The organism is Marinobacter sp. MBR-105 (genome assembly GCF_053628895.1).
Genome location: NZ_JBRJHG010000001.1, coordinates 453656 through 509487, shown reverse-complemented (window position 1 = coordinate 509487; position 55832 = coordinate 453656). Strand labels below are relative to the sequence as shown.

The window sequence follows — 55832 nt, the reverse complement described above, 5'->3', positions numbered from 1 at the left end:
TGGATATGGCCACTGAGCAGATGGCCGCCGATTTCATCGCCGATTCGGGCGGCGCGCTCGAAGTTGATTTCGTCGCCGGGTTTCAGGTCGCCGAGGGTGGTCAAGCGCAGGGTTTCCTGCATGGCGTCGAAGTACAGCCGGTGGCCTTCCTGGCGGGTAACCGTCAGACAGGTGCCGTTGATGGCAACCGAGGCACCGATGGTTACGCCCTGAACCCGATCTTCCGGGAAATCGATCAAAAAGGTACTCAGGCCCGGCGCCGCGATCACGTTTTCGACCCGTGCAATGCCCTGAACGATACCGGTAAACATACATAATCTCCTGAAACCCGTTGATTGGCGCAAGCATACCGGTGCCTGTCAGTGTTGCCAAGAAGCCAGCAAGCCGCGTATGCCGGCAAAGCCGACATTCAAGAATTATTCGTAAAGGTCGATACTTGCATAAAGAACCTGAAGAACAGTGAGCTCAATGGCGGAAAATACAGCAGTAGACAAGACGGATCCGGCCAACGCATCCGGAGCGGTGCTTCGCCCCGGCCGGGCTGCTGATCCGGTGCCGGCGACACCGGAATCCGCCCTCAATGCGGCGCAAAGAACCGCTGCCCTGCAGGCTGGTGATGACCAGGGCCAGAATACTGAATCCGGCAGCGAGCAGCCCGAGGCGCAGGAATCGCAGGATCGGACTGCCGAGACCGGGTCGGAGAGCCCGGATATCGAGCAGGCGCTGGCGGAGTCACGACAGCGCAAGCTGCGTCTTATGCTACGGCAGTGTGACCGGGTTCTGCTGATGGACTTCAACTTGCTGGCTATGTCGGACTGGCCGGATAACTATCAGATGGCAGCTGCGCGGCGTAGCCGGGACCTCTGGATCTTCAGTGCCCTTTTGGCTGCGACGTTTTTCCTCAGTGGTTTGACCGGTTTTGTGCCGGCCTGGGTAGCCGGTGGCGGTTTTGGCGCTTTCGTGATTATTCTGTTGCTGGGAGTGCCGTTTATCCGTCGGATTTACACGTCCAGCCCCTCCTATATGGATTTGATCATTCGCCGTCAGCGCATGCTTCGGGATGCCCGCAAACATGCGGCCCACCTGGAGGGAAAGGACGGGCTGATATGGCAGTGTGCGCGTATGGCAGAGTACAACCCGACACTGCGTCATACCCGCTTCAGTGAATTGCTCAGACTGTCTGAGCAACGGGTGTTGCCGCGTTATCTTACCCGGCGGGAACATGTTCGGCTGTATCTTATCTATCTGCTGGAAGCCGAGAAAGCCTATGGCAAAGTCCAGCAAGCGTTTTTCGACGGCAATCAGGACGCGATAGACCGGGGTTGGCAGGCAGTGGCGGCGGTTCCTGAAGACCGAGCTTGACATGACAGACCTTCAAACGTATGTTTCAAACAGACGTTTGCTAGAGGCTCTGACAACAAAATGGCGCAGTCTGATACCGTTGACCGCATTCTTGACGCTGCCGAAGAGCTGTTTGCCGAGCGTGGGTTCTCGGAAACATCGCTTCGTATGATTACCAGTAAGGCTAAGGTAAATCTGGCCGCTGTCAATTATCACTTTGGGTCTAAGAATGCCCTGATCCACGCCGTGTTCGCCCGGTTCCTGACGCCGTTTTCGGCCACCCTGGATACCGCCTTTGATGAACTCGAAGAGCGTTGTGATGGCCAGCCGCCCACGCTGAACCAGACCCTGTGGGCGCTTACGGAAAGTGCCGTGCGCATGCCTCAGCGTAATGAGAAAGGCATATCCATCTTCATGCGCCTGCTCGGTCTTGCCTATACCCAGTCTCAGGGCCACCTGCGTAAATTTCTCGAACAGGAATACAGTGAGCCATTTGGTCGTTTCATGCGCTTGCTCAAAGAGGCCACGCCTGAGTTGTCCTCGGTTGATCGCTACTGGCGCATCCAGTTCATGCTGGGAGCGACGGCCTTCACCATGTCCAGCAGTGATGCCCTGATTGATATTCTCGAAAACAAGCTCGGCGTTGAAACCACGGTTCAGGAAATTGCCGCACGCCTGGTGCCGTTCCTGGCCGCAGGCATGAAGGCTCCAGACAAAATGCTGGTGCCGCCTACCGCTTCAGGCGTTTCGGTTGCCTGAACTCCCCCGCCTCGGGTAGTCTTCCCTCTGGTTCGCAGCCGGAGGGAAGTCGTTACCAATGCCCGATAACAAGCCCCCCGGGGTTACCCTGTCCATTGATATCGCCAATCAGTTCCTGACACTGGCTACTCAATCGGGTGATATCATTGCCCGCTACCCGGTATCCACCGGCCTGAATGGCCCCGGCCAGGCCGACGGCAGTGGCTGTACCCCTGTTGGCAAGCATTATATCCGCGCCCGAATCGGGGCAGGGCAGCCATTAAATACGGTGTATCGTGGGCGCCGCCCCACTGGCGAGATCTACAGCCAGAGTCTGGCGGCAGCGAACCCGGGGCGCGACTGGATTCTTACCCGTATACTCTGGCTTTGTGGCTGTGAATGGGGGCGAAACCGTGGGCCGGGGGTAGACACTTTTCGTCGTTTTATCTATATCCACGGCACGCCGGACAGTGAACCTATGGGAGTTGCCAGATCCCATGGCTGCATCCGGATGCGCAATACCGATATTGTTGAGCTTTTTGACCGGGTTCCAGCGGGGACTCCAGTCAGTATCTATTAATCCGCATAATTCAGAGGGACAGGATGATTGGCGAAGTTTTGGGTGTACTGAATGGCTGGATAGAGCAGTTCGGGTTGCTATCTGAAGGTTGGCGGGCCGGTGTGCTGGTTTTCCTGCTCGTGCTGGGGACGGCGGCGGTTGCCTATATTGCCAGTCATGTGATTTCTGCGCTGGAGCGCAAATTCGCCAGCACTCATAACCTTTGGGATGATGCTATTCTGCACGCGGTCCGTCGCCCTGTCGTGGCTTTCGTGTGGCTCCAAGGGGTGTATTGGGCTGCCGAAGTGGCTCACCATTTTTCCGAGGCTGAGGTCTTCAAGGCTAACGGAACGTTGCTTCAGATCGGTTTTGTCTGGGTGGTGGTCTGGTTTTTTATTCGGCTGATCAAACAGTTCGAGAATATCCTCACCTCTCCGATCAAGATGCGCAAGCCGATGGATTACACCACGGTCAATGCCATCAGCAAGCTGTCGCGCGCGGTTGTGATTATTACCGCCGCTCTGACCGCCCTGCAAACCCTGGGCTTCAGTATTTCGGGCGTGCTGGCATTTGGTGGTGTCGGGGGCATCGCGGTTGGTTTTGCCGCGAAAGATCTCCTGGCGAACTTTTTCGGTGGTTTCATTATCCATTTGGACCGTCCGTTCAAGGTGGGGGATTGGGTTCGATCCCCGGATCGGAGCATTGAGGGTACGGTTGAGCATATCGGATGGCGACTGACCACCATTCGCACCTTCGACAAGCGCCCGCTTTATGTCCCCAATGCGGCGTTTACCACTATTGCAGTGGAAAACCCATCACGTATGACCAATCGCCGGATCTACGAGACCATCGGCATTCGCTATGCCGATGTGCATTCCATGAAAACCATCGTGGACGAAATCCGGGAGATGCTGAAGAATCATGAAGAGATTGATGCCAACGAGACCTTGATCGTTAATTTTCTGGCGTTTAATTCATCGTCACTGGATATCATGGTATACACCTTTACCAAAACCACCCAGTGGGTGCGTTTCCATGAGGTGAAGGAAGATGTGTTACTGAAAATCAGTGACATCATCGAAAACCATGGCGCCGAGGTGGCCTTCCCGACGCGCACGCTGCATCTGCCGGATGGGGTGCGGGTAGACGGGCGCGATTCCTCCAGGCGTGAGGATTCCAAAGACAAGTCCGCCGATCAGGATGCGGATTCCGGAAAATCCGGAAAGAATGTTGACCATGAAGGTGGCTACGGCGAAGCCGATTCAGAATCCGGAGACGGGGAATGACAGGAACGAATAACAATGTGCCGGTAGGCATTATCGGTGGTACGGGGCTGACCAGCCTGAGCAATATCCAGATCACCGGAGAAGAGACAGTGACAACTGCGTGGGGGGAGCCCTCCTCCACGCTGGTGCGGGGGCAACTGGGTGATCAGCCTGTTATCTTTCTGGCGCGTCATGGTAACCCGCACCGGATTCCGCCCCATCAGGTCAATTACCGGGCCAACATTCAGGCGTTGCATGATGCCGGCGCTCGGGTGCTGGTGGGTGTAAACGCGGTTGGTGGCATACATGCCAATATGGGGCCGGCCCACATCGTGATCCCGGATCAACTGATCGACTACACCTGGGGCCGGGCCAGCACTTTCTTCGAAGGCGAGCTGGAGGACGTCACACACATCGATTTTACCTGGCCCTACGATCAGGAAGCGCGTCAGGTGTTGATTGATGCTGCTCGCGCGGCGTCGCTGTCATTTTCCGGGTTTGGCGTCTATGGCGCGACGCAGGGGCCGAGGCTGGAGACGGCGGCGGAAATCCGCAGGATGGAGCGGGATGGCTGTGACATCGTTGGTATGACCGGCATGCCCGAGGCAGTGCTGGCGGCAGAGCTGGGCTTGCGGTACGTCAGCCTCGGGCTGGTGGTGAACTGGGCTGCGGGTAAAACCGACCACATTATTACCATGGCCGAGATTGAAGAAGCGATTGCCCAGGGCATGTCCGGCGTTCGGCAGATTCTGGAGCGTTCCATGGCAAGTCTGGGGCAGCTTGCGCTTACCCCTCAATCTTCTTGAAGAAAACCAGGACGCCGACGGTGGGGGAGTCGATGAAGTGGATTTCCTCACTGCGCATCCGCCGCGTTTCACGAATCCAGGTCACCAGTTCTACTGGTGCCGGACGGAGTTGGTAAGCGGTACCGGTGCCTTCTGATGCTGAACCACCGGTTTCGCTATCAAGTGTATTGCCAGAGTCCTGATCGGAAAACTCCGCAACCGCTTCGGTCTGAGGCGGTGTTTCAGGCTCTGCCGGCACAGCCTCGGGATCGTCGCTGACGGCCCAGTGGTTAAGCTGCACATTAACGTGCAGGTAGCGCTGGCGGTCAATGGTGATCTGGCCTTCCACCGCTCGTTGGCCAGACTCGGCCAGCCAGTCACCGATTGCGACACGCAGAGGTCCGCCCTCGTAGTCGGGCGGAAAGGCTTCATACCAGCCGGCACTCGCCAATACCCGGTAGTTACCGCTTCGCTCGAGCCGGTTGGCCGCCTCGCCCAGGTGCAGTTGGTTGCGGGGTACCAGGTTGAGTTCGGTTACCCGCTCCCCGGATTCCTGCTCCACCCAAAGGGTTTTGCCGGCCTCTTCGACAGGTTCCACCGACTTGTTCGCCATCTGCTCTTCAATGCCGGCCGGGTCCACCAGACGCTGTAAAATCACCAGCTCTGCCCGGTAGTAGTCGTTCGGGACATTGCCTGAAGCGCCCTGGGCCCACAGGGTTGCCGGTGTGAATGCAACTGAGGCGAACAGCGCGGCACTGGCCAGGGTTTGCCGGGAGCATAAAATGTGAGCTTGCAAGGGCGTTACTCCACCTGAATCCTTTTTTGTCATGATGCCTTTGCCGGGGCCTTGTCGGGCGCCAGTTCTTCGAGCATCGCTGCGATGGCGTCGAGTTTACCATCGGTTGAGTCATCATTCAGCCGGAAGCGAAAGCTGTTGGCGCCTTCGAGCCGGTATCGATCCGGAGCGGATTGCACTTTTTTAACCAGTTCGAGAGGGTCGACCGGTGTCGTTGCCCCGAACTCAAGCCGCACCCATTCCTTACCGGCATCCACTTTCACGATGCCCAGAGTCTCTGCCTGCAAACGTAGCTGTGCCTGGCGCATGAGGTTCTTGGCCGGGGCTGGTAATAATCCGAAGCGGTCAATCATCTCAACCTGAAGTTCTTTTAATGCCTCACGATCCTTCACGCTGGCAATGCGCTTGTACAGCATCAGGCGGTTGTGGACATCTGGCAGGTAGTCGTCCGGAATCAGGGCCGGAATGCGCAGGTTCATCTCGGTGCCGTGGCTGAGAGGCAATTCGGCGTTGGGCGTGCGGCCGTCGCGAATCGCTTTTACGGCTTCGTCCAGCAGCTGCATGTAGAGGGTAAAGCCGATGCTTTCGATCTGACCGCTCTGTTCTTCACCCAGCAGCTCGCCAGCGCCCCGGATTTCCAGGTCGTGGGTGGCCAGCATGAAGCCTGCGCCCAGGTCCTGGGATTCGGAAATCGCATCCAGTCGCTTCCTGGCATCGGTGGAAATGGCCTTTGGCGGTGGTGTCAGCAGATAGGCGTACGCCTGGTGATGAGACCTGCCCACGCGACCCCGAAGCTGGTGCAGCTGCGCCAGGCCAAATTTGTCTGCTCGTTCAATAATAATGGTGTTGGCGCTGGGGATGTCGATGCCGGTTTCCACAATAGTGGTGCACACCAGTACGTTGAAACGCTTGTGGTAGAAATCCGACATGATCTGTTCCAGCTGGCGCTCGCGCATCTGGCCGTGTGCCACACCCACCCGCGCCTCGGGAATCAGTTTGCGAAGATCTTCCGCGGTTTTCTCGATGGTGGCGACATCATTGTGCAGGAAATAGACCTGACCGCCCCGCAGGATTTCCCGGAGAATAGCTTCTTTCACCATGGCGTCGTCGCGCTGGCGCACAAAGGTTTTCACCGACAGCCGGCGGGCTGGTGGGGTCGCGATAATGGACAGGTCGCGCAGGTGGCCCATGGCCATGTTCAGGGTTCTGGGAATCGGTGTGGCGGTGAGGGTCAGCATATCCACCTCGGCCCGCAGGGATTTCAGTTTTTCCTTCTGCTGAACGCCAAACCGGTGTTCTTCGTCGATAATCACCAGACCCAGATTCTTGAAGTTGATATCGCCTTGCAGCAGCTTGTGGGTGCCAATGACGATATCTGCCTTGCCTTCCTCTATGGCAGTGATGGCCTTGCTGGTCTGGCTGCCGCTGCGGAAGCGACTCAGAAGCTCTACAGTTACCGGCGTATCCGAGAACCGGTCACGGAACGACTCGTAATGTTGCTGGGCCAGAAGAGTAGTGGGTACCAGAACGGCCACCTGTTTGCCAGACCAGGTGGCCAGAAAAGCTGCGCGCATGGCGACTTCGGTTTTACCGAAGCCGACATCGCCGCATACCAGTCGGTCCATCGGGCGTTCGCTGGTCATATCCTCGAACACCGATTCGATGGCCACCTGCTGGTCCGGCGTCTCCTCGAACGGGAATCCGGCAGCAAAGGCCCGATAGGCCTCTTTCGGGTCTTCAAACTGGAAGCCTTTCCGGGCTTCCCGGCGGGCGTAAACATCCAGCAGTTCTGCTGCGGTGTCGCGGATCTTTTCCAGCGCTTTTTGCTTGGCGTTGCTCCAGCGCTCCGTTCCGAGCTTGTGGAGCGGTGCGTGTTCCTCATCGGTGCCGGCGTAACGGGAAATCAGGTGCAGGCTGGACACCGGTACATAGAGTTTGGAGCCGCCGGCGTATTCCAGGGTCAGGAATTCGTCGGATTGGCCGCCGGCGGTGAGTGTCTCCAGCCCCTTGTAGCGCCCCACGCCATGGTCGATATGCACGACCGGTGCGCCAATTCTCAGTTCAGACAGGTCCCGGTATCCGGCATCGTCGGTTTCGGTTGGTTTCTGGCGACGACGACGCTGCAGCACCCGCTCGCCAAACAACGCCGATTCGGTAATCAGTGCCAGATTCTGGCCGGGCAACACCATGCCCTGTTCCAGTGGGGCAATGGTGATGGCCAGAGTGGTGCTCTCGTTTTCGAGGAATTCCGACCAGCTCTGCACGGTTGACAGCTTGAGCTTGTGATCGGCCAGGTTGTCAATCAGCGCCTCCCGGCGCCCGGACGATTCAGCACAGATCAGGATGCGCCCGTGGAACTCCTGGATGAACCGTTTGAGGCGCCCAGCCGGATCAGCGGCGCGCCCGTCCATGGCGACATCCGGGAGAGATTCGGTACCGCAGTTGCTGGCGCCCGCGCCGTCTTCGGCCTGACTGCTGCAGGTAATGCGGGGGTGGTGTTTGAGTTGCCCGAACACTTCATCCGGCTGCAGAAACAGCTCGGATGGGGACAGAATAGGGCGCAGGCGATCGTGACGGCGGTCTTCGTAACGGGCCCGGGTTTCCGCATCAAAGGCATTGACGGCATCATTGAGACCGTTGGCGGTGAATACCAGGGTGCTGCCCGGCAGATAATCAAACAGCGTGGCGGTTTCATCGAAAAACAGTGGAAGATAGTACTCAATGCCAGGCGGTGTGATGCCGTGGGTAACATCCTGGTAAACCGGCGCGTCTTTGTCGGCATTGGGGAAATATTCAAACCAGCGATTGCGAAAGCCTGACCGGGCTTCCTTGTGCCAGGGAAATTCATTGGCCGGCAGAAGTTCAATGCGTTCGGTTTTATCGATGGATCTCTGGGTTTCCGGGTCAAAGGTCCGGAGGGTCTCGATTTCGTCATCGAACAGATCAATGCGATAGGGCAGGTTCGAGCCCATGGGGTAAATATCGAGGATGGCCCCTCGCACCGCATACTCGCCGTGTTCGTACACATTGTCGGTGTGATGATAGCCGGCGGCCTCCAGTTGCATGCGCCAGCTGTCGATATCCAGGGTCTGGCCCACTTCCAGCAGCAGGGTATTGCCCTGCAGGTAGCTCGGGGGCGCCAGCCGGTGCATCAGGGTGCGGGCCGGTACCACCAGAATGCCGTGGCGTGTGGTGGGTAACCGGTGCAGGGAGCGAATCCGCCGCGAGGTAATGTCCTGGTGTGGCGAAAAAAGATCGTAGGGCAGCGTTTCCCAGTCCGGCAGGGATAAAAGTTCGATGCCGTCGGAGGTAACGGTGGCACCGTCTTCTTCCGTGGGCAGCCCCAGGAAAAATCGGATGGATTGCTCCAGCTGGATGGCTTCGCTGGTGCTTTGGGTAATGACCAGCGTCAGACCTTTGTGGGCGCGGGCGCTCTCGCAGATGGCCAAGGCGTCTGCACAGCCGTTCAGCTGCCCCCATTTTCTGTGGTCGGCAGCCTTTTCAGGGGCAGCGGGGGCGATAAGCGGGGCTTGGGCCTGGCCTTGGGTCATGGGTCAAGCGTTCTCCTGAATAGATGCATCATTAACCGGGGCGGCGCTATTCTATCGCCCGGTTGTGACAGTGTCATGGTCGGGGCATACAAACGGCTATTTGCCGTACGGCTTTTTAAGTTGGATAATGTGCGCCCCAAATTATTTCCAGTGCTATACGAGGTTCCAACCGTGAGTCACGAACAGATCAACCAGCACCTGTCCAACTGGACTGACCGGGAGTCCACCGCAGAAGCGATGATCCCGCTGATCGGCCGCCTGTACCGTAAAAACAACGTTGTTACGTCCGTATACGGCCGTGCGATCATTAACCAGTCTGTTATCGATATCATCCGCGCCCACCGGTTTGTGCGTCAGGTTGAGGACAGCGAGCTGTCTGTTCACGATACGCTGCCCATTCTCGAGGCGATGGACAAGCTGGAGCTTGGCCGCGCTCACGTGGATATTGGCAAGCTGGCGGTCAAATTCAAGGCAGAGGGCGGTGACCTCACCGAGTTTCTGAAAAAGGAAATCGGCCCGGTGGTTGGCAAGTACGCCGAAGAGGCGGCCAAGGATGCCAAGGAAGAAACGAAGGATGTGGTGCTTTACGGCTTTGGCCGGATCGGCCGACTACTGGCGCGGATCCTGGTTGAAAAAGCCGGTGGCGGCAACAACCTGCGCCTGCGTGCGATCGTTGTTCGCCAGGGTGGTGCTGACAACGATCTGGAAAAGCGTGCCAGCCTGCTGCGTCGTGACTCCGTGCATGGTCCTTTCGATGGCACCATCACGGTCGATGCCGAGAACTCTGCGCTGATCGCCAACGGCAACTTTATCAAGGTGATCTACTCCGATGGTCCGGACAAGGTGGACTACACCGAGTACGGCATCAACAACGCCATCGTGGTCGACAATACCGGTAAGTGGCGCGATGAAGCGGGCCTGGGCCTGCATCTGAAGTCCAAGGGTGTCAGTCGAGTGATTCTGACTGCGCCGGGCAAGGGCGACATCAAGAACATCGTTTATGGCATCAACAACGACTGGATCACCGACGAAGACAAGATCCTGTCTGCTGCTTCCTGTACCACCAACGCCATCACTCCGGTACTGAAGGCCATCAATGACGAGTACGGCATTGAGGATGGCCACGTTGAAACCGTTCACTCCTACACCAACGACCAGAACCTGATCGACAACTACCACAAGGGCAGTCGTCGTGGCCGCAGCGCCCCGTTGAACATGGTTATTACCGAAACCGGCGCGGCCAAAGCTGTTGCCAAAGCACTGCCGGAGCTGAAAGGCAAGCTGAGCGGTAATGCGATCCGGGTGCCGACACCGAACGTGTCCATGGCGATCCTGAATCTGAACCTGAAAAGCGATGTGGATGGCGAGCAGGTAAACGAATATCTGCGCGATATGGCGCTTCACTCCGAGCTGCAGAAGCAGATCGACTTCGTGAACTCTCCGGAAGTGGTTTCCACCGATTTCGTGGGCTCCCGCCATGCCGGTATCGTCGATGCCCAGGCTACCATCGCCAATGGCAAGCGTTTGATCCTGTACGTGTGGTACGACAACGAATTCGGCTACAGCGCCCAGGTTGTGCGTTGTGTGAACCAGATGGCCGGCGTAACCTATCCGATCTTCCCGAAGCGCGCCCGCGACTAAAGTCGTAGGCCGGTCTCGGCAGTTGATTGACAGAAAGCCCCGGTAGCGCCAGCTGCCGGGGTTTTTTGTTACTTCGGCCGTACAAAACCATTTTTGTTACCGGTGGAAATAGGTTTCCTTAATCTCTATAATTGGCGCGATTTTGGGTATGTCTGGCACCCCGTTTCTCATCTTTTCCTGCGTCAAATGGCAAACAGCAGCAACTGCTATGGCATTTGAACCTCAAGGTGCAGCCGTTCGGCGCAATCCGGACAGGAAACCAGGGCCGCAGGGGCCGGGCGTTACAAATCCACAGAATAGTTTCTGATGATTGGATGAGGCTAATGATCAAGATCAAAAAAGGCCTGGATCTTCCCATCAGCGGCGCTCCCGAACAGACCATTACTGACGGCAAGCCGGTTCGCCACGTGGCGCTCATCGGTTTTGACTATCACGGCATGAAGCCGACGATGGCTGTGAAAGAGGGAGACCGTGTCAAGCGCGGTACGCTGCTGTTCACGGACAAGAAGACCGAAGGCGTTCGTTATACTTCCCCCGCTGCAGGCGTGGTGAAAGAAATCAATCGCGGTGAGCGTCGCGTTTTCCAGTCTGTCGTGATCGAAATTGATGGCGACGATGCGGAAACCTATGCCCGCTACAGCGATTCCGACCTCGCCGGCCTGGAACGCCAGCAGGTGGTTGATAACCTGGTAGAGTCCGGCCTGTGGACAGCTTTCCGTACACGTCCCTACAGCAAGGTTCCTGAGATCGACTCTGCGCCGAATTCGATTTTTGTGTCTGTTATGGACACCAATCCGCTGGCGGCAGACCCCACCGTTATCATCGGCGAAAATAGCAAGGCTTTTGAAAAAGGCCTGACTATTATCTCCCGCCTGACCAACGGCAAAGTGTTTGTGACCGGCAAGCCCGGCTCTAACGTTGCCGTGCCCAAGGCTGACAATATCGAAGTGCATCAGTTTGATGGCGTGCATCCGGCAGGCAATGTCGGTACCCATATCCATCACCTGGACCCGGTATCGGCCAGCAAGACTGTCTGGTCTATCAACTACCAGGATGTGATCGATATCGCCAAGCTGTTCGAAACCGGTGAAGTGCCGGTCGAGCGCATTGTCGCTATTGGTGGCCCCAAGGCTGTGAAGCCGCGCCTGGTTCGTACCCGTCTGGGTGCCAGCCTGCCGGAACTTCTGGACGGTGAAGTTGCCACAGACTGTGAAGTCCGTGCCATCTCCGGCTCTGTGTTCGGTGGCCGTCGCGGTGATGGCCCCTGTGCTTACCTGGGGCGGTTCGCCAACCAGATTACTGTTCTGGAAGAACACAGCAAACGCGAGTTCATGGGCTGGTTGTCGCCGGGTCCCAACAAGTTCTCCGTGCTGAACATCTATCTGTCCAAGCTCAATCCCGGCAAGCTGTTCAACTTCACGACCACGACCAACGGTAGTGAGCGTGCGATGGTGCCGGTGGGTGCCTATGAGCAGGTGATGCCTCTGGATATTCTGCCAACGCAGCTGCTGCGCTCGCTGATTGTGGGCGACACTGAAATGGCACAGAAACTGGGTGCCCTGGAGCTGGACGAAGAAGATCTGGCGCTGTGCACCTTCGTGTGCCCCGGCAAATATGAATACGGTCCGATTCTCCGTGAGAACCTGACCCGAATCGAGATCGAGGGCTAATACGATGGCAATCCGACAGTTTCTCGATGGAATCGAGCACCACTTTGAGAAAGGCGGCAAGTACGAGCGCTGGTATGCACTGTACGAAGCCGTTGATACCATTTTCTATTCGCCTGCGAGCGTGACCAAAACCACCGCTCATGTGCGTGACGGCATAGACCTCAAGCGCATCATGATCACGGTGTGGCTGTGTACGTTCCCGGCCATGTTCTTCGGCATGTGGAACATTGGCTTCCAGGCCAACAACTTCCTGGCTTCCAACCCGGATGCGATGATTGCCGACGGTGGACTGCGTGAGGCATTCATTACCGCACTGGCGGTAACCGGAGCCGGCGCTGGCTTGTGGGATAACTTCGTCTATGGCATGGCTTATTTCGTGCCCATTTACGCGGTTACCTTTATTGTAGGTGGCTTCTGGGAAGTCCTGTTCGCGACCGTGCGCAAGCACGAAGTGAACGAAGGTTTCTTCGTCACTTCCGTTCTGTTCGCGCTGATCTGCCCGCCGACCATCCCGCTCTGGCAGGTGGCGCTGGGTATCACCTTCGGTGTGGTTATCGGTAAGGAAGTGTTCGGCGGTACCGGCAAGAACTTCCTGAACCCGGCACTGACCGGCCGTGCTTTCCTGTACTTCGCTTATCCGGCACAGATCTCCGGCGATACCGTCTGGACGGCGGTAGACGGCTTCAGTGGCGCTACGGCCCTGAGCTGGGCTGCCTCTGGTGGCCTCGAAGCACTGGAAGCCCAGATTGGCTGGATGAACGCTTTTGTGGGCACCATTCAGGGCTCCATGGGTGAAACTTCCACTATCGCCATTCTGATTGGTGGTCTGATCCTGCTGGCCATGAAGATCGCCTCCTACCGGATTGTCGGTGGTGTGCTGATCGGCATGATCGGTATGTCGCTGCTGCTGAATCTTATCGGTTCAGAAACCAATCCGATGTTCGGCGTACCGGCACACTGGCACCTGGTTATGGGCGGCTTTGCCTTCGGTATGATGTTCATGGCAACGGATCCGGTATCTGCCGCCATGACCAACACCGGTCGCTGGTGCTTCGGTATCCTGGTGGGCGTGATGACGGTGCTGATCCGTGTGATCAACCCGGCCTTCCCTGAAGGCATCATGCTGGCGATCCTGTTCGCTAACCTGTTTGCGCCGCTGATGGACCACTACGTGGTTCAGGCCAACATCAAACGGAGGCTTGCTCGTGGCTAAAGCAAAAGATACCGTCTCCAGAACCCTGATGGTGGCGCTGGTACTGAGTATTGTGTTCTCGGTTGTGGTTTCCACGGCTGCGGTCATGCTCCGTCCCGCGCAGATCCAGAACCAGAATCTGGACATCAAAACTAACATCCTTTCTGCCGCCGGCATGCTTGAGCCAGGCTCAACCGCGCAGGACATTGAAGAGACGTTTGCACGCTTCGATGTCCGCCTGGTCGACCTCGACAAGGGCGATTTTGTAGAGCCGTCTGCTGTGGGGGTTCAGGATCCCATGAAGTACGACATGTACAAGGCTGCTTCCGATCCGGAGATGTCGACCAACATCCCGTCGTCTGAAGACAAAGCTGGCATCAAGCGTCGTCCGAACGTTGCCAAGGTCTACACCCTGAGCGAGAACGGCGAGCTGGTTCGTGTGGTGCTTCCGATTCACGGCTACGGTCTGTGGTCTACCCTGTACGGCTTCGTTTCCCTTGAAGGCGACCTCAATACTATTGAAGGTTTGGGTTTCTACGCCCACGCGGAAACGCCGGGCCTGGGTGGTGAAGTTGATAACCCGCGCTGGAAACAGCAGTGGGTAGGCAAGGAACTCTACAGTGACGATCCGACCGAACCCCAGATCCGTCTGGTGAAAGGTGGGGTCAGCGCCGATGCCAAGGACAAGGAACACAAGATTGACGCGCTCTCTGGTGCCACACTGACCAGTCGTGGTGTCGAGCAGCTCGTGAACTACTGGATGGGTGAGCGCGGCTTCGCCCCGTTCCTGAAAAAACTTCGTGAAGGGGAGGTCTGATCATGGCAGGCTCAACAGCCAAACAGGTTCTCTTCGAACCAATCTTCAGTAACAACCCGATCGCCCTTCAGATCCTTGGTATCTGTTCGGCGCTGGCGGTAACCACCAGCATGAGCGTGAGTATCGTCATGTGTCTGGCGGTTACAGCCGTTACCGCATTTTCCAACCTGGCGGTCTCTCTGGTAAGAACCCAGATCCCGGGAAGTATCCGGATCATCGTGCAGATGACCATCATTGCTTCCCTGGTCATCGTGGTAGACCAGATTCTCAAGGCCTATGCCTATGAAATCTCCAAGCAGCTATCGGTATTCGTTGGTCTGATCATCACCAACTGTATCGTTATGGGCCGCGCGGAAGGTTTCGCCATGACCAATCCGCCGCTGATGAGCTTCCTGGATGGTATCGGTAACGGCCTGGGTTATTCGGTTATTCTGCTGTTCGTGGCGTTCTTCCGTGAGCTGCTGGGTGCCGGTTCGCTGTTCGGCGTAAGCCTGATGCCTGTCGTTAACGAAGGCGGCTGGTACGTACCGAATGGTCTGCTGCTGCTGCCGCCGAGTGCGTTCTTCATCATCGGCCTGGCGATCTGGGGCCTGCGTACCTGGAAGCCGGAGCAAGTAGAAGAGCCTGACTACAAACTGTCTCGCCATACCGTCAAGGAGGCCTTCTGATGGAACACTATCTGAGCCTCCTGCTTAAGGCGATCTTTGTTGAAAACATGGCGTTGGCGTTCTTCCTGGGGATGTGTACCTTCCTGGCCATCTCCAAGAAGATCGAAGCGGCGACTGGTCTGGGTATCGCCGTTGTGGTGGTACTGACCGTCACCGTACCGGTGAATAACCTGCTTTATAACACCATCCTGCGTGAAGGTGCCCTGGACTGGGCCGGTCTGCCGAATGTGGACCTGAGCTTCCTGGGCCTGCTGACATACATCGGTGTTATCGCCGCGATCGTACAGATCATGGAAATGGTGCTGGATAAATACATTCCGGCCCTGTACGCGGCGCTGGGTGTGTTCCTGCCGCTGATTACGGTTAACTGCGCCATCCTTGGGGCGTCACTGTTCATGGTTGAGCGTGACTACACCTTTGGCGAGAGTCTGGTGTATGGCTTCGGCGCTGGCGTTGGCTGGGCTCTGGCCATCATTGCTCTGGCGGGTATCCGTGAAAAGCTCAAGTACAGCGATGTTCCGAACGGACTGCGTGGCCTTGGCATCACCTTCATTACCGTTGGTCTGATGTCACTGGGTTTCATGTCGTTCTCAGGCATCTCCCTGTAATTCACCCGGTGATTCGGTTTAACGAAAAGGCGAGACCATGAATACAGAAATTATTCTCGGCGTGGTCATGTTCACCGTTATCGTTCTGGCGCTGGTTGCGGTTATCCTCGCAGCCCGCTCCAAGCTGGTAAGCACCGGTGACGTGACCATTGAGATCAACGACGACCCCGAGCACACGCTCAAGACCGCCGCGGGCGGTAAGCTGCTGGGTACTCTGGCCAACAGCGGCATCTACCTGTCCTCTGCCTGTGGCGGTGGCGGTACCTGTGCCCAGTGCAAGTGCAAGGTTCTGGACGGCGGTGGCGCCATGCTGCCGACGGAAAAGACCCACTTCACCAACCGTGAAGAAAAAGAAGGCTGGCGCCTGTCCTGCCAGGTTCCTGTGAAGCAGGATATGAAGATCGAAGTGCCGGAAGAGTTCTTCGGTGTGAAGAAGTGGGAATGTGAGGTTATCTCCAACCACAACGTGGCCACCTTCATCAAGGAACTGGTACTGAAGCTGCCGGAAGGCGAGGAGGTAGACTTCCGCGCTGGCGGTTATGTACAGCTGGAGTGCCCTCCGTACGAAATCAACTTCAAGGATTTCGATATCGAGGAAGAGTTCCACGAAGACTGGGACAAGCACGATATCTGGCGCTACAAGGGCGTGAACAAGGAAGAAACCATCCGGGCCTACTCCATGGCGAACTACCCGGAAGAAAAAGGTCTTCTCAAGTTCAACATCCGTATTGCCACGCCACCTCCTGGTACCGACCATCCGCCGGGTATCATGTCCACTTACGTGTTCAACCTGAAGCCGGGCGACAAGGTTACCGTGATGGGACCGTTTGGTGAGTTCTTCGCCAAGGATACCGATGCGGAAATGGTATTCATCGGTGGTGGTGCCGGTATGGCGCCGATGCGTTCTCACATCTTCGACCAGCTCAAACGCCTGAACTCCAAGCGCAAGATCAGCTTCTGGTACGGTGCGCGTAGCGTACGCGAAATGTTCTACGTGGAAGACTTCGACGGTCTGGCTGCAGAGAACGACAACTTCGAGTGGCACGTGGCGCTTTCAGACCCCCTGCCAACCGATGACTGGAACGGCCCTACGGGCTTTATCCACAACGTGTTGTACGAAAACTATCTGAAGGACCATCCGGCTCCGGAAGACTGTGAGTTCTACATGTGTGGACCCCCAATCATGAACGCGTCTGTGATCAAGATGTTGAAAGATCTTGGTGTAGAGGACGAGAACATCATGCTGGATGACTTCGGAGGTTAATCAGACCGCATGACATCCCGCATGTTCCGACCCGCCAGGGTAGCCGTGGTCAGCGTCTTTATGGCGCTGGCTCTGGCCACCCTGGCGGGTTGTTCGTTTCAGGAAGAAGAAAAAGTCTGGGAGATCTCTGGCGGGATTTTCGGGACGACCTATCACATTAACGTCGTATTGCCAGAAGATGAGCAACGGCTTCAGACTCTGGCCAAGGGCATCGAGAGCACGCTGGATCAGGTGGACAATGCCATGTCGACCTGGAAGCCGGATTCCGAGCTGTCTCAGTTGAACAGTCTGCGGGACCAGTCGGAGTGGGTTGAGCTTTCGCCGGCATTGTTCGAGGTTATCCGGCGGTCAGTCGAGATTGCTGAACTGACGGGTGGGGCGTTCGACGTGACCATTGGCCCGGTAGTGAATCTCTGGGGGTTTGGGCCCAAGGCGCGGCCTGAACAGATACCCTCCGACGATGAACTGAACACCGTACTTGGTGGCACCGGTTGGGAGCACCTGGAGTTCGATGAATTGGCCAGTGCCATTCGCAGCGAGAAGCCCCAGTACATTGATCTGTCGGGTATTGCCAAGGGCTATGGCGTGGATGCGGTGGCCCGTTACCTCGACAGTGAAGGTGTTGGCGCTTACCTTGTGGAAGTGGGCGGCGAAGTGCGTACCAATGGACGCAAGCCGGACGGTACCGCCTGGCGTCTGGCTATTGAGCAACCGATAGAGCAGGGCCGGGCAGTAAATAGTGTGGTGGCGCTGGATGCTCAGGCCATGGCGACGTCCGGCGATTATCGTAACTATTACGAATCGAACGGCCAGCGGTACTCCCATACAATAGACCCTGAGACGGGAAAGCCGATTGGTCATCGACTGGCATCGGTTACGGTTATTGCAGAAGACTGTATCACGGCAGATGCCTTGGCAACCGGCTTTAATGTGATGGGTTTTGACAAGGCCATGGGCCTGGCAACCCGTGAAAACATTCCCGCATTTTTTATTGTGAGGGGAGACAACGGCTTTGAAACCCATCAGACACCGGCGTTCTCGTCTTACCTTGTCCAGTAAAGGAGGGCAGTAATGGGTACCTTTCTTTTGGTGTTGTTTATTGTGGTGCTGCTGATTGCCGGTATGTCGATCGGTGTGATTTTCGGTCGAAAGCCGATCAGCGGAACCTGCGGTGGTATTGGCGCTCTGGGAATCAGTACTTCCTGTGAGATTTGCGGGGGCAATACCCAGAAATGCGAAGAGAGCCGGAGCGGCTCGGATGAGCCAGTAAAAGCGGAAGACCTGGCATACGATGCCACCAAGGCCGACAAATAACCGCTCCAGGCCAACAATACATTAATAACTATAGCTACGCTTTCAGAGTGTAGATAAGGAGTCAGTGCGCGCATGGCAGAGCATCATTACGACGTGGTGGTTATTGGCGCCGGTCCTTCGGGAGAAGGGGCGGCAATGAATGCGGCGAAGCACAACAGGCGCGTCGCGATCATTGAAGACAAGCCTACGGTTGGCGGTAACTGCACCCACTGGGGCACCATTCCGTCCAAGGCACTGCGTCACTCGGTCAAGCAGATCATCACCTTCAACACCAACCAGATGTTCCGGGACATTGGTGAACCGCGCTGGTTCTCTTTTCCGCGGGTATTGCAGAACGCCCAGAAGGTGATTGGCAAACAGGTGAAGCTGCGCACTCAGTTCTATTCCCGTAACCGGGTAGACCTTATCAACGGCCGTGCCGCATTTGTCGACAAGCACCGGTTGGAAATCCGTGGCAACAAGTCCGTGGAAACCATCCATTTCAAACAGGCCATCATTGCCACCGGTTCCCGCCCGTACCTGCCGCCCGATGTCGACTTCCGTCATCATCGGATCTACAACTCAGACTCCATTCTGAATCTGTCCCACACCCCGCGTACCCTGATTATCTACGGTGCCGGTGTCATTGGGTCGGAATACGCCTCTATCTTTGCTGGACTGGGTGTGAAGGTAGACCTGATCAACCCGGGCAGTCGCTTGCTGTCGTTCCTGGATGATGAAATTTCCGATGCCCTGAGTTACCACCTGCGTAACAACGGTGTATTGGTTCGCCACAATGAGCAGTATGAATCCGTGAAAGGTGACGATCACGGCGTTGTACTGTCACTGCAATCCGGCAAGAAGATTCGGGCCGATGCCTTCCTGTGGTGTAATGGCCGTAGCGGCAATACCGAGAATCTGGGGCTTGAGAACGTGGGCCTGACACCGAACAGCCGGGGCCAGCTGGCAGTAGACGAGCATTACCGCACGGAAGTCGAGCATATCTATGCCGCCGGCGATGTGATTGGCTGGCCAAGCCTGGCCAGTGCCGCTTACGACCAGGGGCGGGCGGCCTCGTCTGACATTACCCAGGACGAGTATTTCCGCTTTGTGGACGACGTGCCTACCGGCATTTATACCATTCCGGAAATCAGCTCTGTTGGTAAAACCGAGCGCGAACTGACCGAAGCCAAAGTGCCATACGATGTCGGCCAGGCGTTCTTCAAGGATCTGGCGAGGGCGCAGATTACCGGCGAAGCCGTGGGCATGCTGAAGATTCTGTTCCACCGGGAGACCCGGGAAATTCTGGGGATACACTGCTTTGGTGACCAGGCTGCCGAGATTGTTCACATCGGCCAGGCCATTATGAATCAGGAAGGGGAAGCCAATTCCCTGAACTACTTCATCAATACCACCTTCAACTATCCGACCATGGCGGAAGCTTATCGGGTAGCTGCCCTCAACGGCCTGAACCGTATCTTCTGATCAGACCGTTGCCCACCAGAGCCTTGCTTCAGGCGGGCTCTGGTGAGGTTTCCCGGATCGGCAGATTCAACACCGCCTTGGCCCGGTTGTCGAAAAACATACGGGTGCTGGTGGGGTAATCGGTGATAATACTGTCGACCCCCATCTCTTCCAGAAGCAGCATGTCGTGGATACGGTTAACCGTCCAGGTAGAGACATGCATGTTCCGTCGATGTGCCGTCTCGACCATGCCTTTGGTCAGAATTTTCCAGTTCACACAGAAATATTCGCAGCCCAGCCGGGTGGCCAGGTTCAGTGGCTTGGGAAACTTGCGCTCGGCTACCAGGCCGATGCGTATGTTTTTGTCGCGCCGCCGGATTTCTCGCAGAAACCAGGGATCGGACGAGGTGATGGCGGCCGTCTGGTACAAATCCCGGCGCTGGATGATCTCGGTCAGGCGATTGCACAGGATGTTCAGCCTGTGCCGTGCATCCTTTTTCACTTCCAGTTGAAGGTGCTCAATGTCATCAAACTGATCGAGCAGATTCTCCAGCGAGGGTATACCGGTTTTCCGGGACCATGAGCTGGTATTGCGGCGCGCATCCATCTCGGCCAGTTCGGCGGCGGTATACTTGCCGACACTGCCTTTCTGGCCGGTGGTGCGGTCCACGGTCAGATCGTGCACCAGTACCGGGATGCCGTCTTTAGACAGCACCAGATCCAGCTCAAAATGCCGGATGCCATGCCGGTGGGCATGGATGAAGCCAGGCATGGTGTTTTCCGGAGCCTCTCCTTTGGCTCCACGGTGACCATAAACGATCATTCTGCTGTAGTTTCCCTGAGGCGTTGGTAGATGGCCTGGCGTTTCTTCCAGGTCTCGTGGCACAGGCGAATATCTTCCAGGTAGGCCGGCAGTTCGCTCATCAGAAGCGCCTGAGGGCCGTCAACCAGGGCTTTCTCCGGTTTTGGGTGGAAGTCCACCAGCACCATGTTGGCGCCGGCAATGACCCCCTGTGCGGTCGCGTGCATCACATCAAGAATACCATCCGGTGACTGGTCCCGGCTGCCCACGGAGTGTGATGGGTCCACACACACCGGCATGCGGGTCAGGCGTTTGACCGCAGGCACATGGGCAAAGTCCACCATATTGCGGTGGGGCAGGCCGGCCTCGGTTTTCATACCGCGTAAACAGAAAATGACGTTGGCGTTGCCCTCGCTGGCCAGATACTCGGCTGCATTCAGGGATTCGTTCAGGGTGATACCGAAACCACGCTTCAGGAGCACCGGGTAGGTGCTCTGCCGGCCAATGGCCTTGAGCAGCTCGAAGTTCTGGGTGTTGCGGGTGCCTACCTGCAACATCACGCCGGTTGGCCGGCCGAGTTTTTCCAGGCAGGTGTCGATTTCCTCGATATGGCTTTCATGGGTGATTTCCATGGCAATCACCTTGATGCCATGCTTGCCTGCTTTCTCGAACACCCAGGGCAGGCAGCCCTTGCCGTGGCCCTGGAAGGAGTAAGGGTTGGTGCGCGGCTTGTAGGCACCCATTCGGGTACATACCTCACCGTTGTCTTCCAGCGCCTGCAGCATCATTTCCACATGCTCGGGTACGTCCACCGCGCAAAGGCCGGCGAAAATGTTCAGGTTGTTCTGGCTGAACTCCACGCCGTTATAAGTAAACCCACTCTGGCGTTGGTCATCCTTGTGGCGCCCAAGAATCCGGTAATCCTCGGAAATCCGGATGGCGCGTTCCACCGCCGGCAGGGCTTCAATTTCTGCTTTTTCCAGGGATTTGGTGTCGCCCAGCAGGTAGATTTCGGTCAGTCGCTGGCTGGCACCCTGAATTTCGTGTACCCGGATACTGACGCCCGGAAGGTTTTCCAGGTATTCCATGGTCTGGCGATAGGCTTCACTATCGAGAGCGGTATTGGGGTGAAGAATGGCTAACATGGAATCTCCTTGAATCAGGATGCGGATTCTTCCGCCCGGTGCCGGGCCTGCATGAACTCGCGATGATTAAGATGCAGCAGGTCTGCCATTCGGCGAATAAGGTGTTCCTCGTATTTGTCGATACGGCCGTCGGCAAAGGCTACCCGCCAGATGCTCTCCAACAGGGATTGCTTCTGTTGCTGATCCAGATGATCGTTAATCTGCCCGGTAAACTGATACAACGATGTGGCGTCCTCGGCGTGGGCGAGGGCATCGTGCAGGATTTCCTCAGCCTCTTCCCGGGTAATCTGATGAGCCCTCACCGCACAGTCGACAATGGTCTTCAGTTCCCGCTCATCTTCCTGGTTATCGACCCGTGACAGTTGCACCATCAGGGCCGTGGCTGCCACGGCCAGTTGATGTGCATCCGGCTCGACCGGCTCTGACTCGGCAACGGAAAACAGTTTCTTCAGGCGTTCGATCATGGTCAGTTACTTCGTTTCAACAAATGTCAGGCCGCCTGGGCGAGCTGGCGGACCCGGTGCTCCAGTTCGATCTGGTCTGCCGCAAAACGGCGAATGCCATCAGCCAGCTTTTCGGTGGCCATGGCGTCTTCGTTGGATTCCCAGCGGAACTGCTTCTCGTTAATCTGGCCCGGCTTGTCGTGCGAGGAGGCCGTCTCCGGGTTGAGTTTCCTGGCCAGAGAGCCCTGATCATCCTTCAACTCCTGCAGCAGTGCCGGACTGATGGTGAGCCGGTCGCAGCCGGCCAGCATTTCGATTTCGCCGGTGTTGCGGAAGCTGGCACCCATTACCACCGTGTTGAAGCCATTGGCCTTGTAGTAATTGTAGATGCGTGAAACCGAAAGTACGCCAGGATCTTCCTCGGCCGGATAGCTGTCGCGCCCGGAGCTGGCCAGGTGCCAGTCGAGGATACGGCCAACGAACGGTGAAATCAGATGGGCGCCGGCCTGGGCGCACGCCACTGCCTGCACAAAAGAAAAGAGCAGCGTCAGGTTGCAGCGGATGCCCTCCTTCTCAAGCTGCTCTGCTGCACGGATACCCTCCCAGGTGGAGGCGATCTTGATCAAAACACGGTTAGTGTCCACGCCCTGGCGATCGTAAAAGTCCACCAGGCGGCGGGCACGTTCCAGAGTGGCAGAGGTGTCGAAGGACAACCGGGCATCTACCTCGGTGGAGACCACGCCCGGAATCAGCCCGAGAATTTCCTTGCCAGCCAGCACTGCCAACATGTCGGTTGCGACCGTCAGCTGTTCGGCATCCGAGCCACCGTGTTGTGCAGCATGGGCCACGGCCTTTTCCAGCATGGGCCGATACGCCTCAGAGGCCGCGGCCTTCAGCAACAGAGAAGGGTTGGTGGTGGCGTCTTCCGGGCGCCACTGCCGGATAGCTTCGATATCGCCGGTGTCGGCCACAACCGTGGTCATGGTTTTAAGCTGTGCGAGTTTGCTGTTCATTCGTCCTGTCACCCCGATGGTTCGGTGTTATTCGGGCATTCATCCACAATGCCCTTTTAACTCCTACAATAACGGCAGCTTACGACAGTAACAAGACAACAAAAGGTATGGTGGCGATCAGGTTTCCAAACTGGGTTCCGGTTCTCTGACTTTCGCCAGCGCCTGTTCGACTACTTCCAGCCCGGAGCCGGGTTTGTTGGCATTCTCACTCAGATGGCGGCGGAACTGCCGTCCCCCCGGCTGCCCGAGGAACAGGCCCATGATATGGCGGGTAATGTGGGTGAGGTACACGCCCCGGTCCAGCTCCTGCTGAATGAACGGGAACATGGCCCGGAGCGCCTCATGGCGACTGGTAACGGCCGGTGGCTCGCCGAAAAGCTCAGCGTCTACCTCGGCCAGCAGCCAGGGATTGTGGTAGGCCTCTCGCCCCAGCATCACGCCATCGGTGTGGGTCAGGTGCTCGTGGCACTCCCCGAAGGTTTTTATGCCGCCGTTGATGATGATTTCCAGGTGCGGATAGGCCTGTTTCAGACGATACACCCAGTCGTATTTGAGGGGTGGAATATCGCGGTTCTCCTTCGGGCTCAATCCTTCAAGAACGGCGATGCGGGCATGCACAATGAACGTTTTGCAGCCGGCTGCTGCCACGGTTTCAATAAACTCGCACAGCTCGTCCCAGGATTCCCGGCCGTTAATACCAATGCGGTGCTTTACCGTAACCGGAAGGTCGGTGGCCTCAATCATTGCGGCCACGCCCTCTGCTACCTTGTCTGGATGACCCATCAGGCAGGCGCCGATCATGTTGTTCTGCACCCGGTCGCTGGGGCAACCCACGTTCAGGTTAACCTCGCTGAATCCGAACTGTTGCGCCAGACGCGCGCAATGGGCCAACTCGTTAGCGTCGCTGCCGCCGAGCTGAAGCGCCAGCGGATACTCTGAAACATCGTGGCGCAGAAAGCGCTCGGTATCGCCATGGATGAGCGCACCTGTGGTGACCATTTCTGTATAAAGCAGCGCCCGCTTGCTGAGGATGCGGGCCAGGTAACGAAAGTGCGGGGTGGTCCAGTCCATCATGGGAGCGACGCAGAAGCGACGGGACAGGGCCTTTGAGGTGGCTTGTTCAGAAGTCATCGTATTCCGGATACAGAAAAATTCGGAGTGGAGTCTAACACGAAATATGATCAGCCCTGCCTCCGTAGTATCCTAAATCCGGCTCTCTATACCTGCATGGAGTAATCCAATTTATCGGAACGACTGGATGATACTGCCACCGCCAAGATCCCCAGCCAGCTTCTTTCGGGCCCTCTGGTTCTGTTTGGTTGCTGTGGTGGCTGGCGCCCTGACACTCTCTCAGGCAAATGCCACGCCATGGACGTTCTCGCTCCAGCAAGGTCGGATGGACCTGGCGCTGCCTGACTATGAAATCGCCGGCTGGAAAGCGACGGGCATTCACGCAGATATCGTCAATTCTGTTGAAGCAAGTAACAAGCAGGTCGGCGTTACCTTCCGCCCGGGGTCCCGGCTGACAATAGCCCGCATTGCCCGGCAATCCGGAAGCACCCCCGCAGAGTTAATAGATGTTCAGCTGGATCTCGCGGATACCGAGGTAGCCGTTGATCTTGGCGCCCCCGGTGCTATGCCGGAACGCACGCGCATCTCCGGAAATGTGCGCATCGACGTAGCGGAGATCCGCCACCCGAGCCTGAAGCCCCAACGCTGGTGGTTTCAGGGCGAGACGAGCGGAACGCTGGCAGATCTGAAACTTGAAGGGACGCTGAATGCCAGCTCCGGCCTGACAGCCAATCTCGTCTTGCGTAACCGGTCGGCGAGCAACTTCACTGCCGACATCCGCACGACCATGGCTGCGCAGAATGCGGGAGAGGCGCTTGCGGCCACGCTCATGAACTGGCCGGAATTGCTCTCCCTGGACAGCGGTGAACTGACACTTCAGGCAAATCTCGGGGTGGAGTCCAATGAACCGCTGACGGCGGATGCCTGGCTAGACCTTACTGACGTTTCCGGGGTAATAGACCGCACGGCGGTCACCAACCTGAACGGACGCCTGATGTTTGACCTGGAAGCGGACAGATTAATCGCCGCCCTGCGAGACATCCGGATAGGCGAAATCGACTCCGGAATCGGCATTGGGCCGATTCAGCTCCTGGCGGATTACGAAGCCAACCTGGCTGCGCCGCTCAGGGGGCAGCTTGCCGTTCAGCAGGCAACGGCCGAGTTTCTGGGTGGCCGGCTTCGCGTAGCGCCGCGCACTGTGGATCTCTCGAATCGGCCCTGGCATGTTCCCGTTGATGTCTATGATCTTTCTCTGGAACGACTGCTGCAGGTGTATCCGGCAGAGGGCTTCTCCGGCACTGGCTCATTAACGGGCAGGATTCCGGTCGCGGTGACCGACGCTGGTGTGCGAGTAGACCAGGGCGCACTAAGGGCGGTATCGCCTGGTGGCAAACTTATCATGCCGGCAGAACGCCTGCAGGCCATGCTGGGCAGCAGCGATGCCATGGAGCTGGTGGTGCAAGCTTTGCAAAACTTTCACTATTCGGTGCTGGAGAGCACGATAGACTACGATGAAGAGGGCAAGCTGGCACTCGGCCTGAGGCTGGAAGGTGAAAATCCGGATCTTCGTGGCGGGCAGCCGGTTGTGCTCAACATCAATCTTGAAGAGGATATCCCCGCCCTGTTAACCAGCCTTCAGCTGAGTGGCAGAGTGAACGAAGCCGTGACCGAAAGGGTTCGGGAACGGCTACAACAATCCGGGCAGGAGGCAGTGCCATGACAAACCTATGGCGTTGGTGCCGGCCACTGGCGGCCAGAACATTCCTGGTTTTAATGTTGCCGCTGGCGCTATTTGCGTGCACACCCACTGTGCAGATGGCGGCACCAAAAGAACCGATTACCGTCAACCTGAACGTAAAGATTCAGCACGAGATCTACGTGAAGGTGGACAAAGAAGTAGACGAACTGTTCAGCGAACAGGGGCTGTTCTGAGCGACACCGGGCAATGCCAACGGCTGACCAAGGGGTTGAATATGAAACGATTGATACAACTGGGCGCCTTTGTGTTGGCGCTCGCCGTAGCAATACCGGCGCTGGCCATGGGGCTGGAAGAAGCGAAACAGAAACTGGACACGGCTAAACAGCAGGGCCTGGTGGGGGAAACGCCAACCGGCTACCTGGACGTAGTGCGTGCAGAAGGCGATGCCCAGGCTGTGGTGAAAGCCATTAACCAGGCCCGCCGGGATGAATACACCCGCATTGCTGAAAAACACGACATTCCGGTGACACAGGTTGAGACAGTGGCCGGTCAGAAAGCCATGGAAAAAACGCCCGCAGGCCAGTTTGTGTTGATCAACGGCAAATGGGTGAAGAAGTAAGTCTCAATCGGCCGCTGGGGCCTGCTGCCGAATGGGAGCGGAACCCGTGCTGGCCGACCAGAGCGGATAGGGAATACCTGCCAGCCGGTTCATCACAAAGGCATGGGCCAACAGCAACGCCACCCCCGCCATGAGCACTGGCAACTGCGCCGGATTGGGCATCAGACCCAGGGAAACGATCAGTGCCGTGGCACCGGCCGGAGGGTGAGCAACCCGAAAAACTACCATCAGACAGCTGGTAAGCCCCAGCGATAATGCCGCCGCACCCACCCTGGGCAGATCAACACCGGTCATAAATGCCGATGCCTGCCCCTGAAGCCCGAAGATATACAGAGCCAGCAAGCCCATCAGCGCGCCGATCAGGTGCCCGCAGAGTGTATTTCTGGGAGACGCCGGTTGCGCCATGGGCACATAGAACAGAATAAAAGCCGTGGCGCCCAGGGAGGGGAAAATGAAGGCCTCCTGGGTAACCAGCGCCACAAACGACACCAAAGCAATGCTGAACCCGCCATTAACCAGGTTGAACACCGCCATCACCGTGGTACGGCTGTACTTGCTCGCCATGCGCTCCAGGTGCAGTGCCTGAACCAGGCCTTTGGTCAGTTGCCAGCGGATTTGCTCGTTCCTGCGTCCCATACTGCCTGTTCATGCCCTTATTTGGTGCGTTCAAGGGGGCGGGATGATAGGCACTGACGAATATCAAGGCAAACAGGGATTTTCGATAATGGTTAAGAGCTTGATGAATAACCTGTGCTTTTATCAGAAAGAAAACGCATAAAAATACCGGGTTCCCTTTCTGCGAATAACACCGTATTTTCTGGGAAACCGTTGAACAAAGAGTGCGGCATGGGAAGCAACTGGCTGATAGGCATTGATCTGGGAGGCACCAAAACCGAAGTCATCCTGATGGACCGGCATAGCCAGGAGCATTTTCGCCAACGCGTACCGACCAGCGTCGGCAACTATCAAGCCACCCTGCAAACCATCCACGCCTTGGTACAAAAGGCTGAAGCCCACGCCGGTACCACCGGAATACCCGTGGGCATAGGCATACCCGGCAGCGTTTCGGGCAAAACCGGCCGCATTAAAAACGCCAACTCCACCTGGCTGAACGGCCAGCCCATGCAGCAACACCTGCGTGAACTCCTGCAACGGCCCGTAACCCTGACCAACGATGCTAACTGCCTGGCGCTTTCCGAAGCCACAGACGGAGTAGGGCGCAACCACCACACGGTATTCGCCGCCATACTGGGCACGGGCTGTGGCGCCGGCATCAGCGTGAACGGCAAGCTGCTGACCGGCCCCAACGGCGTAGCCGGCGAATGGGGCCATAACCCGTTACCCTGGACACCGGAAGCCGAACTTCAAAAGCGCCCCTGCTTTTGTGGCCGGTACGGCTGCAACGAAACCTTTCTTTCCGGAACCGGGCTGTCACTCACCCACAAACTGCACACCGGACAGCAACTGCCCGCCCACAACATTGTTGAAAACGCCCGAAATGGCGACTCGCAAGCCACCGAAACCCTGCAGCAATACCTGAAGCACCTGGCCCGGGGCCTGGCCGCCGTTTTCAACGTGCTGGATCCGGACATCATTGTGCTGGGTGGCGGCATGAGTAATGCGGAACAGATCTATCGGGAACTGCCGGGAAGGCTTTCGAGCTATGTGTTTGGGGGTGAGTGTCATACGTCGATTGTGAAAGCCGCCCATGGAGATTCCAGTGGGGTGAGGGGGGCGGCTTGGTTGTCCGATTTGCTATAGGCTATCGCAACCTGCAGAGGAAATTGGCGGCATCCATATGGCAATGATCGCTGATTGAACCCTTCAATGAGAATAGCTTGGGAGATCTCCGAAATTCGAAAAGGCGGTATAGCTGAAACTGGCTTTGGAAGTCGGACGAAAACGAAACTTCATTGCGAGATGCATAAAACGGAGTTTCTTTCGCAAATGCCGTAGTTTTGACCTCAATGAATCGTTCTTTCCCAGATGTTTCGAACGATAGGATATCGTAACCCAGTCCGTCTCCCTTAGATTGAGAAACGTGTTCTATACGATTTGCTAAAGTGATTTCGCCCGCAGATCTGAGGCGATACTCTTCGTATTCAAGTACCAGTAACTCGCCCGCGTTTCCTAGAGCTGAGTTTCTGGCCTCCTGCGCAACATAGTCTCTTCGGGAGGCTGCGCGCTGTGGATGGTACGCGGATGATGGCTCCCTGATTTCTGCAGCTGTCGACGGTGCCTCAACGACAAGTCTAGAAAACTCTACTGAGCTCGGAACGGTTGCTGGCTGTTCGACAGCTGCTTGGGAGATACGATCGAATTCTGGATGTGAAGCAATCCAGTCCTCAACGTAAATCGCGAGCGCTTCTTGATAGTTACTTCTGGGTTTGTAGCCAGGTATCCAAAAGCAATTCAAATCCCGGAGTACTGCGCTAATGTTCTGGTGCTTCAGCTCAACAGCAGCATTGCTGCGATTATTGAGGTTCTCTAGTAGCTTTCGGCGGTGGGCACTTTTGTTATACCGCTGACCTGCAAGCTCGAGGGTCAACATCTTCATGTAATCTGCCACTGTAAGTGCTATTTCTTCGTTGCTCCAACGATCTGCCCTTGGCATAAAGAATCCTCTAAGACTGCAAGCTCAAGTAGGTGGAGCTATCTTGACCGAGTAATATTCATATGACAATTCGCGAAATAAAACGCTCTCAGTTATTCCAAGCCAAGCTGCTTTCTCATTGAGTCGACCGCGGAGGTCGCGTTAATGACCGTTGTTACATACAACATAAACGCCCAAAAATTCTTCACCCAATACCAGTCCCTGACCTTCGAACAGGTCCATAGCCACTGGCTCCCTCATTTGGATAATGTAACCGGCCTCGCGCTGGATGTGGGCGCCGGCAGTGGCCGCGATGCGCTGGCATTGGCGGAGCTTGGCTGGGACGTGGTGGCGGTGGAACCCGCTGCAGAGTTGCGCCGGCTGAGCGAGTCGGCAACGGCTCACCGCAGTATCCAGTGGGTGGATGATGCCCTGCCGGATCTGAGCGAGATCCGCAAACTCAGTTACCGGTTTGATCTGGTGCTAGTGTCTGCCGTTTGGATGCACCTGCCCCCCACACACCGGGAGCGGGCGTTCTGGATTCTGACTGAGCTGCTGGCGCCGTCCGGCATGCTGGTGATCACCCTGCGCCATGGGCCGGGGGATGGTGAACGGCAGTTTTATGAAGTCACCAAGGCCGAGCTGGACAGCTTTGCTCTTCGTCGCGCGGTTATGTCGGTGCCTTTGGCGGATTCACCTCGGGCCGATCAGTTAAACCGTTCCGATGTGTGGTGGGAGACCGCCGTTTACCTGGCTGCAGAAAAACCTTCCAGTTAAAGCATAAGCTGTTTCACCAACTCCCCCGCCGAAACCTCCCTGCACCCACTCACATTCTGCCCACTCCACAACGGTGAAAAATCGCCGGAGCCCGCCGCTTCAGCCGCTGCCCTGAGCGGCGCGATGGCGTTGGTTGCCAGTGGAAATGCCGGTGCGAGCTCTGATATTGGCCCGAGTTCTCGCATTATCCGGTTAACAATGCCCCGTGCAGGGCCTCCGGAAAACAGGTTTGTCAGGGCGGTATGCCTGGCCTGCGGGCTTTTGAGTGCCTGCCGGTGCAGGGGGCGGGTGGTTGCCTCGGGACACAGCATAAACGCCGTGCCAATCTGCGCTGCCGCTGCGCCAAGCTTCAACGCGGCCTGTACTCCCTCTGCAGTTGCAATGCCACCGGCCGCGATAATGGGAATGTTCACGGCGCCCACAATCTGAGGCAACAGGGCGAAGGTGCCCATCTGGGTGCTCATGTCTTTTGTAAGAAAAATTCCTCGATGACCGCCCGCTTCCAACCCTTGGGCGATAATTGCGTCTGCGCCGTGTTGTTCCAGCCAGATGGCTTCCTCCACAGTCGTGGCGGTAGAGAATATCTTTGCCCCGGCTTGCCGGACTCTATCCAGCAAAGCCGGTTCTGGTAGCCCGAAATGGAAGCTCACCACTGCCGGGCGGAAGGCTTCCACAATAGCTGCCGATTCTTCGTTGAAAGGCATGCGGCCGGGGCCGTTGCTGATGGAGGCTGGATCTATCTCGAATTCTTTGTAATAGGGCGCCAGTGCCTGCCTCCATCCGGCCTCCTGCGGGTCATTCGGGGTGGGCGGTGTATGGGCGAAAAAATTGAGGTTATAGGGGCCACCCTGGGTGGCTTCATTCAGTGCCTGAAGTTCTTTTTTCAGTGCATCGGGGCCGAGCATGGCGCAGGGCAGAGAGCCGAGGCCGCCGGCATTGGTAACTGCCGCTGCCAGGCGATAATCCTGAACGCCGGCCATCGGAGCCTGGATGACGGGTTTTTCTACGTGCAGTATGTCCAACAGTGGATGCGGCCATGATCGGGGCATAATGTGGGATCCTTAAAGGCGGTTTTCCGATGCTGAGTCAGCTTTTGCTGTGTTGATCTCGACGGAAGGACTCCAGTACTTCGGCTTTGATTCCTTCGCGTTCCAGTTGTTCGAGCACCTTGGCGAGTTGATCAGCGAGCACAGCATGTCGCTGGTTAAGGTAGTGGTAGAACGTAAAAGTCGTCACGGGCTTTCGGATCGGCTTTAGCCGATGCCAATGTTCGTTTGTCAGCGGCGATATGCCCTCAACATCCGAGACGAAAGCCACGTCAACTCTCCCTAGCTCCAGAAGGGAGCGGACCTGATCGTAATCGTCTGCAAGGATAGGCTCCATGCCGAGCTCTCTGGCTTTGTCCTCGGCGATGATGGCCCCCCGCAGTACAGATACCCGAAGAGGTTGATTCTTGGGCGAGTGTGGCAGGTCGTGGTTTTCTGTCTCCCGGACAACGGCCAGAAGTTTGCCCTGTAGAAGAGGGAACTCAACCCTGACGAGGTTGGGGTAATTCGATGCGACGGCATCAACCCGGTAGAGGTCGCCATCCAGGCCGCCATTGTCGGCCAGCAGAAGAGCGCGTTTGGTGGGCACCTCCATCACGGAGACACCGACACCCAAGCGTTGGTAGGCGATTTCCAGGATTTGCCTTGCGGCTTTCGCACTGGGCACCCCCTCAATGGCTGCCAGTCTGACTTCTGCCGGCAACCCGTTGGCCGTTGTATGGGGTGCAACGAATGCCAGAGAGGCAAGCACTGCGATCAGTAATCGACGTATTGCTTCCATAGTCTTTCCCCTCGGCTCCTTTCAAGGGTGTTCCTACATGTTAGTTCCGATCTGGACGTCTGGCTGTTTTTTTCAGTTACTGAACTTTACGACCAGTGTATTCCGAGAAGTCCGGCTTCTGTGGCTGGTGCTGGTCGTCGGTCATATAGGCGGAGGTCAGCACGAACTCTGCGGTGGCCCGGTTGCAGGCGACGGGGATGTTCCAGAGGGCGGCTATGCGCAGCAGGGCCTTGATGTCCGGGTCGTGGGGCTGAGGTTCGAGAGGGTCCCAGAAAAACACCAGCAGGTCGATTTCGCCCTCGGCAATCTTGGCGCCAATCTGTTGGTCGCCGCCCAAAGGCCCGCTCAGCAGGCAGTTGAGGTCTTTGCGCCCGAGGCTTTTACTCAGTAGCCGGCCGGTGGTACCGGTGGCGTACAAGCGCAGCGGGGCAAGCCGGGTGCGGTTTTCGTTCGCCCAGTCCACAAGTTCCTTTTTCTTGTTGTCGTGCGCCACCAGGGCAACGGATTTTACGGCCATGTTGCGTCCTTTGTTCTGTGAGAGTCCGTGAAAGGGGTAGAGTGTTTCATAAACGCGTGGCCCGGGAAATAGGACGATGGCGGCATCACACCGGCCCTCGTTGCGTCAATAGCCAAACTCGGGGCATTGGCCAGCATTGAAGGCATGGAGGATTCTGGTGGCCGGGGGTAGGCTGGCGGGATAACAACGATTTGCGGAGCATGCGGTATGAAGGGTGGTAAGGCACACAAGCATTCTGAGAAGCAGGTATACATCACCGGCGGTGCCAGTGGTATTGGCCTTGAACTGGCAAAGACTTACCTGCGTTCAGGAGCGGCGGTTACCCTGTTCGATATTCAGCCCACGGAATCCGCTGTGCAGGCGTTGGCGGCCATAGCCGGGCCGGAATCCGTTCGGGCGTTTGCCATGGACGTGACCAAACCGGGCGGAGTGAGAGAGGCCTTTGCATCCGCGGCGGAGTCTTTACCGCCAGACCTGGTTATTCATTGCGCGGGTATTGCCATTGCGGCCGATTTCGAAGCCATAGACGACGATGCCTATGCCCGGGTGATCAACATCAACCTGGTGGGCTCACGCAATGTGGTGGCTGGCGTGCTGCCCCATATGAAAGCGGGGGCGCACCTGGTGATGGTTGCTTCCATGGCCGGATTGGTGGGCTGTTACGGGTACGCCGCCTACTGTGCCTCCAAGTATGGCGTGGTGGGGCTTGCCGAGGTGTTGCGGATCGAACTGGCTAGCCGGGGCATTGATGTGTCTGTGGTGTGCCCTCCGGAAGTGGAAACGCCAATGGTGGAGGCTGAGCGCCTGAACCGCCCCAGGCAAACCGAAGCGCTGAAGCTGATGGCCGGCACCTTGCCTCTGGAAGTTGCTGTGGCGCAAATACGTAAAGGTATCGATCGCCGCCGGTTTATGATTATCCCGGGTTGGCGGGCCAGGGGGCTTTGGTTCACGAACAAGCTTTTGCCTGGCACGCTTACCCGCAAGTTTGCCGACTTTCTGGTGAGCCGCTGAAGTACCGGGGCAATCTCCTGAACATTTCAGGCCACGAAATGTCTCGGTGCTGACGCTACCCCAATCTCAGCCAAGTGCCTGGTTGAGATCGGCGATCAGGTCTTCCGCATCTTCCAGGCCAACAGACAGGCGCAGCATGCCATCGCCAATGCCCCGTTTGAGGCGCTCTTCCCGGGTCAGGCCATGATGGCTGGTGGCGCTCGGTTGGCTCACCAGGCTTTCTACGCCGCCCAGGCTGGTGGCGAGCAGAAAGACTTTCAGGGAATCCGCCACTTTTTCGGCTGCCTGCTGGCCACCTCCCACTTCAATACTGAGCATGCCGCCGAAGCCGGTCATCTGCCGTTTAGCCAGTTCGTGGCCTTCGAATGAAGGCAGGCCCGGGTAGTGTACTTTGGTGATTTTCGGGTGTTTTTCCATGGCTTGAGCTACGGCCATGGCGTTTTCGTTGTGTTGGCGGACTCGTAATGGCAGCGTGCGCAGGCTGCGGGAAAGCAGGGCAGCGGTTTCCGGGGCAATCAGCTGGCCCAGGTTCTTGCGCCAGGCAACCACGGGTTTTGCCAGGCTTGCAGAGGTCATCAGGGCACCGGCGGTCAGGTCGCTGTGGCCGCCCAGGTATTTGGTGGCGCTGTGCAAGACGAGATCTGCGCCCAGTTCCAGCGGTTTCTGGTTAATGGGGCTGGCGAAGGTATTGTCCACCGCCACCAGTGTACCTTGCTGGTGGGCCGTTTCAGCGATGGTGCGAATGTCCAGGATCGCCATGTTCGGGTTGGCCGGGGTTTCAAAATAGACAAGCTTGCCCGGTTCGGTGAGCGTTTTCGCCAGCTGGTCCTGCTCTTCACGGAACAGGAAAGTCACTGGAATCCCCAGCGCCTGGCAGTGATTCTTCAGCAGTTCCTGGGTGCCGCCATACAGATCGCCCACGCACACAATTCCGTTACGGCCATGGGCCAGAAGAGTGGCCGAAATTGCCGCCATACCGGAGGCAAACCCCAGGGCCGCTTCTGCGTTTTCCAGCCCGGCCAGTCCCTGCTCCAGTTCCTGAATGCTCGGGTTGGTGCCCCAGCGGGTGTACAGGTTGCCGTCGCTTCGCCCTTCAATCACATCCAGTAGGGCTGCCGTATTCTCAAACCGGTAGGTGGTGGTGTTGTATACCGGCGAGTAGGGGCTGCCGAAGGCATCCTTGTGGCGGCGATTGTGGATGATGCGGGTAGCGGGGCCTTGGTTGTCTGGGGTGGTCATGGTGGTTCCTGTTCGTCGCTAAATTGTATTGGATGGAGCCGCAGACATTTTGTGACTCAAAATGTCTTTTGGCCCGACAACAGTTTCTGAGCTTGTTCCCTGAGACCTGCGAAAATTGGACCGGCGACTTTGTCGGGAAACTCTGTGGGTAGTAATGCGCTGACGGATTCGATGACGCTATCAGTGTTGGCTGCCGTTTCCTGCATTATGGCTGTAGCCCGCTTTGGTGAAAAGCCGGCGGCCTTTGCCGTTGACAGGAAATGTCGGGTAAGCATTCTGCTCCAGTGGTAGTGGCGACTGCGGCCTTTTAGCGACATGGCCATTTTGATCCTTGCGGGCGGCAAGCTTCCTTTTGCCATGAGTGGAAAGGCTGATATGACATCGTAGAGTGGCGTCATTCGGTAGGCCGATTCAGGTTCAATGAACAGGCTGAAGTTCTTTGCATGTCCGTCGATGGCGGCAAGTAGCCAGAACACCAGCTGGGTTTTGAAGAAGGTTTCCCGGTCGTGACGGGCATTCTGGGAGCCTTCCAGCAGCTTCATGCATTGCTGAATGCCGGGGCCGCCATCGCTTTCGTATTTAAGGGCGGGCGCGACTCCCAATGCCTGGCACAAATCTTCCTGCGGCAAGCGCATAAGCCACGAGCCATCGCTGGACCATTTCCGGTCAAAACGTTCAACAATCAGGATACTTTTGCGACCAAAGTGCGCAATGTCCGCATTGGCGGTGGGCAGTCCAAAGGCCTTCAGAATCTGGAGACAGAGCCACTCGTTTTCGCTGCTGTCGCGCAGATCTATGTTGCTGTGCTCCAGAAAACCAATCGGTAGTTTGAATATGTGGCTGGTGGGGGTTACTCCCTGTGGAAGTTGCCACTGGTTTTGGTGCCACAATAATGCGGTTTTTTCCTGCGCACCGGCCAGAGAAATGCGGAAATCGTGATCCTTGCTCATGCCCAGAGGGGCATCTTGGTAGCCCTCCAGAAGGTGTTCGATCTCTTGGTTGCTGAGTGGTATCGCTACGGTTTGTTCAGTGGATGGAAGCGTCGTCCCATTGGGATAGAGCTGGATGGCGCCTATGCAGTCTCTGCCAACGCTGGCGAGTAGATCGAATGGATGGTTGCTGGCGACACGAAATCGGGCCTGCATACGCGTTCGAAGGGTATCGGAATCTGGTAGCAGGTTATCGAAGAAGTTATACACCCTTTCGCCTTTGTAAGGCGAAAGGGTGAGCGGTAAAGATAGTGAAATGGCACGGGCACCAGGTCGGTTTACCCACTCCCGGAGATATTGAAAGGTCATTGCTCCTGAGCGAGCCTTTTCCAGGATGCCAACTTCTATCCCGTTTAGCGCTACCAGTAGTTGTGACATTTCACCACTCCTGATCCCAACCGGACTCAGTTTGTTTTGAGTTGCGGTCACTCAAATGCAGTTCCAGGTCAAGGGCTGTAAGCAGTTTGAAAAGGGTCTCTACCCGGGATGCTTCCGGCCTGTTCTCGAATCCAGATATGGTCGCCTGCTTCACGCCAACACTATCCGCAACCGTGCTTTGGCTGAGTTGACGCTCTTTCCGGATATTCTTCAGGGCTTGCGCCAACATTTCTGGTGAAGTGATTTTCACGCCTATCCCCTGCAAAGGATTTTGTAAACATTATACCCTCGGGCGGATAAAGTCTATTTATCCTTTATCGAGGATAAGTGTTCAGAAGTTGGGCTCTCGGGTATTTGGTGGCCGGAGAATGAGCTGCATTGTAGACTGTTGCGTATTCTGACGTAACCGAGTTGCTCAACCGAAAGAAGGAAGACGCTTTGTCCATCAAATTGACTCAGTTCAGCCATGGCGCCGGATGTGGCTGCAAGATTGCTCCGGACGTTCTGGACCGCATCCTTCACACGGATGCCCCGGAATTTCACGATCCGCGACTGCTGGTGGGCAACAGCAGCCGAGACGATGCTGCGGTTGCCGATGTGGGTAACGGCCTTGGCATTATCAGTACCACCGATTTCTTTATGCCGGTGGTGGACGACCCGTTTGATTTCGGCCGCATTGCTGCCACCAACGCCATCAGCGATGTCTATGCCATGGGCGGAAAGCCGGTGATGGCCATCGCGATTCTGGGCTGGCCGGTCAATGAGCTGGAACCGGAAATTGCCGCCAAGGTGATCGATGGTGGTCGCGCAGTGTGTGCCGAGGCGGGTATTGCTCTGGCTGGTGGCCACAGCATCGACTCACCGGAGCCGATTTTCGGGCTGGCAGTAACCGGCCAGGTGGCTGTTGACCGTATTATCCGCAATGACACCGCCAAGGCGGGCGATCTGTTGTATCTCACCAAGCCACTGGGCGTCGGCATTCTCACCAGTGCTTCCAAGAAAGGTAAGGTTACCCCGGAAGATCTGGCCGTGGCGGTGGAGAGCATGGCGACCCTTAATAAGGTTGGGGAAGCGTTTGCCGAGGTGGACGGTGTCAATGCCATGACTGATGTCACTGGTTTTGGTCTTGCCGGGCATCTGTTGGAAATCTGCCGGGGCAGTGGGCTGGTCGCAAAGGTCAGCCGCAAAGCCGTGCCGGTATTGCCCAACCTGAAACCCTATATAGATGCTGATTGCATCCCGGGTGGTACCCACCGCAATGCGGCGGCCTTCGGCAAGGCGATTTCCGGCATGACCGACGCCGACAAACTGTTGTTCTGTGATCCGCAAACCAGCGGTGGTCTGATGGTAAGTGTTGAAGAAGCGAGTCGGGAAGCCTTTGAGGCCATCGCCCGTGAGCATGGGCTGGATCTGCAGCCTCTCGGGCGCCTGGAAGCCGCGGGCTCCGATGAAAGCCTGGTGTTTATCGAAGACTGATCCCAGAGTACTTTAAAGCCGCACCGGAGTTGCTCCGCTGCGGCTTTTCTGTTTTTCAGTGTGGCATTTACCGGAATACCAGCGGCAGAGCGTTGAATCCGCCCGTAGGGAACATCGCCCGCTCAGGCCGTTCGCCTGCCACTGGTTCGATGGTGTCGATCTGCTTCAACAACTCTTCCATGAAAACTCTCAGTTCCATTCGCGCCAGCGGTGCGCCTGGGCATACATGTATGCCCGCTCCGTAGAGCAGGTTCTGCGAGGCGTTCTGTTGCGGGCAGAACTGGTCCGGGTTGCCGAAAGTATCTTCGTCCCGGTTGGCAGATGCCCAGAGAAGGGTGATTTTCTCGCCGGCGGGAATGGTTCTGCCGCCTATCTCGACCTCTCGGGTGGTTACTCGGCGGTTGGAAATGAGTGGGGCGTCCATTCGCAGGATTTCGTCAATGGCTTCGGGGAGCTGCTCTGGCGCGGCCTTAAGGTTGTTCAGCAACTCGTGGTGGTGGGCCAGATAGTTGGTCAGTATCGAGATGCTCGCAGAAATGGTCGCGAGTTCGCCGACTGTCCAGTTGCGCAGGAGGCTGACCAGCTCTTCGTCGGTCATGGGTTGGCCATTGATTTGCTCACGCATTAACCGGGTGGTGACATCATCTGGCGCAGGCTTATTGGGCTGGCGCCGGGAATCCAGCAGGTCGCGGATGTACCCGTCAAACTCTTCAGCAACGTCGGCCATGGCGGCACGGTCGCGGGCGAGGGTTGCCCGGTGATTTTTCATCACCCACTCGGCTAGCGGTTGATGCAGGCTATCCGGCCAGCCCATAAACGCGCACTGAATCTGTAGCGCAAAGGGGCGGCTTAGAGCATTGACCACATCCAGCGGCTTGTTTTTGTCCAGGGTCTGTACCAGCGCCCGGGCCACATCCCGGCATACCGGTTCAAAGCGTGCCATGGGCTCCGGCGCAAAATAGGGTTCGATGGCCTTGCGGTAAGGGGTGTGTTCGGGCGGGTCCATGCCATTCGGTACGGACAGGTGCGCGGAGACGGCGTTACTGAAGGTGTGATGATCCTCCAGTGCCCGCATGACATCGGCATGGCGAAACAACGTCCACTGCTGGTAATCACTCCAGGCTACCGGGCATTCCTTGCGCATGGCATCGTAGGCGCGGATCTGGTCCGTCTGAACCTCGGCTGATCTGGGGTCCCAGTCTTCGTGGTGCTGCTCTGCCATACGGCCTCCTGATCTGTCGGTTAGCATTGATGAAATGCTACCACCGGAGGCCGTTCTGCCTTTGGAGAAATATCAAGTCCTGATATTTGTAAAGGAAAGTGCTTATGGGTTTCGGGTAACACCGATCACTTTCAGGTGGATGGGCTTGCGGCCTTTCATGGGCCATTCGATGCTGCTGCCAATGCTCAGCCCCAGCATGGCGGCACCGGCCGGTGCCAGTATCGAGACTTTGTGATCGGCGTCGCCTACTTCATGGGGGTACACCAACGCCACTTCGTGCTCCTCGCCGGTGTCTTCGTTCAGGAAGCGCACTCGTGAGTTCATGGTCACCACGCCCTCTGGCATGTCGGCCAGTGGCTTCATGTCGGCACGGCTGAGTTCGTCTTCCAGCCCATCGGCCACATCAGACTGGCCGGCGACCCGCTCAAGCAAGGTGCTGAGACGGTTATAATCTTCTTCTGCAACAGTGATAGGTGGCAATTCAGCCATAGCAATCTCCAGGTAAACAATCGATTGTTGGTTAGGCGCTGAATCCGGACGGGGAAGAGAGTGGATTCAGCGAAATCAGAGGCGGATGGCAGCCCTGCCGGTGTTCCCGAAGGAGGACCGCAGTGCCAGAGATATCGTGTAATTGCCTGAACGCAGAATGTTCACGGGAATTGCACTTCGCCTTTAGAGTTGAAGAAGCTCTGAATCTACCCCCGGGTGAGCAAAATGGCAACTGCGAACTTGCCGAAGATCTGTGCTAGTGTCTTGCACCTGTGAACGGGCTGGTGTCTGGTAGTCGGGAGGTGGTGATGCCAATGGTGGTTCAGGCTTTGATTCCTGTCTTCGTGCTGATCATGTTGGGCCATGGCTTGCGCCGCGTGGACTTTCCCGGAGGTGATTTCTGGCCCCGTGCGGAGCGCTTCACCTATTACGTACTGTTTCCTGCCATGCTGGTGTTCAAGCTTGGGCAGGCCCGGCTGCCTCCTTCCGCCTACGGTGATACGGCGATGCTGATTATCGCCATGCTGCTGGCGATGACGCTGGTGCTGGTGGCTGCGCAGTGGCTCTGGGGCTGGTCTGGTCCGGTGTTTTCTTCGCTATACCAGGGTGCGATTCGTTTCAATTCCTACGTGGGTCTGGCCGCGGGTGGCATGCTCCTGGGGGATGATGGGCTCTCGCTCACGGCTATCGCCGTGGCCATTATGGTGCCGTTGTTGAACCTGCTGTGTATTCTGATGTTCGCTCTGGTAGCAGGGCGAGAGCAAATCAATCTGGCGGCGGTGATTCGGGCGATTGTCACCAACCCGTTGATCGTCGGTTCGGTCATTGGCGTGCTCTGGAGCTATTTTCAGGTAGGGTTTCATCCCTTGCTGGCGGGCATACTGGAGCCGTTGAGTAATCTGGCGCTGCCGATGGGGCTGATGTGCGTGGGGGCTGGTTTGCAGCTCAGTGCCCTGCGTGGCGGTTCGGTTCCGTTTATTGTCTCCTCGGCTCTTAAACTGGTGGCGTTTCCACTGATGACCGCGGGCCTGGCCTGGATGCTCGGGCTGGAGGGGCTGCTGGTGCAAGTGGCGGTGCTGTTGGCGGCCTTGCCTACTGCCACGTCGGCCTACATTCTGGCGCGCCAGCTTGGCGGGGATGCGCCGCTGATGGCAGGGATCATCAGCGGGCAAACCCTGTTGGCGATGGTCTCTATTCCGGTGCTACTGAGCCTGCTCTGGTAAGCACTTGAGAACCGCATCGGCCACAGATTGCTGAAACTCGATGTAGCCTGCCGGTGTCGATTCAATGTCGGTTGCCAGCGGGTCCCAGGTGCTGAAGGTGACGTTCAGTCCTTCGGTAATGGAACGCCACCACTGGCGGTTGAATTGGGGCTCGGTCAGCAGGCACGGGTGATTGGCAGCTTCGAGCTTGGCCTGAACATCGGCGATGTGTCGGGCGCCAGGGGAAAGTTCCGGGTTCAGGGTCAGAACGCCTTCCAGCGTCAGCCCATAGTGCTCGGCGTAGCGGGTAAAGGCATCGTGATAGGCGAACAGGCTGATGTCATCCAGGCCGGCAAAGCTCGCTCGAATACTCTGCTCTTTGTTGAGCAGTTCGGTTTGAAAACGCTCCAGGTTGGCATTCAGTTCCTCGGGGTTTACGCCCTCAAGTTCGCTCAGTACATTCCGGATGTCTTTCGCCATGTCCAGTGCCAGCATCGGGTCTACCCATATATGTGGGTCTTCGCCGTCGCCGTGATCGTGGTGATGGACATCGGGTTCGTCATGATGCCCGTGATCATCGTGCTCTTCATGTTCAGGCTCATGGTTGTGCTCATCATGATGCTCGTCGTGCTCAGATTCAGCGCCTTCGCTTTCCAGGAAAGCCACCGACCGGCCAGCGAATTCCTTGCCACCGAGCAGACGGTTGAGGAAGGTTTCCATATCCGGGCCGACCCAGAAGATGACATCCGCCTGTTCCAGGGCACGCCGCTGAGAGGGCTTCATGCTGTAGTTATGGGGGCTGGAGCCGGGTGGTACCAGCGTTGATACCTCCACGCTGTCACCCGCGACAGCTTTGACCAGAAGTTCGACAGGTTTAATGGACGCAACCACATTGGTTGCGGCGGCGGGTGTTGCTATAGCCAGGGCTGAGAGTGCAAGGGCCAGGCGGGTGACATTCTGTGGCATGGTGTATCGAATCCTGCGTGTACGTGAAACGTTATAATATAACAGTTTGTGTCGGGGATGCAAAAGCCGCCCATGCGAAACCTCAGGATGGCCGCTATAATGCGCCCTTTATAAATCGGCCACTTATTTTCAGGATGGTTTCATGACAGTACGCACCCGAATTGCCCCGTCGCCCACCGGCGATCCACACGTTGGTACCGCCTACGTGGCCCTGTTTAACCTTTGCTTTGCCCGTCAGCACGGCGGCCAGTTCATTTTGCGCATCGAAGACACCGATCAGGCCCGCAGTACCGCTGAATCCGAGCAGGATATTCTGACAGCGTTGCGGTGGCTGGGTCTGAATTGGGACGAGGGTCCCGACGTTGGCGGCCCCCACGGCCCGTATCGCCAGTCTGAGCGCAAGCACATGTACGGTCAGTATGCCGAGGACCTGGTCACCGCTGGTCATGCGTTCTATTGCTTCCGTACACCGGAAGAGCTGGATGCTATCCGCGAAGAGCGCAAGGCTCAGGGCCTGAATCCCGGCATCAAGGGCGATCTGGAGTTGCCGGAAGAAGAGGTAAAGCGCCGTCTGGATGCGGGTGATCCGTATGTTATCCGCATGAAAGTGCCCGACGAAGGCGTGTGTGAAATTCAGGATATGCTCCGGGGTACCATTGAGATCGATTGGGCTCAGGTGGACTGCCAGATCCTCTTGAAGTCTGATGGGATGCCGACCTATCACCTGGCCAATGTTGTTGATGACCATTTGATGGGCATTACCCACGTGCTGAGAGGTGAGGAATGGATCAATTCTGCGCCCAAGCACAAGCTGCTGTATCAGTACTTTGGCTGGGATATGCCAGAGTTGTGTCACCTGCCGCTGCTGCGTAACCCTGACAAGAGCAAGCTGTCTAAGCGCAAGAACCCGACCAGTATCAACTTTTACGAGCGTATGGGCTTCTTGCCAGAGGCTGTGACCAACTACCTGGGCCGTATGGGCTGGTCCATGCCGGACGAGCGTGAGAAATTCACTCTGGATGAGATGATCGAGAACTTTGATATCCAGCGCGTGTCCCTGGGTGGCCCCGTGTTTGACGTGGAAAAACTGCGTTGGCTCAACGGCCAGTGGATTCGTGAGGAGCTGAGCGACGAGCAGTTCATGGCGCGGATGCAACAGTGGTGGTTTAACCAGGACGACTTGAAAGCCCTGGTGCCCCATATCAAGGGTAGGGCAGAAGTGTTTTCCGATGTGGCGCCAATGGCCCAGTTCATGTTCAGCGGCATGCTGAATCTGAAGCCGGAGGACTTTGCCCATAACAAGCTGGATGAGAGCCAGGTCAAACGGGTGCTGCAGTTCGCCCTTTGGAAGCTGGAAGCTCAGCGCCACTGGAGCAAGGACACCATCTTTGCCGACATCAAGGCGTTGGCGAAAGCCATGGACCTGAAGATGGGCGATTTCATGTTCTCGATCTTTGTGGCCATTGCCGGAACGCCCAATTCCTGGTCAGTGATGGACTCCATGGCGTTGCTGGGCCCGGACATGACTCGCTCCCGTTTGCGTCATGCCCTTGAGGTTATGGGTGGTTTTTCCAAGAAAGAAACCAAAAAAGTAGAGAAGGAATACGCCGCTCTGGGTGTTTGATGAGCGGTTTGTTGGTTAATTGAACGATGAGAACAGGGATGTTCAAAAAACTTTAAAAAAAGCGGAATCGGGTGTTGACGCCCCAAGGGCGGATCCTTAATATACGCATCCGTTGAGGGGCCATAGCTCAGCTGGGAGAGCGCAACACTGGCAGTGTTGAGGTCAGCGGTTCGATCCCGCTTGGCTCCACCAATTTCTAGTCCCCTTCGTCTAGTGGCCTAGGACTCCGCCCTTTCACGGCGGCAACAGGGGTTCGAACCCCCTAGGGGACGCCAATTAGGCTTGACGGTTTAGTCCACCGGATAGCCATCAAAAAAACCGCCTTCGGGCGGTTTTTTTGTGTCTGAACGAATGAGCTGCGGGATTCGCGCCGTTTAGGGCGCCAATCCCGGATGGCCGGTTCAGGCTCGTATGGCAATAGCGCCTTTGCCCACTCCCTCGTAGGCTTTTACCCGAATTTCCTCTCCGGAGAACTCCGCTTTCAGTTTGTCCGCAATGTGGGCGGCAATCAGCTCTACGGTTGTGTCCGTTTCCAGCATGTATACCCGGTGCTCAGGCAGTGTCAGGGCAAACTCTCCCTGGTTGGCTTCATACTCGAAGGTGATATAGCCAATGCCATCCTCGCCCACGAACCGGCGAGCCACGTCTTCTTCTGTGCCCACATAGATATCCTGCCAGAGCTTCGCCCAGCGTTCTTCCAGGTCATAGGCCCGGTGTCCGTTGCGGTCAATGCGTATCGGGGAGCGATGCCCATGGGCAATGCGCTGGCAGTTGCCCAAGTGCTTTTTCAGGCCGTGAACATAGTGGTAGTAAGCGCCTTCGATGACTTCTTCGCGCAGGTTGATGTCGACGGAGGTGACATTGCCGGGCAGAACGGCTTTAAGCTCTTTTTCCAGCAGGGCGGCCACAGCAGACGGGACGACCCGGTCCGAGGACAGCCAGACAACGGCTTCGTCCGGCGAGCTGTGCTCGATGTGACCGCCGCCAGAGAGTGCCCAGCGGAAAGTGTTGGGCGCGTCCTCGCTCCATTGCAGGCCTTCGTATCCGCGGGGAATCACCAACCGGTGGTCAACGCGTTCGTCAATCACCCTTTTGATGGTGCGCTTGACGTTGCTGAAGTCAAAGACCATACCCTGTTCGTCCAGTTCTCCTCCCAGCACCACATCGGCAATCCAGCTTTCGCCAACCAGGCCTCGAGCGGGATCCAGATAGGCGAAATCAATCACAGTGAGGTTGTCGACAAAGAGATGGTTCATGGAGGGTCCGGCGTGGTCAGGTTGCATGATGGCGGAATTCTAGCAAAAATCGCTGCATTCAGCAGTTTCAGGGGGCGCATCATAAACGCGAATCATAGCATCAAGGATCCGCAGTTTCCGGCATTGGTGCTGGCAGCCGGCCAGGCGAGACGAATGGGGTGTTACAAGCAGGCCTTGAAACTGCCAGGTGGCGATTCATTGCTGGGGCACGCCATTAGTCAGGCGCGGCAGCTATCGGCGCAGACGTGGGTGGTTGCGGGCGCAGGCTACCCTCTGGTGCGCTTTCGCTGCAATCGGCAACCGGCGCACTGGGTGGTTAACGAGCGTTGGCGGGAGGGCTTGTGGACGTCGTTGATTGCCGGCCTGCAGGCGCTTTCTCCCGCTGCTTTGGGTGTGTTTGTGCTGTTGGCAGACCAGCCCTTACTGGATACCGAAGGGCTCAGACGGCTGTCCGCAAACGCCCGGCGGAAGCCAGAGGTGCCCTGGGCAGCCAGTTATGGCAAGCGGGTAGGCGTGCCAGCCTGGATTCCGAAATCGCTCTGGGGAGATCTGTTATTGCTTAAGGGCGATGCGGGGGCGGGGGTGGTTCTGAACCGGGCCGGAACCCGTCCGGTTGAAATAGCCGGGGTGCAACAGGACGTTGACACCCCTCAGGACTGGCAGCAGGTCCGTGGGCAATTAGCCGAACAGGCCGGATAACCAGGCGATTCCTACGCTGAAAATACCCAGACTGATGGCCAAGCCAACGGTATAGATGCGCGAGTTGGCCGAGCGCTGCTGAGACACGTACAGATCGATGGTGCGCTGGGCAATGTCCTCGGCGGTCTCCCGGGAAATCTCGTGGGCCTGCTGAATGGCTTCCGACTGCAGGGTTTGCCAGAACTCGGTGTCGATGGTCTGTACGCTGGTGATGTGGTCCTTCAGCTCTGCCATATGCTCGGAGGTGAATCCGGCGTTTTTGGAGAGTTCTTTTTTCAGGGAAGTAAGCTCGCGACCCAGGTTCAGGTTAACTTCGGCAGCCACTTCGTCGCGCAGGTTGCGGGTGCGTTCATCCAGCATCTTGCTGAGTGACTCCAGGCGCTCCTCGATAGTGGCTTCCTGCCTGCTGCGGGTTTCGTCCAGCGCACGCTTGAGGTGATCGAACTGTTCATCGAAAAGGGAGCTGAGCAGTTCATGCAGCCGGTTGTTGATATGAGTCTTGACCGCCGAGCGGGCAATCTGCTCAATCAGGTCGCTGGTCAGAGGCACCACATTCGGGGCGCTTTGGCCGTTCAGGCCGCTTTCTGCTTTTGGCGACAGTTGCACAGAGGCATCCTCCGGAAAGTCCATGGGTTCGTCATCTGACTCGCGCAGGTCATGGCCGTTCATTTCAACAGGTGCTTCTGGCACGTTCCCCTGCTCGACGTCACTGGCCAACTGCTCCAGCATCAGGTTGAGACCTTCGTTGTGAGGCGGCTTGGTAAGGATGTTGTAGACACCAAAGTTGCGCGCTTCCTCCATAAAGGAAGAGGATTTCTTGGAGGTACACATGATGATCGGAATGCCGGCCGTTTCCGGGTTGTTCTTGATGGCCTTGGTGGCTTCCACGCCATTCATGCCGGGCATCAGGTGATCCATAAAGATCACGTCTGGCCGGTCGTGGCTCTTCAGGAAATCCAGCGCTTCTTCTGCTGATCCCGCCATGTTCACTTCCATGTCCCGACTCTCGAGCAGTTTGCTTAGCGCAAACCTGGCAACTTTGGAGTCGTCCACCAGCAGAGCATTTTTGATTGCCATGTCACTACCTCAACCTGTTACTGCAAACGCGTGGGTGCTGCGACCGGGTGATTACCAGCCTTCCAGTTGCGGGCACTGGGTTGCCCGATAACTCTTTTCCCGATAACAGACACCGGGTTCCGTGGTGCGGGCGGTAAACACTTCGCCGGCCGCGGTTGTCAGGCGAACCTGTCCATAGGGTTCACCATGGCGGAAAGTGGCCTCGATGGAGCTGCCGTTAGGGTTGCGCAGCAGGCCTTTGCCGTGGAACTTGCCTTCCATGTACTGGCCATCGTATTTCTTTCCGTCAGCAAAGACTTCCGAGCCCTTGCCATGAAATTCGCCGTTGGAGAATTCGCCTTCGTAGGAGCGTCCGTCCGGGTAGGTGAGGGCGCCCTGGCCGTGGAATTCATCATTCCGAAAGCCGCCAACGTACAGCATGCCATCGGCGGTGGTCAGGGAACCATGGCCATTCATACGGCCCTGCTCCCAGTTTCCGGTCAATATGTCGCCGTTGGCCAGGGTAAGCGTGCCCTTGCCGTGGAACTGATCGTTCTGGAACTGGCCGGTATAAGTCGTGCCGTCTGCGGAGCGCCAGCGCCCCTCACCGTGCCGTTCGCCCCGTTTCCAGTCGCCCTCGTAGCGGCTTCCATCGGAGTACCAGGCGGTACCGGAACCATCAAACTCGGCGTCCACGAAGTGGCCTTCATAACGCAGGCCGGAGCTATCTTCCCAGGTGCCATCACCAGTGGTGATGCCGCCGCGCCATTCACCATTCCTGTAGTTTACGGTGGTGAAGGCTTCCAGTTTGCCGACCAGCGTGAGTTCGTCGCCGGCTTCCAGTGCCACTGAATTGCTCCAGGACTGGTATCCGGGCTTTTCGATGGTGATGTCATAGAGGCCGGGGTCCAGCTCCAGGTCCAGGCGGGTGGCGCCATAGGATTTACCGTTGATCGTAACCTGATCGCCCACCACGTTGGAGCGTAACACCAGGGTGCCGGTTTTCGGAGGCTCGGGCGCGGGTTTCGTCTCCGGCACGTCGCGTTGGGAACGCATAGCCGAAACTGGTTCGGCCATGGCCAGCATTTCCGGGTTTTCGGGCATTGGTTCAACGGTGAACGGTTCGCTGTTTGCTGCTGTTTCGGTCTGTTCGCCGGTGGCCGGAAGCGCGTTGTCGACGGGCTGCGGCGTCTCCGGAGTGTCTGCCAATGGTGTCTCGCGGGTATCAGCAAACAGCGGCTCTTCAGCCACAGGTGCGGGTGTTTCGGCTTCAATCCGGGTTGTGGGTGTTTTCGCGGCTGAGGTTTCCGGCGCGGTGGCATGCTCCACGGTTTGCGCCATAGCCGGAACTGTGGTGTCGGTGGTATCCAGACCCTTGCGAACCGATGCGAATCCGGCAGTAACCAGAAGCATGAGCGCAAGTGCATTGATGAACAGCAGCGGCCTGAAATCGACCATGACAAAACCTCTTGATCCAAGTGTTCCGGATGCTTTGTTATGGGTTCATCTTAACCACTGTCTGCAACGTTATGTAACAGAAAGTGTCTGAACTTGATCAGAATGCCGGTCGTATCACATTTTGTCCGGAAGCCGATCATGGTTAAGTTGCTCCCAGGACTTCATGTAAACATCGGCTTCATATTGATAGGGAGACCGGAACGGGGTCAGAACAAAATCGAATATCAGGAAAAAGGAGCCGATCGACAGCCAGGCGATCGTCAGGGTGCTGATGGTCGTGGCCTGTTCCTCCGGATTCGAGTTGACGAACTCCTGCAGCATCGGGATCAGGTCACCGGCCATGACTACCGGGTTGAAGCTGGCCAGGACAAAGGGCAGCCAGAAGGCAATGAAGATGGGGAAGAAGCCGTAAGACCACAGCACACGCCGTAACAGGTAGATAGCAACTTCCCGCCAGAATCGCTGTCGAATCTCGGGAACTTTGCGGATTCGCTCGAGATACTGGCGTCGTTCGGCCCACCAGGCGGCAACTTCAGGGGCGTCGATGTGGGATTTGTCTGGGCTGCGGTCTGTCATGGATTGGCAGGCTACCTTGTTGAGTCCGTTCCGTGCATGATATCCGATACTACGTGTTACCCTGTAATTCTCCAATTGTTCTATACACAGGATTTTTTAATGGCTGCAGTGACTGACAACGCAATCCATCCGGCTTTTGAGAAACTTCGCAGTCACCGGATCGGCACCCTGAACCTTGAGGTTGAGGAGTATCGCCACAAAAAGACCGGTGCACGCCATCTTCACCTGGCGGCGGATAACGACGAGAACGTATTCTTCGTTGCTTTGCGAACGTTCCCGATGGATTCGACCGGTGTCGCCCACATCCTGGAGCATACCGCCCTGTGCGGCAGTGAGCGTTACCCGGTGCGTGATCCGTTCTTCATGATGATTCGCCGCTCCCTGAACACTTTCATGAACGCGTTCACCAGCAGCGACTGGACTGCTTATCCCTTTGCCAGCATGAACCGCAAGGACTTCGATAATCTGCTGTCGGTGTACCTGGATTCCGTGTTCTTCTCCAAGCTGGACCCGCTGGATTTTGCACAGGAAGGTCATCGCCTGGAATTTGACAAGCCGGATGACCCATCCAGCGACCTGGTCTACCGGGGTGTGGTCTACAACGAGATGAAAGGGGCGATGAGTGCACCTACCTCCCAGCTCTGGCAGAACCTGACCAGCCATCTGTTCCCGACCACGACTTATCACTACAACAGCGGCGGCGAGCCGGACCATATTGTCGATCTGAGTTATGACGACCTGGTGAAGTTCTATCGCCACCACTACCACCCGAGCAATGCGATTTTTGCGACCTACGGCAATATCCCGGCCCGGGAACACCACGAGAAGTTTGAAGAGCTGGCGCTGAAACGGTTCGATCGGCTGGATATTGAACTGCCGGTGAAAGACGAGAAGCGCATGTTCGCGCCGGTCCGGGTAGAGCAGGGCTATGCGGTAAATGAAGGTGAGAGCACCGACAACAAGACCCACATTGTGATGGGGTGGTTGCTGGGCCACAGCTTCGACCTGCAGGAAAATCTTGAAGGCCAGTTATTGTCTGCCGTCTTGCTGGAAAACAGCGCATCGCCGTTGATGCGGGCGCTGGAAACCACAGACCTGGGCCATGCGCCGTCTCCCATGTGCGGGCTGGAGGATTCCAACCGGGAAATGACCTTCGTTTGCGGTATTGAGGGCAGCGAGCCGGAGCGCAGGGCGGATCTGGAACAGCTGATTGAGTCTACGCTGCAGAAGGTGGTGGATGACGGTGTCAGCCAGGAGCGCCTCGAGGCCATCCTGCATCAGTTGGAACTGCACCAGCGGGAGATTGCCGGAGACCAGTTCCCCTACGGCTTGCAACTGATCATGAGCGCGATTGCCCCCATGGTTCATGGTGGTGATCCGGTGGAACTGCTGGATCTCGAGCCGGTATTGGCCACATTGAGGGAAAAGATCAAGGATCCCGAGTATGTGCCCGGGCTGATCCGGCGCAAGTTGCTGGAGAACCCGCACCGGGTAACCCTGACCTTGCGCCCGGATGAAAAACTCGAAGGCCGTCGTCAGCAGGCCATCAAGGAAGCCCTTGCCCGGCGCAAGGCGGAGCTGTCCGACGATGATATCAGCCATATTGTGCAGCGTGCTCAGGCACTGGAAGAGCGCCAGATGCGCAAGGATGATGATTCCATACTGCCCAAGGTTGGGCTGGATGATGTGCCGCTGCAGATGCCGGAGCCGGAGGGACGGTACGATGCCGAAACCGGTGCGACCGTTTATTCCCGAGGCACTAATGGCCTGGTGTATCAGCAGGTGGTGCTACCGCTGCCGGCTCTGAGCAAAGACGAACTGTTGCTGTTGCCTTATTACACCACTCTGATTTCCGAAGTGGGGTGTGGAGAGCTGGATTACTTGCAAATGCAGGATCGTATTTCTGCGGAATCTGGCGGCATCGGCGCTTCTTTTACTGCCAAGGGGCAGATTGATGATGTTCAGGCTATGACCGGCTATCTGATTTTCAGTGGCAAGGCGCTGAGCCGCAACAGCAAAGCGCTGACCCGCCTGCTGAAGGATGTCTACACCGGGGCCCGTTTTGACGAAAAAGAGCGTGTTCGTGAGATCATTGCCCAGATCCGGGCTCGCCGTGAGCAGGCGGTGACGGGCAGCGGGCATGCCCTGGCCATGGGCGCAGCGGCTCAGGGCGTCAGTTCCGGTGCCTGGTTGTCGTACCGTCTGGGTGGTCTGGCTGGAATTCGTGGTACCAAGGAGCTTGATCAGCAGCTCAAAGATGAAGCCGGCCTGGCCGATTTCTGTGGCAAGCTGGCCGCGCTGCACAACCGTATTCGCAGCCAGAACCGCCAGTTCCTGCTGATTGGTGAGGACGACCAGTTGTCGCCCATGCTGGATGAGTTGGGCACTTGCTGGAGCGGAGTGTCTGCAGAGGGTGAGGGTAACTGGTCCATGGAGCCGGTCAGTTACAACACCCGGGAGGCCTGGCTGACATCTACCCAGGTCAATTTCTGTGCCAAAGCCTACCCGACGGTTGCGGTGGATCATCCCGATGCGGCTGCGCTGACGGTACTGGGAGGCTTTCTCCGGAACGGTTATCTGCACCGGGCCATCCGTGAAAAAGGCGGGGCCTACGGTGGTGGCGCCGGCCAGGACAGCGTGAATGGTGTTTTCCGGTTCTTCTCCTATCGCGATCCCCGCCTTGCGGAAACCCTGGATGACTTCGATGCAGCGCTGAACTGGTTATACAGCGAAGCGCATGAGCACCAGGCTCTGGAAGAGGCTATCCTGGGTGTGATCGGCCAACTCGACCGCCCCCGCTCGCCAGCCGGAGCGGCTCGCCATGCTTACCACAACAGGCTGTTCGGGCGTACGCCGGAGCAGCGCGCACGTTTCCGTGAGAGGGTTCTTGGTGTCACTCTGGACGAGCTTCAGCGCGTGGCCAAGACCTGGCTTGCGCCTGAAAAGGCCAATGTGGCCGTCGTGACAAGCCCCGACAACCGTGCGGTTGTGGAAGGGCTTGGCATGGACATTCAGGAACTTTGATCTGACCGGCAGAGGGCCATTGGCTCTCTGCCGGGTTTCCTGCCTCAGCGGTGCCGCTTCAGGCCCGTTGTCACCATGATTCTGGTCGAGATTTCCTCAACGGAATACGCCGTAGTATTCAGATAGGGAATCCGCTCCCGCTTGTACATTAATTCGATTTCTTCAATCTCATGCATGCATTGCTGCAGCGATGAGTAGCGGGAGTTCGGTCGGCGCTCGTTACGAATGGTGGCAAGGCGTTCCGGTTCGATGGTCAGGCCAAACAGTTTTTCCTTATGGGGCCGGAGCGCGGCGGGCATCTTCTGGTCGTCCAGATCTTCTTCGGTAATCGGATAGTTGGCGGCCTTGATGCCGTACTGCAGGGCCAGGTACAGGCAGGTGGGCGTTTTACCGCTCCGGGATGCCCCGATCAGAATCAGGTCGGCCTCATCGTAATGCCGGGTGCGGGCACCGTCGTCATTGTCCAGCGCGAAGTTGACTGCGTGGATCCGGCGCTCGTAGCTGCCCGCGTTATTGATGGAGTGGGATTTGCCTACGGAGTAGGAGGACGACGAGTTGAGTTCCTGCTCCAGAGGGTTCAGGAAGGTTCCGAAGATATCTACCATAAAGCCGTCTGCCCGGCTGATAATTTCCCTGATGCCGCCATTAACGATGGTGTCGAATACCAGCGGCCGTTCCCCATCGATTTCCGACGCTTTGTTGATGCGGCTGACAAGATCCCGGGCCTTCTCCTCATCGTCGATATAGGGCACGGTAACCCGCTCAAACTCGATTTTTTCAAACTGCGCCAAAAGGGCATGGCCGAGCGCTTCTGCCGTAAGGCCAGTGCCATCAGAGATAAAAAACGCCGTTCTTTTCATGGTCGTATCCGGTCTGGTTTGAACTTTTTCCCGGGAGTCTTTGGTTGCCTCCCTAGGTAATTTCCGCAGCTTACAGTATCATACACGCCAGATTCGAGACTCCGCGCTACACAGACTCAAGGGAGACACGCTTTGGAAGATTACATTATCTGGTTTGACCACCTGGGAATGTCCGACGTAGACCGGGTTGGAGGCAAGAATGCTTCCCTCGGTGAAATGATCAGTAATCTCGCCAATGCTGGTGTTACCGTCCCTGGCGGTTTCGCTACCACTGCTCATGCTTACCGTGAATTCCTGGCCACCGACGGCCTGAAAGACCGCATTGACGAAGCCCTGGATGCCCTGGATGTCAACGACGTTAACGAACTGGCGCGGGTTGGCTCCCAGATTCGCCAGTGGGTAATCGACACCGCGTTTCCGGAAGTGCTGGATAACGCCTTGAAAGAAGCTTATGCCAAGCTTCAGGCCGGTAATGACCAGATGGCTGTCGCGGTGCGTTCCTCCGCCACCGCGGAGGACCTTCCTGATGCCTCTTTCGCCGGCCAGCAGGAAACCTTCCTGAACGTGGTGGGCCTGGAGCAGGTTCGTACCTCGGTGAAAGAGGTGTTTGCCTCGCTGTTCAATGACCGGGCGATCTCCTATCGCGTGCACCATGGTTTTGATCACAAGCTGGTAGCGTTGTCTGCCGGTATCCAGAAGATGGTTCGCAGTGAAACCGCTTCCAGCGGTGTTATGTTCACCCTGGATACCGAGTCCGGTTTCCGCGATGTCGTGTTTATTACCTCCTCATACGGCCTCGGTGAAACCGTGGTGCAGGGTGCCGTGAACCCTGACGAATTCTACGTACACAAGCCGACCCTGGAAGCCGGACGTCCGTCGGTATTGCGCCGTAACCTCGGCAGCAAGGCCATCAAGATGGTTTACCATTCCGAACCGGGTGAAGGTAAGTTTGTTGAAACCGTGAAGGTAGAGCAGGAAGACCGTAATCGTTTTTCCATCACCGATGCGGAAGTGGAAGAACTGGCCAAGCAGGCCATGATTATTGAAAAGCATTACCAGCGCCCGATGGACATTGAGTGGGCCAAAGATGGTGATGACGGCAAGATCTACATCGTTCAGGCCCGGCCGGAAACGGTCAAGAGTCGTGCAGCTGCCAATGTGATGGAACGTTACCTGCTGAAGGAAACCGGCAAAGTACTGGTGGAAGGTCGCAGTATCGGCCACAAGATCGGCAGTGGCCCGGTGAAGATCATCACCAGCATTAACGAAATGGACCGGGTACAGGCCGGCGACGTGCTCGTCACCGATATGACCGACCCGGACTGGGAGCCGGTGATGAAGCGGGCTTCGGCCATTGTTACCGACCGTGGCGGCCGTACCTGCCACGCCGCCATTATTGCCCGGGAGTTGGGTATTCCGGCGGTTGTGGGCTGTGGCGATGCCACCGAGGTGCTCAAGGATGGTCAGGACGTGACCGTCTCCTGCGCCGAAGGTGACACCGGTATGATCTACGAGGGTGCTCTGGACTTCGAGCTGCGTGAGAATACCGTGGACTCCATGCCCAACATTCCGTTCAAGATCATGATGAACGTGGGTAACCCGGACCGCGCCTTTGACTTCCAGGCGCTGCCCAATGAAGGTGTGGGCCTGGCCCGCCTTGAGTTCATCATTAACCGGATGATCGGCGTGCACCCGAAAGCGCTGTTGAACTTCGATGGCCTGCCCCGTGACATCAAACAGACCGTGGAAAAGCGCATTTCCGGCTATGCCTCACCGGTGGATTTCTACGTGGACAAGCTGGTGGAAGGTATTTCCACCCTGGCAGCGGCGTTCGCTCCGAAGAAAGTGATTGTGCGTTTGTCCGACTTCAAATCCAATGAGTACGCCAATCTGATTGGTGGCACCCTGTACGAGCCGGACGAAGAAAACCCGATGCTGGGCTTCCGTGGTGCATCGCGCTATATCTCCGATACCTTCCGCGACTGTTTCGAGCTTGAGTGTCGGGCTCTGAAGAAGGTCCGTAATGAAATGGGCCTGACCAACGTTGAAGTGATGGTGCCGTTTGTACGGACTGTCGGCGAAGCCGAACAGGTGGTGAACCTGCTGGCGGAAAACGGCCTGAAGCGCGGTGAGAACGGCCTGCGGGTCATCATGATGTGTGAACTGCCGGCCAATGCCATTCTGGCGGAGCAGTTCCTGGAGCACTTTGATGGCTTCTCCATCGGTTCCAACGATCTGACTCAGCTGACGCTCGGTCTTGACCGGGATTCCGGTATCATTGCCCACCTGTTCGATGAGCGTAACGATGCGGTGAAGGCGCTCTTGTCCAACGCTATCCAGGCCTGCAAGAAAACCGGTAAGTATATCGGCATCTGTGGTCAGGGCCCGTCAGATCATCCGGATCTGGCCAAGTGGCTGATGGATGAGGGCATTGATACTGTGTCTCTGAACCCGGATTCGGTACTCGATACCTGGTTCTTCCTGGCCGACGAGAAGATCGACTGATCACCAACACTTGGGAATGGGAAAAGGAGAGCGACAACGTGAGCAAGATTATTACTCCGGATCTGTGTGACGAATTTCCGGAAGTGCAGGTGGTCGAACCTGGCTTCAACAATTACGGTGGCGTGCGCCAGTTCGGCGGTGAGATCGTGACCGTGAAGTGCTTTGAAGACAACTCAGTGGTTAAAGAGCAGGTTGGGCTGCCCGGTAACGGCCGCGTGATGGTGGTTGACGGTGGCGCGTCCAAGCGCAATGCACTGCTGGGGGATATGCTGGCCGAGAAAGCCGCGGAAAACGGCTGGGCTGGCCTGATCATCTATGGCTGCATCCGTGATGTAGATGAGATTGGACAGACTACTCTGGGCGTTCAGGCCCTGGGTACCGTACCGCGCAAGACCGAAAAGCGTGGTATCGGTGATCTGAATATCCCGGTGACATTCCACGGTGTGACGTTCAAGCCCGGGCAGTATGTGTATGCCGATAACAACGGCATCATCGTCTCCGAGAAGCCGCTGGTTTAAGCCGCGGCCTCGGCACAGACAAAAACGGCGGCCTTTGGGCCGCCGTTTTTTATTGGGTCACTTCTATGATGTTGATTCCGAGCAGATAACCATCACCATCCGGCTCGCAACGCACCACCTCACCGAGCGTCTCCAGGGGCGGGAACTGATCCCCAGCGGACTCCATTCGGGTCCTCAGCTCTTCGCCAATCCTGAACGGTCGTTCCACTGCTACTTGCATACCGGCGGCACTGAGATCCCGGCAGGTACCGGTGTGGGTTTCACCATCGTTGCCGATAATCGTGATGGTGCTGTTCACCTGCATACGATGGAAGTCGCGCTTCTCAGAGTAATCTTTCATCACCTTTACGCCCAGTTGTCGGTTTTTCTTGTCGGTTTGAGCATGGGAATGATCAGGGCCAGCAGTACGCCGCCAAACACGAGGCCCGCGCCCAGAAGCATGAAATCAGATTCCTTGCTGGCCTCAAGACGCTCGTTTTCCGCTGTCAGTACTTCCAGATCATTCCGCAGTTTCTGGTTTTCTTCGCGCAATTCACGGTTACGACGCTCAAGATTGATGGAGTCAGCGGCAATATTCTTGATGCGTTGTAGTTCAGTTTGCAGGTCTTCAGCCCGATTGGAAAGATTATTCTCGGCATTCTGCAGAGAATTTCGTTCTTCGGTAACGGTTGCCAGTTGCTGCCGTGTTTCGGTCAGCTCGGCCCGTGCCGCATCCAGCTGCTGGCTGACTCTTCGTAGTTGGTCTGCGGCGATGGGTTCATTGCTCAGGTATTGGCTCGATACCCAGCCTTCGGTGCCTTTCGGGGTGCGTACGCGGGTATAGCTCTCACCGGTCTCGAGAACTTCCAGTGGCGTTCCGCTGGGAACCGCGTTTTCGATGATCCGGTACTGGCTGCCAGCGCCCGAGCGCACAGGCAGGTAAAGCTGATCATCGACCCAGACGGTGCGCGCCTGCGCAACGGAAACGGAGCTGACAATAAGCACAAGGCTGAAAAGGAGGCGGAGCGGTGTCACGGAGTACGTTCCCTGATAGTGTTATTACTGATGATTTAAACCCGCAATTCTGTCACAAGGTGGCCGCTATTCAAGCACCTCAGCGTTACAATCCGCTCATGCTGGCGGCTGG

The 55832-nt window shown here is 57.1% G+C and carries 54 protein-coding genes and 2 tRNA genes (1 of these 56 cut by a window edge); 30 read left to right on the top strand and 26 right to left on the bottom strand.

The genetic code is table 11. The annotated features are described in order from the left end of the window. Positions 1-311 carry the 5' portion of a riboflavin synthase gene (locus tag ACSSVV_RS02455; protein ID WP_023010570.1) on the bottom strand. 307 nt of this gene lie to the left of the window's left edge, so the window shows 311 of its 618 coding nt (coding positions 1-311); it begins with the start codon at positions 309-311; the stop codon falls past the left edge of the window. Between the two features lie 157 nt (positions 312-468). On the opposite strand from ACSSVV_RS02455, the gene ACSSVV_RS02450 reads away from it, so the two are divergent. Genes ACSSVV_RS02450 through ACSSVV_RS02430 form a run of 5 tightly spaced genes read left to right on the top strand, consistent with a single transcriptional unit; the run spans position 469 to position 4709 of the window. Beyond that, positions 469-1362 (top strand): hypothetical protein, encoded by an 894-nt coding sequence (locus ACSSVV_RS02450; protein WP_023010569.1) that lies wholly within the window; start codon positions 469-471, stop codon positions 1360-1362. Positions 1363-1422: 60 nt separating this feature from the next. Continuing rightward, positions 1423-2100 carry a TetR/AcrR family transcriptional regulator gene (locus tag ACSSVV_RS02445; RefSeq protein WP_011785412.1) on the top strand — a complete coding sequence of 226 codons (678 nt, stop codon included), beginning with the start codon at positions 1423-1425 and terminating at the stop codon, positions 2098-2100. Between the two features lie 58 nt (positions 2101-2158). Further along, the gene (locus ACSSVV_RS02440) at positions 2159-2659 is read left to right on the top strand and encodes a L,D-transpeptidase (RefSeq protein WP_023010568.1); all 501 of its coding nucleotides are present in this window, start codon (positions 2159-2161) and stop codon (positions 2657-2659) included. A 23-nt stretch (positions 2660-2682) separates the two neighbouring features. After that, positions 2683-3924 carry a mechanosensitive ion channel family protein gene (locus ACSSVV_RS02435; protein ID WP_023010567.1) on the top strand — a complete coding sequence of 414 codons (1242 nt, stop codon included), beginning with the start codon at positions 2683-2685 and terminating at the stop codon, positions 3922-3924. Then, positions 3921-4709: an S-methyl-5'-thioinosine phosphorylase gene (locus tag ACSSVV_RS02430; protein WP_023010566.1), complete on the top strand. Its 789-nt coding sequence runs from the start codon at positions 3921-3923 to the stop codon at positions 4707-4709. Before ACSSVV_RS02435 ends, ACSSVV_RS02430 begins: the two co-directional genes overlap by 4 nt. Here ACSSVV_RS02430 and ACSSVV_RS02425 read toward each other — a convergent pair. Next, a complete protein-coding gene (locus tag ACSSVV_RS02425) occupies positions 4690-5484 on the bottom strand; it encodes a CsiV family protein (protein WP_031211002.1) in 795 nt (264 codons plus the stop codon). The genes ACSSVV_RS02430 and ACSSVV_RS02425 overlap by 20 nt on opposite strands. A 29-nt stretch (positions 5485-5513) precedes the next feature. Next, positions 5514-9035, bottom strand: coding sequence for a transcription-repair coupling factor (mfd, locus tag ACSSVV_RS02420; RefSeq protein WP_023010564.1), 3522 nt, complete (start codon positions 9033-9035; stop codon positions 5514-5516). 237 nt (positions 9036-9272) lie between these two features. Here mfd and ACSSVV_RS02415 point away from each other — a divergent pair, with 237 nt between their 5' ends. The 10 genes from ACSSVV_RS02415 to sthA all read left to right on the top strand — a co-directional run bounded on the left by ACSSVV_RS02415 (position 9273) and on the right by sthA (position 19673). Further along, complete coding sequence (locus tag ACSSVV_RS02415; RefSeq protein WP_412917493.1) at positions 9273-10676, top strand: glyceraldehyde-3-phosphate dehydrogenase; 1404 nt, start codon at positions 9273-9275, stop codon at positions 10674-10676. 323 nt (positions 10677-10999) lie between these two features. Then, on the top strand, positions 11000-12346 hold the full coding sequence (locus tag ACSSVV_RS02410) for a Na(+)-translocating NADH-quinone reductase subunit A (RefSeq protein ID WP_014421081.1): 1347 nt from the start codon (positions 11000-11002) through the stop codon (positions 12344-12346). Positions 12347-12350: 4 nt separating this feature from the next. Continuing rightward, on the top strand, positions 12351-13559 hold the full coding sequence (locus ACSSVV_RS02405; protein ID WP_011785404.1) for an NADH:ubiquinone reductase (Na(+)-transporting) subunit B: 1209 nt from the start codon (positions 12351-12353) through the stop codon (positions 13557-13559). Next, positions 13552-14355, top strand: coding sequence for a Na(+)-translocating NADH-quinone reductase subunit C (locus ACSSVV_RS02400; protein ID WP_022991580.1), 804 nt, complete (start codon positions 13552-13554; stop codon positions 14353-14355). The genes ACSSVV_RS02405 and ACSSVV_RS02400 overlap by 8 nt, the downstream gene beginning before the upstream one ends. A gap of 2 nt (positions 14356-14357) precedes the next feature. Beyond that, positions 14358-15023 carry an NADH:ubiquinone reductase (Na(+)-transporting) subunit D gene (locus ACSSVV_RS02395; protein WP_014421083.1) on the top strand — a complete coding sequence of 222 codons (666 nt, stop codon included), beginning with the start codon at positions 14358-14360 and terminating at the stop codon, positions 15021-15023. Next, positions 15023-15631, top strand: a complete 609-nt coding sequence (gene nqrE, locus ACSSVV_RS02390; protein ID WP_011785401.1) for an NADH:ubiquinone reductase (Na(+)-transporting) subunit E — start codon at positions 15023-15025, stop codon at positions 15629-15631. Before ACSSVV_RS02395 ends, nqrE begins: the two co-directional genes overlap by 1 nt. 37 nt (positions 15632-15668) lie before the next feature. Further along, positions 15669-16895, top strand: coding sequence for an NADH:ubiquinone reductase (Na(+)-transporting) subunit F (gene nqrF / locus ACSSVV_RS02385; RefSeq protein WP_011785400.1), 1227 nt, complete (start codon positions 15669-15671; stop codon positions 16893-16895). A 9-nt stretch (positions 16896-16904) separates the two neighbouring features. Next, on the top strand, positions 16905-17954 hold the full coding sequence (locus tag ACSSVV_RS02380) for an FAD:protein FMN transferase (protein WP_031211001.1): 1050 nt from the start codon (positions 16905-16907) through the stop codon (positions 17952-17954). 12 nt (positions 17955-17966) lie between these two features. Then, positions 17967-18209 (top strand): (Na+)-NQR maturation NqrM, encoded by a 243-nt coding sequence (nqrM, locus tag ACSSVV_RS02375; RefSeq protein WP_011785398.1) that lies wholly within the window; start codon positions 17967-17969, stop codon positions 18207-18209. A 72-nt stretch (positions 18210-18281) separates the two neighbouring features. Further along, positions 18282-19673, top strand: coding sequence for a Si-specific NAD(P)(+) transhydrogenase (gene sthA / locus ACSSVV_RS02370; RefSeq protein ID WP_011785397.1), 1392 nt, complete (start codon positions 18282-18284; stop codon positions 19671-19673). 28 nt (positions 19674-19701) lie between these two features. On the opposite strand, the gene ACSSVV_RS02365 is transcribed toward sthA, so the two are convergent. The 5 genes from ACSSVV_RS02365 to dusA form a co-directional block, all read right to left on the bottom strand. Beyond that, complete coding sequence (locus ACSSVV_RS02365; protein ID WP_011785396.1) at positions 19702-20475, bottom strand: glycerophosphodiester phosphodiesterase; 774 nt, start codon at positions 20473-20475, stop codon at positions 19702-19704. Beyond that, entirely contained in the window at positions 20472-21599 is a 1128-nt protein-coding gene (locus ACSSVV_RS02360; RefSeq protein ID WP_014421087.1) for a 3-deoxy-7-phosphoheptulonate synthase, read from the bottom strand. The genes ACSSVV_RS02365 and ACSSVV_RS02360 overlap by 4 nt, the downstream gene beginning before the upstream one ends. Positions 21600-21613: 14 nt before the next feature. Then, the gene (locus ACSSVV_RS02355; RefSeq protein WP_022991577.1) at positions 21614-22063 is read right to left on the bottom strand and encodes a tellurite resistance TerB family protein; all 450 of its coding nucleotides are present in this window, start codon (positions 22061-22063) and stop codon (positions 21614-21616) included. A gap of 26 nt (positions 22064-22089) precedes the next feature. Beyond that, positions 22090-23055 carry a transaldolase gene (tal, locus tag ACSSVV_RS02350; RefSeq protein ID WP_023010560.1) on the bottom strand — a complete coding sequence of 322 codons (966 nt, stop codon included), beginning with the start codon at positions 23053-23055 and terminating at the stop codon, positions 22090-22092. A 117-nt stretch (positions 23056-23172) separates the two neighbouring features. Next, on the bottom strand, positions 23173-24186 hold the full coding sequence (gene dusA / locus ACSSVV_RS02345; protein WP_121206828.1) for a tRNA dihydrouridine(20/20a) synthase DusA: 1014 nt from the start codon (positions 24184-24186) through the stop codon (positions 23173-23175). Positions 24187-24313: 127 nt separating this feature from the next. Between dusA and ACSSVV_RS02340 the strand changes: the two genes are divergently transcribed. From ACSSVV_RS02340 to ACSSVV_RS02330, 3 genes are read left to right on the top strand one after another with little or no spacing between them, the layout of a single operon-like run. Further along, positions 24314-25846, top strand: a complete 1533-nt coding sequence (locus tag ACSSVV_RS02340) for a YdbH domain-containing protein (protein WP_031210984.1) — start codon at positions 24314-24316, stop codon at positions 25844-25846. Next, positions 25843-26058: a YnbE family lipoprotein gene (locus tag ACSSVV_RS02335; protein ID WP_011785390.1), complete on the top strand. Its 216-nt coding sequence runs from the start codon at positions 25843-25845 to the stop codon at positions 26056-26058. The genes ACSSVV_RS02340 and ACSSVV_RS02335 overlap by 4 nt, the downstream gene beginning before the upstream one ends. A 41-nt stretch (positions 26059-26099) precedes the next feature. Continuing rightward, a complete protein-coding gene (locus ACSSVV_RS02330; protein ID WP_023010501.1) occupies positions 26100-26444 on the top strand; it encodes a YdbL family protein in 345 nt (114 codons plus the stop codon). A 3-nt stretch (positions 26445-26447) separates the two neighbouring features. Here the strand turns inward: ACSSVV_RS02330 and ACSSVV_RS02325 are convergent, their stop codons facing one another. Further along, positions 26448-27080: an HPP family protein gene (locus ACSSVV_RS02325; RefSeq protein WP_023010500.1), complete on the bottom strand. Its 633-nt coding sequence runs from the start codon at positions 27078-27080 to the stop codon at positions 26448-26450. Positions 27081-27290: 210 nt separating this feature from the next. Between ACSSVV_RS02325 and ACSSVV_RS02320 the strand changes: the two genes are divergently transcribed. After that, a complete protein-coding gene (locus tag ACSSVV_RS02320) occupies positions 27291-28205 on the top strand; it encodes an ROK family protein (protein ID WP_023010499.1) in 915 nt (304 codons plus the stop codon). A gap of 1 nt (position 28206) precedes the next feature. On the opposite strand, the gene ACSSVV_RS02315 is transcribed toward ACSSVV_RS02320, so the two are convergent. Further along, positions 28207-29058: a DUF3883 domain-containing protein gene (locus ACSSVV_RS02315; RefSeq protein ID WP_023010498.1), complete on the bottom strand. Its 852-nt coding sequence runs from the start codon at positions 29056-29058 to the stop codon at positions 28207-28209. 144 nt (positions 29059-29202) lie between these two features. Here ACSSVV_RS02315 and ACSSVV_RS02310 point away from each other — a divergent pair, with 144 nt between their 5' ends. Continuing rightward, entirely contained in the window at positions 29203-29814 is a 612-nt protein-coding gene (locus ACSSVV_RS02310; RefSeq protein ID WP_023010497.1) for a class I SAM-dependent methyltransferase, read from the top strand. On the opposite strand, the gene ACSSVV_RS02305 is transcribed toward ACSSVV_RS02310, so the two are convergent. From ACSSVV_RS02305 to ACSSVV_RS02295, 3 genes are all read right to left on the bottom strand, one after another. Next, positions 29811-30863 carry an NAD(P)H-dependent flavin oxidoreductase gene (locus ACSSVV_RS02305; RefSeq protein ID WP_023010496.1) on the bottom strand — a complete coding sequence of 351 codons (1053 nt, stop codon included), beginning with the start codon at positions 30861-30863 and terminating at the stop codon, positions 29811-29813. The genes ACSSVV_RS02310 and ACSSVV_RS02305 overlap by 4 nt on opposite strands. Before the next feature lie 37 nt (positions 30864-30900). Next, positions 30901-31641: a type 2 periplasmic-binding domain-containing protein gene (locus tag ACSSVV_RS02300; RefSeq protein WP_023010495.1), complete on the bottom strand. Its 741-nt coding sequence runs from the start codon at positions 31639-31641 to the stop codon at positions 30901-30903. Positions 31642-31717: 76 nt separating this feature from the next. After that, complete coding sequence (locus ACSSVV_RS02295; RefSeq protein WP_023010494.1) at positions 31718-32158, bottom strand: methylglyoxal synthase; 441 nt, start codon at positions 32156-32158, stop codon at positions 31718-31720. A gap of 207 nt (positions 32159-32365) precedes the next feature. Between ACSSVV_RS02295 and ACSSVV_RS02290 the strand changes: the two genes are divergently transcribed. Further along, positions 32366-33169: an SDR family oxidoreductase gene (locus ACSSVV_RS02290; protein ID WP_023010493.1), complete on the top strand. Its 804-nt coding sequence runs from the start codon at positions 32366-32368 to the stop codon at positions 33167-33169. A gap of 66 nt (positions 33170-33235) precedes the next feature. On the opposite strand, the gene ACSSVV_RS02285 is transcribed toward ACSSVV_RS02290, so the two are convergent. The 3 genes from ACSSVV_RS02285 to ACSSVV_RS02275 are packed head-to-tail and all read right to left on the bottom strand — an operon-like array spanning position 33236 to position 36025. Then, positions 33236-34408: a trans-sulfuration enzyme family protein gene (locus ACSSVV_RS02285; protein WP_023010492.1), complete on the bottom strand. Its 1173-nt coding sequence runs from the start codon at positions 34406-34408 to the stop codon at positions 33236-33238. Between the two features lie 56 nt (positions 34409-34464). Beyond that, the gene (locus ACSSVV_RS02280; RefSeq protein ID WP_023010491.1) at positions 34465-35775 is read right to left on the bottom strand and encodes a type II toxin-antitoxin system HipA family toxin; all 1311 of its coding nucleotides are present in this window, start codon (positions 35773-35775) and stop codon (positions 34465-34467) included. A gap of 1 nt (position 35776) precedes the next feature. Then, positions 35777-36025 carry a helix-turn-helix domain-containing protein gene (locus tag ACSSVV_RS02275; RefSeq protein ID WP_031210983.1) on the bottom strand — a complete coding sequence of 83 codons (249 nt, stop codon included), beginning with the start codon at positions 36023-36025 and terminating at the stop codon, positions 35777-35779. A 188-nt stretch (positions 36026-36213) separates the two neighbouring features. Between ACSSVV_RS02275 and selD the strand changes: the two genes are divergently transcribed. Beyond that, positions 36214-37251: a selenide, water dikinase SelD gene (gene selD / locus ACSSVV_RS02270; protein WP_023010489.1), complete on the top strand. Its 1038-nt coding sequence runs from the start codon at positions 36214-36216 to the stop codon at positions 37249-37251. Between the two features lie 67 nt (positions 37252-37318). Here the strand turns inward: selD and ACSSVV_RS02265 are convergent, their stop codons facing one another. Then, positions 37319-38473 carry a cytochrome P450 gene (locus ACSSVV_RS02265; RefSeq protein WP_023010488.1) on the bottom strand — a complete coding sequence of 385 codons (1155 nt, stop codon included), beginning with the start codon at positions 38471-38473 and terminating at the stop codon, positions 37319-37321. Positions 38474-38575: 102 nt separating this feature from the next. Beyond that, entirely contained in the window at positions 38576-38962 is a 387-nt protein-coding gene (gene rnk / locus ACSSVV_RS02260) for a nucleoside diphosphate kinase regulator (protein WP_014421109.1), read from the bottom strand. Positions 38963-39270: 308 nt separating this feature from the next. On the opposite strand from rnk, the gene ACSSVV_RS02255 reads away from it, so the two are divergent. Beyond that, entirely contained in the window at positions 39271-40185 is a 915-nt protein-coding gene (locus ACSSVV_RS02255; protein ID WP_023010487.1) for an AEC family transporter, read from the top strand. Here ACSSVV_RS02255 and ACSSVV_RS02250 read toward each other — a convergent pair. Next, positions 40165-41130 (bottom strand): zinc ABC transporter substrate-binding protein, encoded by a 966-nt coding sequence (locus ACSSVV_RS02250; protein WP_023010486.1) that lies wholly within the window; start codon positions 41128-41130, stop codon positions 40165-40167. The genes ACSSVV_RS02255 and ACSSVV_RS02250 overlap by 21 nt on opposite strands. 142 nt (positions 41131-41272) lie before the next feature. On the opposite strand from ACSSVV_RS02250, the gene gltX reads away from it, so the two are divergent. The 3 genes from gltX (at position 41273) to ACSSVV_RS02235 (ending at position 43029) form a co-directional block, all read left to right on the top strand. Continuing rightward, the gene (gltX, locus tag ACSSVV_RS02245) at positions 41273-42754 is read left to right on the top strand and encodes a glutamate--tRNA ligase (RefSeq protein ID WP_023010485.1); all 1482 of its coding nucleotides are present in this window, start codon (positions 41273-41275) and stop codon (positions 42752-42754) included. A 116-nt stretch (positions 42755-42870) separates the two neighbouring features. After that, positions 42871-42946, top strand: a tRNA-Ala gene (locus tag ACSSVV_RS02240). 7 nt (positions 42947-42953) lie between these two features. After that, positions 42954-43029 (top strand) — tRNA-Glu (locus tag ACSSVV_RS02235). 126 nt (positions 43030-43155) lie between these two features. On the opposite strand, the gene ACSSVV_RS02230 is transcribed toward ACSSVV_RS02235, so the two are convergent. Continuing rightward, positions 43156-44010: a 6-carboxytetrahydropterin synthase gene (locus tag ACSSVV_RS02230; protein ID WP_023010484.1), complete on the bottom strand. Its 855-nt coding sequence runs from the start codon at positions 44008-44010 to the stop codon at positions 43156-43158. Positions 44011-44022: 12 nt separating this feature from the next. Here ACSSVV_RS02230 and ACSSVV_RS02225 point away from each other — a divergent pair, with 12 nt between their 5' ends. Next, positions 44023-44709 (top strand): nucleotidyltransferase family protein, encoded by a 687-nt coding sequence (locus ACSSVV_RS02225; protein ID WP_023010483.1) that lies wholly within the window; start codon positions 44023-44025, stop codon positions 44707-44709. Here ACSSVV_RS02225 and ACSSVV_RS02220 read toward each other — a convergent pair. The 3 genes from ACSSVV_RS02220 to ACSSVV_RS02210 all read right to left on the bottom strand — a co-directional run bounded on the left by ACSSVV_RS02220 (position 44689) and on the right by ACSSVV_RS02210 (position 47799). Then, the gene (locus tag ACSSVV_RS02220) at positions 44689-45786 is read right to left on the bottom strand and encodes a response regulator (protein ID WP_023010482.1); all 1098 of its coding nucleotides are present in this window, start codon (positions 45784-45786) and stop codon (positions 44689-44691) included. The genes ACSSVV_RS02225 and ACSSVV_RS02220 overlap by 21 nt on opposite strands. A 51-nt stretch (positions 45787-45837) precedes the next feature. Next, on the bottom strand, positions 45838-47223 hold the full coding sequence (locus ACSSVV_RS02215; protein WP_023010481.1) for an MORN repeat-containing protein: 1386 nt from the start codon (positions 47221-47223) through the stop codon (positions 45838-45840). Positions 47224-47337: 114 nt separating this feature from the next. Then, positions 47338-47799, bottom strand: coding sequence for a hypothetical protein (locus tag ACSSVV_RS02210; RefSeq protein WP_023010480.1), 462 nt, complete (start codon positions 47797-47799; stop codon positions 47338-47340). A gap of 99 nt (positions 47800-47898) precedes the next feature. Between ACSSVV_RS02210 and ACSSVV_RS02205 the strand changes: the two genes are divergently transcribed. Next, positions 47899-50823, top strand: a complete 2925-nt coding sequence (locus tag ACSSVV_RS02205; protein ID WP_023010479.1) for an insulinase family protein — start codon at positions 47899-47901, stop codon at positions 50821-50823. 44 nt (positions 50824-50867) lie between these two features. Here ACSSVV_RS02205 and ppsR read toward each other — a convergent pair whose 3' ends face one another. Then, positions 50868-51683: a posphoenolpyruvate synthetase regulatory kinase/phosphorylase PpsR gene (gene ppsR, locus ACSSVV_RS02200; protein WP_011785359.1), complete on the bottom strand. Its 816-nt coding sequence runs from the start codon at positions 51681-51683 to the stop codon at positions 50868-50870. A gap of 132 nt (positions 51684-51815) precedes the next feature. Here ppsR and ppsA point away from each other — a divergent pair, with 132 nt between their 5' ends. Further along, positions 51816-54188 carry a phosphoenolpyruvate synthase gene (ppsA, locus tag ACSSVV_RS02195; RefSeq protein WP_014421120.1) on the top strand — a complete coding sequence of 791 codons (2373 nt, stop codon included), beginning with the start codon at positions 51816-51818 and terminating at the stop codon, positions 54186-54188. Between the two features lie 38 nt (positions 54189-54226). Further along, a complete protein-coding gene (gene rraA / locus ACSSVV_RS02190; RefSeq protein WP_011785357.1) occupies positions 54227-54706 on the top strand; it encodes a ribonuclease E activity regulator RraA in 480 nt (159 codons plus the stop codon). 49 nt (positions 54707-54755) lie between these two features. Here the strand turns inward: rraA and ACSSVV_RS02185 are convergent, their stop codons facing one another. Both ACSSVV_RS02185 and ACSSVV_RS02180 read right to left on the bottom strand, forming a co-directional pair. Next, positions 54756-55046, bottom strand: coding sequence for a PilZ domain-containing protein (locus ACSSVV_RS02185; RefSeq protein ID WP_011785356.1), 291 nt, complete (start codon positions 55044-55046; stop codon positions 54756-54758). 5 nt (positions 55047-55051) lie between these two features. Beyond that, positions 55052-55720 (bottom strand): TIGR04211 family SH3 domain-containing protein, encoded by a 669-nt coding sequence (locus tag ACSSVV_RS02180; protein ID WP_011785355.1) that lies wholly within the window; start codon positions 55718-55720, stop codon positions 55052-55054. Positions 55721-55832: the final 112 nt, after the last annotated feature.

Excerpts from the sequence above, each read along its gene's own strand:
- ACSSVV_RS02450 (WP_023010569.1), top strand. The coding sequence starts at position 469 with ATGGCGGAAAATACAGCAGTAGACAAGACGGATCCGGCCAACGCATCC.
- ACSSVV_RS02445 (WP_011785412.1), top strand. The coding sequence starts at position 1,423 with ATGGCGCAGTCTGATACCGTTGACCGCATTCTTGACGCTGCCGAAGAG.
- ACSSVV_RS02440 (WP_023010568.1), top strand. The coding sequence starts at position 2,159 with ATGCCCGATAACAAGCCCCCCGGGGTTACCCTGTCCATTGATATCGCC.
- ACSSVV_RS02435 (WP_023010567.1), top strand. The coding sequence starts at position 2,683 with ATGATTGGCGAAGTTTTGGGTGTACTGAATGGCTGGATAGAGCAGTTC.
- ACSSVV_RS02430 (WP_023010566.1), top strand. The coding sequence starts at position 3,921 with ATGACAGGAACGAATAACAATGTGCCGGTAGGCATTATCGGTGGTACG.
- mfd (WP_023010564.1), bottom strand. The coding sequence starts at position 9,035 with ATGACCCAAGGCCAGGCCCAAGCCCCGCTTATCGCCCCCGCTGCCCCT.
- ACSSVV_RS02415 (WP_412917493.1), top strand. The coding sequence starts at position 9,273 with ATGATCCCGCTGATCGGCCGCCTGTACCGTAAAAACAACGTTGTTACG.
- ACSSVV_RS02410 (WP_014421081.1), top strand. The coding sequence starts at position 11,000 with ATGATCAAGATCAAAAAAGGCCTGGATCTTCCCATCAGCGGCGCTCCC.
- ACSSVV_RS02405 (WP_011785404.1), top strand. The coding sequence starts at position 12,351 with ATGGCAATCCGACAGTTTCTCGATGGAATCGAGCACCACTTTGAGAAA.
- ACSSVV_RS02395 (WP_014421083.1), top strand. The coding sequence starts at position 14,358 with ATGGCAGGCTCAACAGCCAAACAGGTTCTCTTCGAACCAATCTTCAGT.
- nqrE (WP_011785401.1), top strand. The coding sequence starts at position 15,023 with ATGGAACACTATCTGAGCCTCCTGCTTAAGGCGATCTTTGTTGAAAAC.
- nqrF (WP_011785400.1), top strand. The coding sequence starts at position 15,669 with ATGAATACAGAAATTATTCTCGGCGTGGTCATGTTCACCGTTATCGTT.
- ACSSVV_RS02380 (WP_031211001.1), top strand. The coding sequence starts at position 16,905 with ATGACATCCCGCATGTTCCGACCCGCCAGGGTAGCCGTGGTCAGCGTC.
- nqrM (WP_011785398.1), top strand. The coding sequence starts at position 17,967 with ATGGGTACCTTTCTTTTGGTGTTGTTTATTGTGGTGCTGCTGATTGCC.
- sthA (WP_011785397.1), top strand. The coding sequence starts at position 18,282 with ATGGCAGAGCATCATTACGACGTGGTGGTTATTGGCGCCGGTCCTTCG.
- ACSSVV_RS02365 (WP_011785396.1), bottom strand. The coding sequence starts at position 20,475 with ATGATCGTTTATGGTCACCGTGGAGCCAAAGGAGAGGCTCCGGAAAAC.
- ACSSVV_RS02360 (WP_014421087.1), bottom strand. The coding sequence starts at position 21,599 with ATGTTAGCCATTCTTCACCCCAATACCGCTCTCGATAGTGAAGCCTAT.
- ACSSVV_RS02355 (WP_022991577.1), bottom strand. The coding sequence starts at position 22,063 with ATGATCGAACGCCTGAAGAAACTGTTTTCCGTTGCCGAGTCAGAGCCG.
- tal (WP_023010560.1), bottom strand. The coding sequence starts at position 23,055 with ATGAACAGCAAACTCGCACAGCTTAAAACCATGACCACGGTTGTGGCC.
- dusA (WP_121206828.1), bottom strand. The coding sequence starts at position 24,186 with ATGACTTCTGAACAAGCCACCTCAAAGGCCCTGTCCCGTCGCTTCTGC.
- ACSSVV_RS02340 (WP_031210984.1), top strand. The coding sequence starts at position 24,314 with ATGATACTGCCACCGCCAAGATCCCCAGCCAGCTTCTTTCGGGCCCTC.
- ACSSVV_RS02335 (WP_011785390.1), top strand. The coding sequence starts at position 25,843 with ATGACAAACCTATGGCGTTGGTGCCGGCCACTGGCGGCCAGAACATTC.
- ACSSVV_RS02330 (WP_023010501.1), top strand. The coding sequence starts at position 26,100 with ATGAAACGATTGATACAACTGGGCGCCTTTGTGTTGGCGCTCGCCGTA.
- ACSSVV_RS02325 (WP_023010500.1), bottom strand. The coding sequence starts at position 27,080 with ATGGGACGCAGGAACGAGCAAATCCGCTGGCAACTGACCAAAGGCCTG.
- ACSSVV_RS02320 (WP_023010499.1), top strand. The coding sequence starts at position 27,291 with ATGGGAAGCAACTGGCTGATAGGCATTGATCTGGGAGGCACCAAAACC.
- ACSSVV_RS02315 (WP_023010498.1), bottom strand. The coding sequence starts at position 29,058 with ATGCCAAGGGCAGATCGTTGGAGCAACGAAGAAATAGCACTTACAGTG.
- ACSSVV_RS02310 (WP_023010497.1), top strand. The coding sequence starts at position 29,203 with ATGACCGTTGTTACATACAACATAAACGCCCAAAAATTCTTCACCCAA.
- ACSSVV_RS02305 (WP_023010496.1), bottom strand. The coding sequence starts at position 30,863 with ATGCCCCGATCATGGCCGCATCCACTGTTGGACATACTGCACGTAGAA.
- ACSSVV_RS02300 (WP_023010495.1), bottom strand. The coding sequence starts at position 31,641 with ATGGAAGCAATACGTCGATTACTGATCGCAGTGCTTGCCTCTCTGGCA.
- ACSSVV_RS02295 (WP_023010494.1), bottom strand. The coding sequence starts at position 32,158 with ATGGCCGTAAAATCCGTTGCCCTGGTGGCGCACGACAACAAGAAAAAG.
- ACSSVV_RS02290 (WP_023010493.1), top strand. The coding sequence starts at position 32,366 with ATGAAGGGTGGTAAGGCACACAAGCATTCTGAGAAGCAGGTATACATC.
- ACSSVV_RS02285 (WP_023010492.1), bottom strand. The coding sequence starts at position 34,408 with ATGACCACCCCAGACAACCAAGGCCCCGCTACCCGCATCATCCACAAT.
- ACSSVV_RS02280 (WP_023010491.1), bottom strand. The coding sequence starts at position 35,775 with ATGTCACAACTACTGGTAGCGCTAAACGGGATAGAAGTTGGCATCCTG.
- ACSSVV_RS02265 (WP_023010488.1), bottom strand. The coding sequence starts at position 38,473 with ATGGCAGAGCAGCACCACGAAGACTGGGACCCCAGATCAGCCGAGGTT.
- rnk (WP_014421109.1), bottom strand. The coding sequence starts at position 38,962 with ATGGCTGAATTGCCACCTATCACTGTTGCAGAAGAAGATTATAACCGT.
- ACSSVV_RS02255 (WP_023010487.1), top strand. The coding sequence starts at position 39,271 with ATGCCAATGGTGGTTCAGGCTTTGATTCCTGTCTTCGTGCTGATCATG.
- ACSSVV_RS02250 (WP_023010486.1), bottom strand. The coding sequence starts at position 41,130 with ATGCCACAGAATGTCACCCGCCTGGCCCTTGCACTCTCAGCCCTGGCT.
- gltX (WP_023010485.1), top strand. The coding sequence starts at position 41,273 with ATGACAGTACGCACCCGAATTGCCCCGTCGCCCACCGGCGATCCACAC.
- ACSSVV_RS02230 (WP_023010484.1), bottom strand. The coding sequence starts at position 44,010 with ATGAACCATCTCTTTGTCGACAACCTCACTGTGATTGATTTCGCCTAT.
- ACSSVV_RS02220 (WP_023010482.1), bottom strand. The coding sequence starts at position 45,786 with ATGGCAATCAAAAATGCTCTGCTGGTGGACGACTCCAAAGTTGCCAGG.
- ACSSVV_RS02215 (WP_023010481.1), bottom strand. The coding sequence starts at position 47,223 with ATGGTCGATTTCAGGCCGCTGCTGTTCATCAATGCACTTGCGCTCATG.
- ACSSVV_RS02210 (WP_023010480.1), bottom strand. The coding sequence starts at position 47,799 with ATGACAGACCGCAGCCCAGACAAATCCCACATCGACGCCCCTGAAGTT.
- ACSSVV_RS02205 (WP_023010479.1), top strand. The coding sequence starts at position 47,899 with ATGGCTGCAGTGACTGACAACGCAATCCATCCGGCTTTTGAGAAACTT.
- ppsR (WP_011785359.1), bottom strand. The coding sequence starts at position 51,683 with ATGAAAAGAACGGCGTTTTTTATCTCTGATGGCACTGGCCTTACGGCA.
- ACSSVV_RS02185 (WP_011785356.1), bottom strand. The coding sequence starts at position 55,046 with ATGAAAGATTACTCTGAGAAGCGCGACTTCCATCGTATGCAGGTGAAC.